Here is a 57671-nt window from a genome sequence, read left to right on the forward strand (position 1 = left end):
TGATCCTGTACCAGGCCTTGAGGGTCCAGATTTTCAATAGCCAGTTCCACTTGCCTTTTGGCGGTTGGCCAAAGAGCCTTAAGTGTCTCTTCATCTTTTGAAGCGGTGTAATAATCAAAAAGTGAAGTTGTGTAGAATAAGGAATAGTCAAACAAATATGTGTCATCAGCAATAATAGCAGGTTCTTTAAACAGATTGGCAGATACACGTCCCTTTTGGTCCGGAACTCCGGCAAACAAATATAAACAACGTTTAACCAAATCAAAATTCCGGAATGTCGCATAGTTAGCCAATGCCTGCAGGCGCAGGTCGCCGAGCCATAATCGGCGGTCACGCTTTGGACCATCTTCGAATACATCATGCATGCAATCCTCTAATGTCCGGATACTGACTCGGTCAATCTCTTGAAGTAGGGCATCAGGATGATCTAAGGGTCGCACCGCAGAATGATCCGCCGATGTAACCGTATTACAGATCACATCTTCAAATACCACACGGTATTTCACAGAGGTTGCCAGAACTTCGAGCTTTAGATAACGGAAGCTGTAACGCCGGGGAAGCTCTATTCGCCGGGGCAATACATCAATATATAAAGTCTCTTCCTGCAGCCAGGAGCTACTAACCCAACCTTCGTACTCCGAGAAGGGCTCAGCCATCTCAACAGGCATTTCCCCAAAGGTCAGCTTAAGCTTCAGCGGAGCATCCGGTGGACTTCCCACTGGGCGGACCTTAAAAGAAAGAAAACCAACCCGATGGTCGCTGAAATCCAAAATAATGGAATCGCCCTTGCCTAACACATATACCTTAAGTTCCTCAATATCCGCCAATTTGTTCGTTTTCCATCCGTGAATCACGGTTTCATCACGGATGACTTCAATTAGACGCCCCGGTGTAACCTTTCTTTTATACAACTCCGGTTTCAAACGCTCGCTCTCTGCAATGAATGCTTCTACAGGTTCGATAATAGCCTGTACAGCCTGCATTTTAGGCTCCCCCATTTATATCATCTCCTCTAAGTATCTCCATAAGGTCCTACCTATATTAAAGCGCTTCCGGCAGAAAGGAACAATTTCTTAAGCACGTGACTTTTTATTCTTTTTACAGGTATACTATGAATGCGATCACAGCTGACAGGAAGAAGGGTTTATTTTGCAGCTTCAAGAACTGGATCAATATTTGCGAAATATTAATCCTATTGAGAAGGAACAACAGCAATCCGGGATAAATATAAATGATGTATGGCCGTTAGATTGGGTAGGCGCGAACAAAGATTATTTCCGAATGCCCGCTGACTTCTTCTTTCAGGATGGCCCTATTCATCTCCGTAAACATAACCGATTTGCTCCGATGCCGCTTCATCTTCATAATTTCGTAGAAATGAACTATATTTACTCCGGCCAGTGTGTGCAGTGGATTAACGGAAAGCGAATAGTTCTGCAGCAAGGGCAAGCCTGCCTGCTCGATTCAGATGTTCTTCATAGCATTGAACCTATGGGAGAGAATGATATTTTAGTTAATATTCTTATGAAGCCGGATATTTTCAGAAATGCACTTAGCCGATTCAGTGAAATCGGGATCTTATCCCATTTCATGGTGAATGCCCTTTCAGAAAGCACAAACCATAACCGCTATATTTTATTCGAGTCGCAGGAGCACGACAATTTTCACATATTTATTAAAAATATGATGTGTGAGGCTTTTGATCCCCAAGTCTATTCCAAAGAGATGATCTACCAGTATATGATTATCAGCCTAACTGAATTGATGCGGGTCTTCACCTACCACACCAATGCAGATCGCCTCCACCCGGAAACAAAATTCAACCTAATTCAGGTGCTTAAATATATTGAGCTTCACCATAAAGACTGTACGCTGGTCGAACTTGCCGAGGTGTTTAACTACAATGTGAATTATTTAGGAAATTTACTCAAAATAAAAACAGGCAAGACCTTTATGGAGCTAATCAAAACGCAGCGGATGCTGACCGCAGCTTCACTTCTTGTAAATACAGGACACAGTATCGAAGAAATTGCTCATGAGGTGGGGTATCAAAGCCTGGGGTTTTTCTATAGAACCTTTTTTGATCATTATCAGACCACCCCCTCCAAGTACCGGAAGCAGCAGATGAACAATATGCTATCCAATTCTAATGATAAATAATGTCGGAGTGAGGTAGATTGGCATAACATAAAAAGCCCCTTTCGGGGCTTTCTACATTTCTTCAAGAAGCATCATTCCGACTCGAGGATATCAATCAAGGTAATTTCATTACCTTCCTTGTCTGTCCCAATTGGATCGTGGAGAGACACGTCTTTCCGTGTTTTTTTTAGCGAACGCAGGTGCATAAGGATTTCGTTTTCAATACATCGGGCCGCGAAGGTGGCCAGTTTCGTTCTCTTATTCGGCCGGTAACTCTCAATGGCCTTGATCAGCCCAATGGTGCCAATGGAGATCAGGTCCTCCATGTCCTCGCCGGTGTTATCGATATTTTTTGAGGTTGAGGATACGATGCGATGTCAGAACAATTAAAAACAGCAGTCTGGGATCTTCTAAATCTGGGACTTCTGCTTTTTTGCATTGGTCCTCCCGGGAACTACTTATGCAATATCATGACTGGCTAATCCAAGTAACAATCATCTCCCCATTATCCCGTCCGCCTTGCTCACTGTTCTCTGCTCTTTTGTCTCTTTTGTTTTCTGCGTTGCTCTCTTACGACACACCTTACTCCTTTAAAGAAGTCACCATTTACCATCATCAGAACCCCATCAAGCATAGCCATGTTGATCCTCCCGCCGGTCATCCTCGCCAGCCCCCGGAAAGGCATATGATAGACCGACATCATCATCAGGTTAGCTGTACTGCGCTTGCCGGCCTTGACCAGCAACCAATGCATGAACACCATTAGGCGGTAAGTAAATCTTGCAGCTGCTCCCCTGGCATACTGGCACTGGGCAAGCGTATCATTGTAACCCAGCGGCTGCATGCGGTCCCAATCCGGAACAGGTGCTTTAGTACCGAGCAGATGTTCAAATTCATCTAAAGGAATATGGTTAACCAGACCCGAATAATAGGCTGGAAGCTTTTCTTTGTCATAGGGGAGCGGCGTACGGGTACCTTCCACAAATAGCAGTCCTTCGAGCTGTATATCAGCACTTGAGGCTCCTAAATAAATGCTGTATTCTGCCTCTTCAATCTCCCATCTGTTCGTCTTCACATTGAAATAACGGAAGGTTTTATCGTCAAAAGCCAAACTAACTGTCCGGGTCTCGCCCGCATACAGATATATTTTGGTAAATGCCTTCAATTCTTTTTTCGCCCTAAAAATCTTATCCGACCGGCAGCCAACATACAGCTGAACAATTTCCAATCCGGGAACCCCGCCGCTATTCGTCAGCTCAAAGGCTACATGACTCTTGGATACCTGAAGATTGGAGTAAGCAAATGTGGTATAGCTAAGCCCATAACCAAAAGGAAAAAGAACTTCCTTATCAGTTGTGTCATAGTAACGATAGCCTATATAAATACCCTCCCTGTATTCCACGCTAACCTCCTTCCCCGGAAAGCTGTGATATGAAGGTGTATCTGCATAGCTCAGGGGATAAGTTTCGGCCAGCTTTCCTGAAGGATTCACTTCACCTGTTAAAATCCTTACAATCGCCTCGCCCCCCGCCTGTCCGGCCAGATAACCATGAACTAAACCTTTCACCTTATGAATCCATGGCATTTCTATTGCAGAGCCGCAGGAAAGAATGACTACTATATTGGAGTTAACCTCATGCACCGCGTTCAGTAAATCAGTTTGATTCTCCGGAAGCCTCATACTCTGCCTGTCCAGTCCTTCCGCCTCCGTTACTTCATCCAGTCCCAGAAAAAGCAGCACAACCTCTGCCTTAGCGGCGAGGCTTACTGCCTTTCTGCGTTTCCATGCATCCCCTTTCCCGTAACGCTCAAATCCGGGCTCATATCCGATGCCGGCAATACCGGACTGCTCCAGACATCCGAGGACGTTATCGGTTAGGGTCGGGTTTACAATCGATGATCCTGCGCCCTGAAACCGCGGTTTTTCCGCAAAATCTCCAATGACCGCAAGCCTGGTTTCTTTTCTTAGGGGAAGTATGTCTTCTTCATTTTTTAGTAAAACGATAGATTCTTCTGCGGCCGACCGGGCTATCTCATGATGTTCGATTACAGAAAACGCTTTGGTTTGCCCGACAGCCGACCCTGTTGAATAGATCAAATCCAGCAGTCTATCTGTGCATTCGTCCAGCACTGATTCTGAGAGCATGCCGCTGCGGATCGCGCGAATGATCTCCTCATTCGTCTCACCTGCTGTTCCTGGCATTTCCAGTTCATTGCCGGCCAGCATTCCTGCTACACGGTCATTACTGCCGCCCCAATCAGTAACAACAACACCTTTATACCCCCATTCCCCGCGTAAAATCTCCTGCATTAGATGGATATTTTCATTCGTATAGCTTCCATTTAACTGATTATAGGAAGACATAACCGCCTTTGTCTCTCCCTCTTTAATAGCAATTTCAAATGCAGTCAGATATATTTCCCTGAGTGTTCGTTCATCAACAATCGTATCAATCGACATCCGTCTTTCCTCCTGGTTGTTCACTGCAAAATGCTTCACACAGGCGGAAATCCCGTTTGCTTGAATGCCGCGGATATAGCCGGCAGCCAGCTTGCCGGCCAGATACGGGTCTTCACTGAAATATTCGAAGTTCCGCCCGCACAACGGGTTTCTTTTCATATTAATCCCGGGGCCGAGCAGAACATTAACCTGCTGCGCTGCCGCTTCTTGTCCCAGGCATTCACCCAGCTTCTCCGCCAGCTCAACGTTCCAGCTGTTAGCGATAGTCGCAGCAGCCGGATAACAGGTTGCCGGCAGGCTGGCATTAAGCCCGAGATGATCTGCCGCTGCCGCCTGCTTGCGGATTCCATGCGGCCCGTCCGCCAGAAAGATACCGGGGATGCCTAGACGATCAATATTTTGTGTAGTCCAGAAGTCTTTTCCTGACATCAGAGAGGCCTTCTCCTCCAAGGTCATTTTCCCGATCAAATGTGCATATTTCATCCAAACTCCCGCTTGACCACACTTAACGCCTCAGCGATCACCTGATGCATATCAAAATATCTGTACAGCCCTAACCGTCCTCCCAGCAGCACATTAGGCATTTGCTCCGCCAGTTCACGGTACCTTCTGTATTTTTCATTATTGCCGCCGTCATTCAAAGGATAGTAGGGCTCATCCCCTTTGCTCCAGGACTTTGGATATTCCTTCGTGATGACAGTCTTGGGCTGAGTCCCGAATTCAAAATGCTTATGCTCAATGATCCGGGTATACGGGGTCTCGGCATCGGTATAATTCACAACTGCATTTCCCTGATGGTTCGGCTGATCCAGCACAACAGACTCGAAGCTCAAGCTCCGGTATTCCAGTTCACCAAATCTGTAGTCGAAAAACTGGTCGATCATACCTGTGTAAACAATCCTCGGGTACTCCTCTAAATACATCTCTTTGTCCGCAAAAAAGTCCTGGTTCAGCTCTACGTGAATGGATACGTCCGAAAGCAGCTTTTCAATGATTGGGGTATAGCCGCCGACAGGGATTCCCTGATAGGTGTCATTGAAGTAGTTGTTATCATAGGTGAACCGGACCGGGAGCCGTTTAATAATGAAGGAAGGCAGCTCGGATGCTTTACGCCCCCACTGCTTTTCACTGTAGCCCTTCACCAGCTTTTCATACAGATCCTTTCCTACCAGCGAAATGGCCTGCTCCTCCAGATTTTCCGGCTTAATGATCCCGGCAGCTGCTGTCTGCTGCGCAATTCTGGCCATCGCCTCCGCAGGCGTAACCGTTCCCCACAGCTGGTTAAAGGTATTCATATTAAACGGCAGATTATAAATTTCACCTTTGTAATTGGCGATCGGGCTGTTGGTATAGCGGTTAAACTCTGCGAATTGATTAATGTAGTCCCAGATTTCCTTACTGTTCGTGTGGAAAATGTGAGCGCCATATTTATGCACCTGTATACCCTCAATGTTCTCGGTATAGATATTCCCGCCGATATGCTTCCGCTTGTCGATCACCTTTACACGTTTCCCCCGCCGGGCCGCTTCATAAGCAAAGACACTGCCGAATAGCCCCGAGCCTACCACCAGATAGTCGTATTTCATATTGGGCACCTTACTCTCAATTAAATCCCACGATCTTCCGGGAAACCTTATAAGCAGATACCGTTATACTGCGGCCCAGATATCCCGGTATGTTCATTAATCTGCCCATTACCCCGTACCGGATCGTATTGTACAATTCCATATCTTTTTCTTTGATGTACTTCCACAGCTCTTTTTTCTTCTGTAAGTTCTCTTCCTGCTTAGAACGGATTAAGAGTATAGTGGAAATGACCGTGATAATCTCAAGGTAGTTCAGCATATACTGGCGCAGCTTCGGGCTTACAATTTCTTCCATTTCCAATCCGTCGATCATCAGTTTATTTACTTTCAGCTGCTGATCAATTCTGGCGATCATAACCTTCTCGTTAACGGACTGATCTTCTCTCCCGATAAAATACCGGTAGAAATCCGCATTCACATAATAGATCCGTTCCACTTTCTCCAGCGGCTTGAACACAAACAGATTGTCTACATAAAAGGTATGCTCCGGCAGCCTGAACTGGCAATCTTTCAGCAGATTCGTCCGGTAGATGATCGAGTGCATCAGAATATACTGGCCCTTGCGGAAGCTCTGAATGTCGTCCCAGGTAAAAATCCGGTCCTCCGGAAAGTTTCTGTCATACTTCATAACCTTCCGGTGCTTTTTCCCCTGCTTCTCGTAGACAAAATTGCTGACTACCATATCCACCGGCGCGTCTTCTGTAATCAACTTCTTCAGCGTCGCCAGTATTTTCTGATACGCCTTTCTGTCTACCCAATCATCACTGTCCACTACCTTTACGAAAAATCCGGAAGCATGGCTGATCCCTGTATTCACCGCACCGCCATGCCCCAAATTTTGCTGATGCACCACTTTTACCATCGATGGATACTTTGCCTCATAGTCCTCGGCAATCATTCCAGTCTGATCACTGGACCCATCATTGATGATCAAGATTTCAATTTCTTCTCCCTCAACAAGCAGGCTGCTGATACAACGGTCCAAGTAATCCTGCGAATTATAGCAGGGGATTATGAAAGACAATAGTTTCATTCACACTAACCTCTTTTTATTCTTTTTTAAGCTGAAATCTGCTTTTTATCTTCTCTGAAAATAATTTTCAGGATCGGGAAGTAGACCCAGAATGAAATAGCGGCATTAATGATCATCGTAATCAGGTCAGCAGCTGTTTCACCAGTTTTTCCAAACCTGTCAATAAAGAATTGGTATATCGGGTCCTTATACCAGCCCTGAAGCGCCCCGGCACAAAGGGTAATCATAATGTAGGCGATCAGATACCAGACAGCCGCCTTGTAAATGTTCCCTTTTGATCGGAAAGTGATATTCCGCTGGGCAAAGAAATTAATAATCTGGGCAATCCCCAGCGTCAGCTGAACGGCAATAAAGTAGGCCAGCCCGCCCCCGCCGCCGGAAGAAATAGGCCCCAAAGGATAGTTAAAGATGTAGTAGGGCGATCCGTCAGCATTATAGCCCACCGGTAAGATTTGAAAATTGTGAGCTTCAAGCGCCGTGCCGCTAAAAGCAGCTTTTAATACCGGCATCAAAATCATCTGAAACACCGTAATCCCGTTGCTGAGCAGAAAAAACATAATAAACTGGGCAATTTTCGGGTGTTTAAGACTGTAATTATTCCAGAACGCTTTAATTCCGCTCATTGCTGCCACGTCCTTCTATATTTACACTAAAGCGCAGGACCACCGGCTCTGTCTGATGGGTTGAGATGGTTAAGGTGCCGTTGCCCGCTGCGCCGGTTGACCTGATATAGGTTCCGCACATGCCTCCCTCTGCTGTAACGCAGTCCGGACCAATGATTTCAATGTTTCCTTCTGCTTTCAGGAATACAGGCAGATGAGAGTATGTGGCATTATTGTTGTTAATATCGGTCACCCGGATGCGGATTGACGCGACATCATAAGTCTCTGCTTCAGTCAGGCTGGTGCCGCTGACCATAGTTTCCAGGTGAAGGCTGGCGTTAGAAGCCTTAGTAACCTCAGCAACAACCTTGCCGTTTTTGACCGCCTCAAAGCGGTACACCGGAGCAGACACGCCCCAATTCTCAATATATTTAAAGAACAGGCGGTAAAAGGTTACCGGGGAGACCAGATGCCGCAGCATGACCCACATCGCCTTAAAAATATACTTTGGCGGCAGAGCGGTACCGAAGCGTTGGATGGCCAGCAGGCATTCTTTGATGGCTTCGGCTTTCTTGTGCGAATATTTCTCGCCCTCTTCAATTACATTTCCCACTGTGTCGTAGAATTCAATAGGAGGATGCGGTAAATGGCGGTACTTTTTGTTGACCGGCATAAATTCCCGGATCATCCGCTCATTTTTATACAGGCGTACTGAGTCCGCATTCGTGAAAATATAATTTTCACCAACAGCACCGCCGGGATAATCACCGATATGCATATCTGAGCCGACCTCAAGAACCGGCGCTTCTTCCGAGAAGCTCGCATAGACCTTTGAAGCAAGCTTGGGATTACGGTAAATATCCATGATGCCGTGGTAACAAATACGGTCTCCTGAGCCAAAGTCGCCATGCGTCTGGTAGTCAAACATGCACCAGCCAAAGGCACCTGCGATATCTTCTCTTTTATACACTTCATTCAGTACGTTGGCATGGCGGATCGCATGGGACAGCCGGTGCGTAGGCGTATCTGTCGATTTGGTCGGGAACATGTGGCCATTGAATTCGGCAATCAGATATCCTTTGCTCTTGTTAGGCGAAATCAGCCATCTTGGCAGCAGTCCGCCATTCTTGCCTGTATGAGAGAAGTCGTTGAAGGCATACACATCCTCCAGCAGACTGCTTCTCCACAGGAACCGGACACCGCTGGTCTGTCTGCTCTGATCCAGACGGCGGGCAATTTCATTGGTTCTGGTGTACAAGGCATCATCGTCCTGGGATTCGTTCACACGTACGCCCCAGAGAATGATAGAAGGATGGTTCCGGTACTGCATGATCATTTCTCCGACATTCTCACAGACGATCCGCTTCCATTCATCATCGTTTTTGATATGCTGCCATCCGGGTGTTTCGGTGAAGACAAGCAATCCCATGCGGTCACAGGCATCCAGAAAGTGCTGCGACTGGGGATAATGGGAAGTGCGGACCGCGTTGACATGCAGCTCTTCCTTCAGAATCCGGGCATCCTCAATCTGCATAGATGCCGGCATGGCATATCCCACATGAGCATAGCTCTGATGGCGGTTGACCCCGCGGATCTTATACTTCCGGCCATTCAGATAGAATCCGTCGCCGCGAAACACAGCCTGGCGGAAGCCAAAAGACACAGTATACTCGTCAATGATCTCTCCCTGCTGATTTCTCAGAGCGGCTATCAGGGTGTACAGATATGGCGTTTCCGGACTCCACGGCTGAGCGTTATCCACAGGGATACTGCATTTATCAATTACTGTTCCAAGCGCATTCAGGCTCTTGTGCCCCACTACCTTCTGCTGCTGGTCCAATATGCTTAACTCCAGCGTATGGCTTGTATCAGGACGGCTGATCGTAACATCGATCAGGGCCTGCTTCATATCCGGCGTCTGGACAAACACATCTTCAACATAGCTCTGCTCTGCAAGGAGAAGCCATGCTTCACGGTACATTCCGCCATAGGTCATATAATCAATGACATGGCCAAACGGCGGCACGTTAGCATCCTCACGCGTATTCAGCCGGACTACAATTCTGTTCTCTACCCCGTACAGCACCTTATCCGTTATTTCAATCCGAAATGCCGTATAACCGCCGTAATGGGTCATTAATTTCTCGCCGTTCACAAAAATATCTGCTACATGGGCAGCGCCGTCAAACTGGAGAAACAGGCGCCGGCCTTTCCATAGCTCAGGTACATTCAGATGACGTCTGTAACCGCAGATCATCTGGCAGGCGCTTTCCTCCATATAATGAACAGGCACTTCCTTCGAGGTGTGGGGCAGCCTTACGGCTGTCCCCTCCTCTGTGAAGTTAATAAATGCATTGGTAATGTTCTCTACAAAACTCCATCCATCACAGATACTGATTTTTCTCATCTACTTATCTCCATCTATTCATTTTGAAGTGGTAACGGTAAAGATTAATCGTTCCGTTCTGGATTGCTTCATGAAGCTTGAGATGATTGAAGCAAGGCTACCGGCAGCAAAGATAATGCCGAAAACAATGACTGCCTGCGGATTTCCTCCGATAAAATTAACACCATTCACAACATCCGATAATGTCGGAAAGCCTAAGTAAAGATGCCATGAGAGCGCTACGCCAAAGCAGACTGCAGGTAATAGAGGAGCAAAATAATAGTTTTTCGTCCATACCACCAATTCTCCCAGGAAGCCGGCGATAATCAGACCAAAGGTAATAAAGGAGAAGGTCCGGTCGCCGTAATCAAACAGGATAAAGGCGATGTTTCCGGCAAGCATCAGGCAGGATGCCAGAAACCCGATCCAGAAGCCAGGCGTTCTGTCTTTGAATAAGACCATTTTATTTCCCCCCCTTTGCATTGCGTCCTAGGCCGCTTCTGATGAACAAAATTGCGCTGAGCGCCGTTAATGCGATAAGAACGTAATTAGTAACCTTCAGGAAGGTTTCCCACCACGGGGTGAACCCTTCAACCTCGGTGTCATCGGTCAGACCATTAAGCAGACTGGACTTGGCCAGTGAATAATAGAAATGCTTATTGGCCCGTCTTAATTCCTGCAGCACATATCCGTCCTTTTTACTTGCCAGATATTTAAGAATTTCACTGGCCCGGCCGGTATCGGCATTAAACGTATCTGTTCCGGCAACGAGAGATTCAACGGTTGGAATATTCGGATTGCCTTTGACAGAATCCGTAATGGTAACACCTTTAAAGCCCCATTCATTTCTTAACACCTGCTTCATGGTGGCATTATCGCTGTAAGCCAGCTGTCCGCCGATCCGCGAGAAGGACATCATTGTGCCAAGTGCTCCGCCCTGTGTAAAAGCACCTTCAAAGCCCTTGAGCGGACCTTGACGGTACGCCTGCTCATTCATAAACGTAGACAGCTCTTGTCTGTTCGTTTCCTGGTCATTTGCTACAAAATGCTTGATGGCAGCTGTTAATCCCTTGGCCTGCATCGCCTCGGTCTGTGTTGCCCCCATCAGATAGCTCAGAATGCTGTCCTCCGAATAGTATTCAAAGTTGCGTCCGCTGAAAGGAGAACGGTGTAAATTCCCCCCTGGCGACCAGAGCTGTGAAGTACCGCTGAACAGGCAATCCTCAGCAATAAATTTGCCGCGTTCTGCGATCAGTTCATGGCTCCAGGTTGATGCTGCCACAACCTGGACCACATGGAACGTAGCAGGCTGGTTACCGCCATACAAATAGTTCGACTGGGACCCTGACGGGCCATCCGTATTTTTATTGGCCGGTTTATTGATCGATTTTACAGCCGGCTGGCCGAAATTCTCCCCAATCGTTGCACTTAATTCACTGATGGTCAGCTGATCCAGGAACTTGTTCCAGGTCGCATCATCCTCAAACGGGACATCCTTCATATCGAGGAGCTTGAGTGTAACCTCTGCACCTTGCGTAAAGCTGTCATAAGCAGGTGCGTCCGCCGGCTTTTGATATTTCTGGTCATACATAACCGCTTTGAGCTCATCCGTTGCCACAATATCCTTATATGGCTGCGGATAAGTGTTCCAGTCGCTGCGGGTCAGATACGTTATTGTATTTTCTGCAAAATAGTTAATATCGACGTTATCAAATTGATTTGAAACTACCTCGTCTGTATATTGAGACTTGGCGTAGGTTGTGTTGTCCAACGACTCTAATGCAACAGCTGCCGCATTTTCCGGCTTGCCGTCTACAATGGAACCGTCAGCAGCAAGCAGCTTGCCTTGGACCTTTGCGCCCTCTTTGCGGGCCAAAACGTTATTGAGCGCGTCATGGCTGTCATTTCCGATCGCAAAGTAATACTCACCCGGATCGTAGACATAGCTGCCCTTCTTGGCCGGGTCGGCACCATTCTCAGCGTTAACGTCATAAGTTGCGAATAAGTATTCGTCAACGGTGACTGTAACTTCTTCCGATTCACCGGCAGCCAGCTCGCCGGTTTTGCCGAAGCCGATCAGCTGAATGGCTGATTTCTCAGCCTGCCCTTTTTCATAAGGAAGCTGGGCGTACAGCTGGACAACAGACTTGGATTTCCCTGTGTAAGCTGAATCTTCCGGGTACCCTTCATTTGTTACCTTAACTGTTGCAGTAACGGTTTTCGCTTGTCTGTCCCAATTCAGGCTTGTTAATTCCTGGGTGAAATTGGCGTACGAGCTGCCATAGCCGAAGGTGTATACCATCTCATCTGCGTAGCTCCAGTTATCCTTATTCACAAAGGCGCCTGCACTGCTGTCAGCATTATTCATCCCGAGAACGGTATCCTGATACCGTGTTTCATAGTATTTATATCCCTGGTAGATGCCTTCAGCTTCAACAATGTAATGACCGTCATCGTTGGCATATTTGAAATCACCGGCATTGCTTACCGCTGGTGAAGACAGGGAATTGGCTGCATAGGTATCAACCATTCTGCCTGAAGGATCAGCTGCCCCTGTCAATACATTGGCTACACCGGTGAAACCCTTTAAGCCCGGATTACCGATCCACAGTGCGGCATCCACTCCATATTCCTCTTCTTCAATCCAGCCAAGCTCCATCGCATAGGCGCTGTTGATCAGAACGATCGTCTTGGCAAATTTACCGCTGTCCTTAATCATCTTGAGCAGATCCTTCTCAGAATCATGCAGTGCCAGATAAGAGATACCGTCTCTGTCGGAAGTGGCCAAGTCTTTGCCTTCGCCGCCATCGCGGGCCAGCATCACAATAGCTGCATCATTGTAATCAGCCTGATAGGTGGCCTGCAGCTCGCTTGTGTAGAAGCTTTTTTCAACCTCACCGATAAACCAGTCTGGTGCTGCCTTAACTCTGGCAACATCACTGCTCTTATATGCGTCAAACAGCTTGTCATTAATCTTGAAGCCCGCTGCCTGCAAAGCGCTGTACAGATTGACCTGCCGCGCCTCATCCATCCCCGGCCCCCCGGCATTCCCGCTGTACACAGGATCGGTGGTTGCCCGGCCAAACAAGGTGACGCTGCGTTCTTCAGAGCTTAGCGGCAGAACAGCCTGCTCATTCTTTAACAGCACCGTTCCCTCTTCCATCGTCTGCACATCATGCTTATCAGAGTCAGCCAGCATTTGCTTCAGGCCTTCGTCTGACAGCTCATAATCACTCTTATATTGCATCGTGCTGGCATCCGCTTCGATTACCGGTGCTGTGACATTCAGAAAGACGTTGACCTGTCCGCTCCAGCTGAGCAGCAGCTGAGTCATCAGCAAACTAAAAGATAAGAGAAAAGCGAACACGGCTGTCATCCCGCGCCACAAATTCGATTGTCTTCTCAAGTGTGTTACCTCCCTGCACAATCCCTGATTGGCTTATTTGGATGCTGCTTCGTCACCAGACAACACTACATAGTCGAAGCTGTCATTTGCTGCATCAACAATGATTGAGGTCTCAGGGAAGGAAACGGATTCCAGATATTCTTCAGCAGACAGAGCCGGACCCTCGCCGCCCACTGCAGTTCCCATCTCATCAGTCCATTCGCTCGTATTCACATAACCAATCGGGTTGGTACCGGCAGAATAAGAGCTGTTCGTTATAACTGCTGTTGGCTTAGACAGCTCAAGGGTAACCAGTCCGTCAGCATCGGTTGAAGTTAAAGTGCCATAGTACTTGATGATGCTTGCTCCTCTGGGAACAACATCATATTTACCGTCATCATTAAACAGCAGGTGTCCGGAATAGAAGGTATCCGTGCTTGTCAGGACATAGGTGTTGTCTGCAAAGGTCTCAATGCTTTGTACTCCGAAGATTGCCTGCTTGAAGGTATATTCCGGGTAAGCACTTGAAAAGGCTACGTTTGTTGTCGAAGCGTATACCGCTGACGGCTGTCCTCCGCCGCTGCCTGCCTCATTTGAAGAATTACCGCATGCAGCAAGCCCTGTGGCCAGCGCTATTGTCAAGATTGCCGTGCTTACTCTTTTAACTGTCTTTTTAGTCATTTTCTTATCCCCCTAATAATATTTTGTATACGCTTCCGTAAGCGCACACTCATTGTATTGAAAAGGATTTGATCCGTGTGATCCGTAGCATAATCTAATGAATTAACAGAAAATTCAGCTCAGGGGTTTTAGTTTGAGCTGTTTTTTTTTAGTCTGTGAGAAGCGGGGACAGCTTCATTGACAAAAATGAATTCGCTTTCTATAGTGAAAATGGACCTGTAATAAATGAAGAGGTGAACTATGATTATTAAAATTGCCATTGTGGAAGATGATCTGAAACAAGCCCGCCTGCTTGAAAGCCACCTGAACAATTACGGCTCCGAGAAAGGACTCTCTTTCAGCATTGTGCATTTTCCGCAAGCTGTTGCACTGCTAGAAAACTACACCGCGAATTTTGATATCATATTCATGGATATTCAATTACCTTATATGAATGGAATGGATGCTGCCCGCAGCATCAGAGCGCTTGATAAAGGCGTCATTATTATCTTCATCACGAATCTTACGCAGTACGCCATTCTGGGCTATGAAGTGGAAGCGCTTGATTACATCGTAAAGCCGGTCGAATATTTCGATTTCGCCCTTAAAATGTCACGCGCTATACGGAGAATTAATGAGGTGCCGCGAAATGATATTCTTATCTCAACCGAAGACGGCATCCTTAAAGTATCCCCCAAGAGTATCCGCTACGTTGAAACAGAAGGACATCATGTAATCTACCATACGGCAGATGGCGTATTCCGGCAGTATGCAACCATTTCGTCGATTGAGAAAAAGCTGGAGGAATATGACTTCTTTAGATGCAACAACTGCTACCTTGTTAATTTGGCCTATGTACAAAAAATACAGGGGTATACCGTTATCCTTGACGGCGATGCCCTGCGGATCAGCCAACCCCGGAAAAAGGCTTTTGTCAAAAAACTAATGGAATATGTAAGGGATAAGGACCAATGAGCGGGATCATCGATAATCTATTGGGCATCTACTCCAAACAATTCACTATTCGTTCAGCGATTTCAGTGGAATTTTTCTTTTGCGTCATTCTGCTGACACTACCTTTTCAAAAAAGAAACGGTTTTGGGTTGAAATTAAGTATAATTATGCCGTTTGCCGTTCCGATTATCCTTTTAATGTCCGTCATTAACACGCATTTTCCCCAGTTTTTTGCTGGTATGACGCACATCTTTTTGTATTTGTTCGCCTTGGCTGCGTTATACTTGCTGTTTAAGGAGACTTTTTCGGAGTTAATACTGTGTCTTTGCGGTGCGGTAGCCATTCAGGTCATAGTAGGCCGTTTATATGAAATATTGATTATTATTTTACATAAAAACCCATATGAAACCCTCTCTCTTTTTGAGACTATGGTTCCATACCGGGACTGGCCACTCTACTATTTGATTCATTTCTTTTTTTGCACTTTACTTGCTCTTCTATTCCGCCGGAAAAGAGTCTATGAGCACGACCGGGCCAATAAGCAGCTCATCATTACCTTCTCCCTCATCTTTATTGTAGTAACGATGATCCTTAGCTCAGTAAGCCGTTCCTTTGAAGGGGAGAATGCAGTTCTCGATTTTATTATCCGGACCTTTGCCATACTGTATGCCCTGTTGACCTTATTGTTACGAACGAGAATCCTTGAGACCAGCAGGCTCAAGCAGGATCTATTAATCATGGACGAACTGCTGTATTCGGAGAAGAAACAGTTTGACAGTATGCGGAGCGAAATTGAGATCATTAACATGAAATCCCACGACCTCCGCCAGCAGTTGTCAAATATAAGCTATAAGCTCACCCTTCAGGAGCTGGAAGCTTTAAAGGAAGCCATTGAGGTATACGATACAACGGTCAAAACCGGCAGCGATATTCTGGATGTCATCCTTTATAGAAAGCAGCTTTTCTGCGAAAAAAATGGAATACGCATGAGCTGCATGGCGGATGGCCAATGCCTGTCTTTTATCTCATCCACCCATCTGTATTCCCTCTTGAACAATGCCATAGAAAATGCCCTGGAGGCTGTGCAGCTCGTCCAAAATGATAAAAAACGGATGATCTCGATATCCATTGGGAAAGAACAAGGAGTTATCGGTATTCACATAACTAACTATTTCAACGGAGACTTCATCGTCAAGGACCAATTGCCGCAAACTGGCAAGAAGGATAAAAATCGTCATGGCTTCGGCATTAAAAGCATGCGGCATATTGCGGATCAATACGGCGGGGCCGTTTCTTTTCACACAGAGGAAGATATTTTTTATCTTCATATTTACTTTCCGGGGAATTGACTTCTCCAACAAAAAAACGATCAGGCATGCTGTACAGCAGCATCTTGATCATTTTTTGTTTATATTCTTTTACAACGCGAAGAATCGCCATTAGCTCATTCTGCACAGCTGGATTTCTTGCGGTTTTTTTGAGATCAGCCGGACTCACAGACTTCAAGCAATCTAGGTTTGCGAGCGAGCGGTCATGGATGTTTATTTAGTAATTTCACCAAACTGTCTTTGTCCCATTATCCAGCAGCTTAGGTTTCTGTGGCAGCTTGCGTAGTATCCATATATTTCTGATGGCAAAACCAATACTTACAACACCAATAATGTAAAACCACGGGTTATTAGCTACCGAGAAATAATCACTGGTTAATGCCCACATATTCATTGGAATAAATGAATTGACCGTACCAATGAGGATTATAATTGCCAACTTGTACGAGGCGCCAATTTGTGTTTTTCTTTTAGCCCAATAAAATCCTGGTATAATAGCGATCAAAATATTCGTAAAAATAAACCATTTAAACATGTACGGATCATGCATAAAGACTCTAAATAAGTTCACTACTCCAATAAAGATAATAATCTGGCTTATTACTTTAGTCCAAGCTTGTTTTATTGTAACCGGAGCATCATACAAGTGACCCCAAATTTCCTGCCGCTCAACATAAATGCTTTTGTAGAGATTATAGACCTCAAATAAATTCCAAACGACAAGTGCGATTGATGCAACTGTAAAAAACCAAAAACCTCCAGATGCTTTTGCAGCGAATGCGAAAGCAATTGCGCCCATTGAATCATGTGCAAAGTAGAATGTATGCATCCAGACAGGATACGGTGCACTTTTCTCTCTCCTCACTAACATAAAACTATACACGTATTCCATATAACCTATGAAAAACGTAAGAGCCGCTATCCCCAATAATAAAGCAAATTGAGGATTATCCCGGCTGAATGCAGTTGTAAAATCCTGCATTGTTAGATCTCCCGGGTAAAATGAAAATAACTTTTCAAACATAACTAGGTTCCCTCCTTCATAATTCCCCACTATTTGATTATTCCTCACATGTCAATTATAATTATTTAATGACTATTAACAATTGCCAAAAAAATCATTTTTGAGGACTATTCCTCAAAAAACAATTCAATGTAGAATAAATAGGAGGTTATTGTGAAAAAAGTAGACCGAAGAGTTATTAGAACCAAAAACTCTATTCGAACTGCCTTCCTTGAACTCATTCAAAGTAGAGACTTTGAACTAATCACAGTTACTGATTTAGCCATAATGGCTGATATTGATCGAAAAACATTTTATCTTCATTACAACTCATTAATCGATGTCTTACAGGAGTTCCAGAATCAGTTAGCTGAAAAAGTATTATCTTTGCTAAAGAAAAATCAGAATTTTAACATTGACTCCTTCTTTCAAGGTCTCAATAGAATAATGATGGAGGATATAGGCTTATACCGGCATATCTCTAAATCAACTTCATACGCTTTTCTTAAATCTGAATGCAAGGATATACTAAAGAATACATTAAAAAATTCGTTCTATGACCAAACCGTTATGTCACCTCAAATGTTTAATGTGTACTCTGAATTTATCGCATCTGGAATTATAGGTATTTACACTGACTGGCTTAGCTCTAGCTCCAATATGCCGCTTGAAGAACTTACAGAAACAGCAAAGGATGTTCTGATATCAGGGTGGGAGAAGATAGTCAACTAATGATATCGGCGAATCCAAAGAATCCCGATGTATTCTCTTCATTGGATCGCATTATCGTGATATATAAGCTAGGCCCAAGTACTCTGCACAAAAAAAGCAACTCATCCGCAGACAAGTCGCTTTCAATAGTTTCCGCTTCGCCTTATAAAACTCATGATACAGCTTCCACTATATCCAGATTTCGATAAATCTTGCTCTTCTCGATCTTCAGATCCACTTCCTAAATCACATCATCCGTCTGCGAGCCGAGGATATCAATCAGGGTAGTTTCATTACCTTCCTTGTCTGTCCCAATCGGATCGTGGAGAGACACGTCTTTACGGGTCTTTTTCAGCGAGCGAAGGTGCATCAGGATTTCATTCTCGATACATCGGGCCGCGAAGGTGGCCAGTTTCGTTCCCTTATTCGGGCGGTAGCTCTCAATGGCCTTGATCAGGCCAATCGTACCGATGGAGACGAGATCCTCCATGTCTTCACCGGTGTTGTCGAACTTTTTGAGGTTGTGGACACGATGCGATGTCATTCAATATTTCAACAAAAACCTTAGGCCTAATAATCAACAGGCATTAGACAAAAATAAATCCTCATAATATCTGCTTGTTGCAAACGGATCGTTATACTATTCAATTACCACTTAAAAATCAATTGAAAAATGGCTAATAAAGCTCCAATTATAATAACAGTGCTACAAAAACGCACAAAAATACGGCCTTCTTTAGTATATTCTTTTCCATATATATTCTTTTTCGATGGCTTGATTAACTCTTTTATAGAAATTATTAAAAATAAAATTACAGCAATCCACCAAATTAACTCCATCTTCATACACCTCATTTATTTAATAAGATCCAGATTTATAACGAAATCCGGATATATTACTACGGGTTCGTATACTGATCTTCTTTTTCTTTCACAGTAGGATTACCCCAAATGCCATAATCGTAGGTGTTTAGAAGGATCTGATCTTGTCTGTACAGGTTGACTACATCGCCATGTCCGTTCCGGAGATAATATCCCACTGCCCCTCACTTTTTCTTCATGCTTATTATCTGCAGTCCACGGACACAGCGGGCTTTGAAGTTGACAGTCCTTCCAGATACGTTTCCTTCTGCGATAATACTCTCTCCGTCATAGTTAGCTTCCATTGTATCTATGCGTGGACTTGAAGCGGGTGACAGCTGTACCGTTTGGTTGCCTTTTACATCATATCCATACTGTTCATTACCCTATGAACTGGAAATGATATACTCCAAAGATAAGACCGCACTTTTCATCTACTTATTATCATATTTACTTCCCCTGACACCTGGTCTTAGATGACCGCAAGTTTTTATCATAGATTTTATTCGCTCAGGTATATTATATACTCCTTGTAATTTAACTTTATTTCGCCAAGATTAATGCAACGAAATTTCCATTTTATACACCGACAGGGTTGATATTAATTTACTCTATATTCCTATTAATGATATTATGAGAAAGAAAAATGCTATAAAATACATAGAAAGGAAATTAAAATATATATTTTCTAGTTCCCTGTTATCTTCTGAGTTACAAACTTATGCCAAACAATCTTCAAATAGTGGTTCTTACACCCCATACTATAAGAGTCAGCAAATGGAATAATGGAACCGTTGGTATTACAGATTGATATGATTACGCCGTTAACGATGATTATCAAAGTATAGCTAGAACTGCCATAAATACAATGTGGCTTATGCCTAATCAGTTTGTCAGATTGTGCATGAGTTGTTTACTTATATCTTCCCATTCTGCTCTCACTTTTAAATAGAGGATTTGAAATGATGAAAAACACAAGAATCATTATTAGCGGATTCGTTATCTTTATAATTTTATTAGTATTGTTTTATAGAGGTTACTTTGACAATAACAAAGAAATAGATTTTTTTAACGATAAGTTTGGAATACAACTTCCCAAAGATAGCGAAATTATACTGAGTAATAAATCATATGGAGCCATGGGGGATGGATATCGGGTATATATTTATCAAGTCACTTCTGAGAGCATGAAAATTATAGCGGAAAAGGGCCGCGAGAATCATTGGTCCGAACTCCCGCTACCTTCAGATTTCACGGCTTCATTCTTCAAGAAGATTAGAGGGATTACAGATGAAACGACATCCAAGCTAATACCGCTTGATGCTGACCAGGGATACTTTGTGATAAGAGATAACCAGACAAACGCTTCAATATCAGGGACTAATGTATTTGAATCCAGCTTCGATAACGTAATCATTGGAATGATGGATCTTGATAATAAAAGAATTTACTTATTATCGTATAACATGTGAGCAATATACAACATTAGAAACAGTTAGTACATTGTAATGATGGATTAAAGAAACTAACAATAGAAAAATAAAGGTGGATTTTAAAAAAAGCGACTCATCCGCAGACAAGTCGCTTTCAAAGGTTATCGCTTCGCTTTATAAAACTCATGATACAGCTTCATCAGCGCTCTCTTCTCAATCCGCGACACATAGCTCCGGCTAATCCCCAGGTCCTTCGCAATCTCCCGCTGCGTCCGCTCTTCCCCGCCGGTGTCCAGGCCAAACCGCCCTACCACGACTTCTTTCTCGCGTTCATCCAGAATATCAAGGTTCCGATAAATCTTGCTCTTCTCGATCTTCAGATCCACTTCCTTAATCACATCGTCCGTCTCGGAGCCGAGGATATCTATCAGGGTGATCTCATTACCTTCCTTGTCTGTCCCAATCGGATCGTGGAGAGACACGTCTTTGCGTGTTTTTTTCAGCGAGCGGAGGTGCATCAGGATCTCATTCTCGATACATCGGGCCGCGAAGGTGGCCAGTTTCGTTCCCTTATTCGGGCGGTAGCTCTCAATCGCCTTGATCAGCCCAATGGTGCCAATGGAGATGAGATCCTCCATGTCTTCGCCGGTGTTGTCGAACTTTTTTACTATGTGGGCAACTAATCTTAAGTTATGTTCAATCAATAAATTCCGGGCTTTGGCGTCCCCCTCGGCCATCATGCCTAAGTATTTGCTCTCATCCTGCTCCGATAGGGGCTGGGGAAAGGCGTTGTTCCTTACGTAAGATACCAGCAGCGTCAGTTCTTTGATCAGCAGCGCAATCGTACTTATGATTCCAGGCAACTTGGCGACACCTCCCGCACATGTACAATGAAACCGATCTGTAATTGAGAACTACGGGTTCATGGTCCTTTTATTGTATGTGGGTAGGTGCCCAGAAGTGCATGTACGGGGAAAATAGGTACGGGCTTAGCTGTATTCTAAATATTTATTGCTCCTGAAGAATAATCAGCAGCACCTCGGCGGTTTGCTCCGGACTGTCCGTAAACCAGACTCTGGCGGAATGCATGCTGCCACTCTCTTTAGCCCGGGATTCGATGAGCGTTTTGAGGTCCCCGAGGTTTTTTTCTTCGTACCGGCTGATCATCTTGAATTTCAACAGGCCTTGCTTCTCTACACGCACATACTCGAAGAATATCCGTGTCGAGGCGTCCATAGAAATCTGGTGATTCTCCGTCACATACCCGGGGAATTCGCCGCTGCTATTGCCGCTACCCATGACGGCTTCGGTTTCCGTAGACAGCGTGACTGAATGCTCCTCTACCGCTGCCAGACTACCGGATAAATCCCCTTTGGTATATAAGTCGATTCCTTGCAGCTGCGGTTTATTGTCGGTTACATACTCTACACCCGTATCCAGAAATGGCAGCACTTCCGGCTGAACTATCCCTACCGCCAGAATCCCGCCCATACCTGACAGCAATAAAAAGCCGACAACTGCTCCCAATAGGCGCTGCCTCGTACGGAATAATCCCTTCATTCCCTTATAAAGGGCTATTCCCAGCAGCCCCCCGGCAAAGTTCAGCAGAATATCGTCAATATCGCTGCTGCCCAAGGCCAGAACATATTGAATGATTTCCAGGAATAGCGTAGCGGACAGAAGAATGACGGCCTTCCGCCTGAAGGTTTTGCCGCTGCCCTGATGGGAGACGAACACCCCGAGTGGAACAAAGATAAAGATATTCCCCAGTATATTCACGAGCGCCCGCAGGCTCCACATGTTCCCGCCCATGAATCCGGCAATGGTCCTGAACGGAATAAGATTAATACTTCTCAGTTTAGTATCCATATCCAATATAGCGGTCAGCGGAATGGTCTTGAACAGAATAATTTGCAGCGTGAACAGTACATAAGCCCCAAATAACAGATACATCAAGAAGAGGAGAATCCCTCCGCCTTTTCGTTCAGCTCTCATTACTATATCCTCTTCCCTTCCAGCAAGACCTGTTACTTCTCTGCTAACAATAACTCTGCAGCCTGCCTGACCTCAGTGTACCTAATGCTGTTAAGTGCATCAGTGATCTGCTCCATACCCAGTTCATAGGAAAGTAAAGGGGAACCCAGAATGAAGTGATCTGCGCATTCCTCCAGTAAGCTGTGTACATCCAGGCTGCTGTAAAATTGGCTTGAGCTATAGTAAGCTGCATACATTTTCTTGTACTGCTCAACAATACTTTCCAGCTCCGGGTCGTTAACTATACTGTAGATGGCATTTTTGATAATTCCGGTAATTGTCTCCGTGGACAATGCTGTGCTGTGATATGTTATTCTGAATTTGCAGAATTGCTGTATATTAATGAAGTTGATGAACATCGCTGCCAAAAAATTCACCGGACAATGAACAGACCGCAACCCTGTGCCGCAGACGGTATCCAACTGTCCGGCAAGGATATTCCGCACCAGCTCACTCTTTAAGGTTAGATCAGGCTGGTCAGTGTACTTTATATAAATCTCCAGCAGGTTCATATTTCCTGCCGGGAGCCATACACTTGTTATCCTGCCCGGCTGAGGAGAAGGATAGCGGCCCGAACTCTGCAATTCTGACGGTACGTAATCGCTCTGATCCGCACAAGATAAACCTGACAATGCCGCCGCTATCCCCTGTTCTATATCAGACGGATTTACTGCCCCAACGACAAATACAGCCATCCGGTCAGGTGTATACCACTGCTTATGAAACGCAGTAACCCGGGCAAAGTTTGTATTCCGCACGCTTTCCGCATCCCCTGCAGGCAGCCTTGACTGATAAAAGGGGTGTCCAAAAACCTCTTGTTCCGCTTTGCTTTTCCCCGCGAGGTTCCGGGAATGAATTTCCTCCACGATATCTTGCTTGATCTCTTCCAGATATTCCATCCGGAGATAAGAGCCTTTGGCAATCTGCCCCAGAATAGCTATACATTGCTGTATGCTGTCTCTGCAATTCCGGCAGCCTAATACATACATCGTCCGGTCAAAATCAGTCACTCCATAGCCTGCATACTCCAGTGACTCCTTGTAATAACCATATTTATCAAAGCTCATATTCATGTGCTCAACCATATGAGCCAGTCCGTTCTCCTCATTCCGCTGCTGCAGCGATCCTGTCTTTAACACCAGACAGAGCTGAACATCAGCGGTATCCAGATCTGTAACCCGCACACCATAAGTCAATCCGTTGCCCAGTGTGCCTGTACTAATACGATCCTTCATGAACAAACAACCCTTCATTGTACATTTCCGCCTGAAACTTATACAGACGCGCATACTCGCCATTATACTTCAGCAGGCTCTCATGATTACCGCTCTCCAGGATTCCTCCGTCCTTCAGGACAAATATCTCATCCACAAGCCGGATGGTAGAGAACCGGTGCGTGATTAGAACCGTGGTTTTGCCGGCCATCAAAATTTTGAATTTCGTGAACAGCTCATATTCAGCGCTTGCATCCAGAGATGCTGTCGGTTCATCCAGGATCAGGATACTGGAATCCGCCATGAAAGCGCGGCTGATGGCAATCTTTTGCCATTCCCCTAAGGAGAGCTGAGTAGCATTGGACCATTCTTTATTGAGCATTGTGTCATATTGTTCCGGCAGTTGCTCGATGAACCCGTCTGCTCCCGCTTGCCTCGCGGCCTCACGGACCCGCAGGAAGTTATCTGCCTCATCAATTTCTCCGACAGCGATGTTCTTCTCCACAGTGAACGGATATTTAATGAAGTCTTGAAAAACAACACCGATATGTTTACGGTAGTCCTCACGGCTAATCTTGTGCAGCGGGATGCCTCCAATCCTGATTGCCCCGCTAGTAGGCTGATATAATCCGAGAATCAGTTTGATTAGAGTGGTTTTGCCGGAACCGTTTAACCCTACAATAGAGTAGCTTTTCTGCGCGGTCAGAGTCAGGCTCACATCTTTCAGGACAAATTCTTCGCTACCCGGATATTTAAAGTAGACATGCTCCAGTTCTATCGTGTCGAAATAAACCGGGAAAGGATGATCTTCTGCTTCCGGCTCCGGTTGTTCCTTTTCCAGCAATGAGAACAGGTTCTGAATGTACAGCCCATCATCATAGAGGGAAGAGACGGAATGCAGAATACTTTCCAGTGAATTCTGGAAATTGGACAGTGTGTTCACAAATAACGATAAATCCCCTATCGTTAATTTTCTGGAGATAACCGTAATTAGAATATAGATTTGAAAGCTGTAGGAGATTAAGTTCTCCAGCAGATTAGTAATACTGCTTTGAACCGAGAATTTTTTTCTTATTTTTTTATCTTCCTGCAAATAATTTTCGAAGTCAGATACAATCACTTGTTTAAAATAAGGGTTTAGGCGGTTTATCTTAATTTCTTTAATATTCTCATAAGTAGTCAGAATGGATTTAAGATTGCCCAGCAGCCTCAACCGCTCGAACCGTTTAGTATAAATAGCGAATAATTTAGCAGACATCTTAATGTTTAGCAGCAGTGAGGGCAGACAGGCAAAGAAGCTTACTACAAGAATGATCGGGCCGAAATTCAGAAAAATCACCACAGCGCCGGCCATAGAAGACAGATTCTGCAAGAAAGTAATCAGCGTTCTGAGAATGTTCATGGAATGCTGCGACGATTCATTATTCACTTTTTGGATATGGTCAAAAATCTCAGCGTCATCAAAATCCGCCATTTCCATTTCTGCTACTTTATCAAGTGTTAATTCCGTAATGTATTTATTCATATAATCTGCCTGGTTTGATTCGAAGTATTTGCATATATTGTAAATGACATGATTGAATTGAGTATAGAGCAGATGAATTATGATCCATACTACAGGAGCAGAGATATCCCCGTTCTGCAGCGCCACCACAACACTATCCAGGAAGTATTTCCAGATTACCGTAGTTACTGGAACCGCCAGCCCGGCAATCAGATTAAATATCAATAAGCAGATCAGAGTTGCTGAAGAGCTCCTCCACAAGAGTATGCTTACCTTGCCCAGCAATCTGCAATAATCGCGGCAACTTTTAAATTTGGCAACTGCTGTGCTCATACAAAATCTCCTAAAGCAGAAATTATAAAACAGAGCCCCTATCTCGCGCGTAGGATTAGTGGCTCTGTTTCTTATTATTCCGCTGAATTAATTAGGCCTTACGTGCAACTGCGCTGTTAGCCGAACTATTCTTCGTTCCTCCGGAACATTGACAGTTGCAAGTCCCGCCATCAAATTTTGCCGCAAAAAACGAGAGCACTACAGTCCCTGAACAAATACAGCCTGACATTGGATCCATACCATAGAATGCTTGTGTGTCCATTTTGGTAGTTCTGCCAACCGGGTTAATTTGTTTCATTGTGATCACAGCTCCTCAGGTAATTAAAATTTATAGAAATAACACCCCGTCTGTCGTCACATTGTGAGTGCTATTACTACCGTATTATCGTAATTTACGATAGGGTTAGTTCATTGAAATACTCCAGTTTTTCCGGACTAACTTCGACTAGCTGATGATATCTCTTCAGCGACATTTTCATGGCCGCTCTTTCTCCATAGCAATGGGACTGTTTCTTCTCTTCATCCAGGCCGGCTTCCTGATAGCATGGTGCATAACATATACCGCACAAGCGGGCTGCCCAGCAGGTGGAGCAATGCTTAATAGATTTCTCTGTATATTCTTCAAAGTAATATTTACTCATGGCCTCAATATCAATTCCAGTCTCTACATCCCCTATGTAAGGGGAGTTCGCCATCTTTTCACACACCTTAAACTTACCGTCAGTGGTTACATAGAGCCTTCTCCGGCCAGGAATACAGCAGCCATTCATGTGTATCCCCAACAAGGGTTCATCCGTGATCACTCTATTATGAATTCTCAGTAATTTTTTCTGGCTAAGCTCCTTGGCAAGTCCTCTTTCATCCTGATCAGAATCCAGCGTATATTCAGCCCATTTCCCTAAAGGATCGGTACGTTCATCCTCACTATAGAATTCTTCATCCTGGAGGTCTGTCTTCACATGTCCTAACTCGGACCAGTCCAATGTTCCCGTATCCACATAAGAACAATCAATCCTGGTGTCCTTAGGCAGCCATTCCAGTGTCTTGAAGAAATCATTCACCTCATCGAATCTCCGCTTGCTGTAAGGCGGACAGAGGACGGCATTAATTCCAAGCGAATGCTGCGGCTTCCCGTCGAATGCTGCTACTAACCGTTTAAGACCCTGCAGCGCTTGATGGAAGGAACCCTTCCCCCCTACAGTTACCCGGTAATAATCATGAACATGCTCCGGCCCGTCCAGGCTGCAGAGTACTGAACATTGATCCAGAGAGGCCAGATAAGCAGCAATTTCATCCGTGACAAGTGTTAAGTTGGTCGTAAAGGAGACGGGAATATCCACACCAGGCATAATGGCTTTGCAATATTCAATACATTGCTTCATCAGCTTAAAATTAACCAGCGGTTCTCCTCCGTAAAAAGTCAGCGCCAGCATCTTCCCGGCATTCTGCGAGATATAATCCAGTGCTTTCCGGGCGACTTCCCAGTCCATATCCTGTTTTGAGAAATTGCGCGTATCTACGTTATCTTCCTGATAGAGGCAATATTTGCATCTTAGGTTACACTTTTCTGTAAGTTCGATAATGATTTGTTCTATACCGCCCTTGATGATGCCTGGCAGCTCTGCTTTCTCTGGTGTAACGAATTTCTGAAATACAGGCGCCTGCAGGATATGCTCCTGTTCCACCAGCAGCGTTATAGTCTCCAGTGCCTGCTGAAGCGCGTTGTCCTCCAGTCCCAGTCCGGTGATTGCGGCCGGATCTGAGGTGCTCAGCAAACACTCAAGTACTGCATATTCCGCAGGATCACAGGCAAACACCTTCCCTGTCCCGGTATCATAGAAATATTGGTTGTTTTCCGTTTCAAAGACGGTTCCTAAGCGTGCCCACTGATCTGGATGCAGGTTGACTAAAAAAGCAAGTGCATCTTGAATTACATTGCCCATAGCGAAATGAATGCCTCCTTCAATTTCCGGGGAATTGTTGAACCATGCCTGCAAATTCCTGGAGAAACCTCTTACTCAGGTGAATTAATTCACAATAGAAGGGATAACAAGCAGCTAATCTAGCAAATATGATCTGTTTCTATTATTAGCTCCAATAAAGAATAAATAAAACATTTTTGTACGAAAATGTATTTTTTGCGCCTATATAGAATGGAATTTATATTACTCGAAAAATAAAGTTGTAGACTAATGATGCTTCATTAAGCTAACGGGCAGGATAGCAATGACTGGCAAGCGAAAAGATAGTAAAGAAAGGGTAGAGCAGTATGGGACGTGTTTGAGGAGCCCGGACTGTTACATCCTGCATTTTTAGGCATGGATTGCAGGGTATACTATAAATAATCCCGTTATAATTCTTTTTGAAAGGAGGAGCGAATATGGATTGGCTTGATAGATTTAATGCGGCTGTAGATTATATTGAAAACAATCTGGATGGTGAAATTGAATATTCTTTGGTTGCTCAGGCAGCCTGCTGCTCTGAGTTTCACTTTTCAAGGATGTTCTCATCCTTATTAGGAATATCTCTTTCAGAATATATTCGTCGTAGACGCCTTACCAAAGCCGCCTTTGATATTCAAACAAGTGATGCCAAAATCATTGATATTGCTTTGAAATATGGGTATGACTCAGCTGATGCTTTTACAAGGTCGTTCAAGAAGCTTCACAATGTAACACCTAATGCAGTCAGAGATACAGGCGTGCAGTTAAAAGCCTATCCCCGAATCTCCTTTCAAATAACAATTAAAGGGGATGTAGAATTGGAATATCGGGTTGAAAGAATGAATACTGAATTACGTTTCGCGGGAAAACGTCAAAGTGTTAAAACATCGCGTGCATTTAAGGAGATTCCCGCTTTGTGGAGAAAATCCAATAAGGATGGCTTCAAACAAGCTTTGATTGACATGTCATGGGTACAACCTAAATGCAGGCTGGAGAGCCTTGTCGGTATTTGCGGTAAAGAGGCGGCTATCACTGATGAGGTATTCGATTACTTTATGGGCGTGCGGTATGACACTGAAATACCTTCCAATATGGAGGAAATTAGAATTGCCCCAAGCACTTATGCTGTATTCCCTAATGTTATTGATGCCTGGAAAAGGTTATATTCAGAATGGCTCCCTACTTCCGGATACGAGCTTGCAAACCTGCCTTGTATTGAGCATTATTTAGGACCAGGACATAAGATAAAACATGAGCTGTGGGTACCCATCATCGAAAAGTGAATTGAAGTAACAGGCAGGTATGCGTAACTTCCAGAGAGTGTAAACATCTATATAACGTAAGGAACGAGGAGGCATACAGTTCATGGGAGGAACGAATGTATGGGATGCGGAGTGGGAAATTAACGAAGAGCAGGCGCGGACGCTGATCGGCAGACAATTCCCTCAGCTGTCATCGAAGAAAGTGAAGCGATTGGGCTGGGGCTGGGACAATACGGTTTTTCTCATCGGTGACGAGTACGTGTTCCGGTTTCCAAGAAGAACGTTTGCAGTTGGCGCGATTCGTATGGAAGGGAAGCTGCTGCCGAAGCTGGAGGCATATTTGACCATCCCCTATCCGAAACCGATGTTTTATGGCGAAGCAAGTGACGAATATCCGGCACCATTTCTGGGCTATGCCCACGTGCCAGGAGATTTCCCAATTGGTTTGACGGAAGAACGCCGGGCTTTATCGGCAGAGACGCTGGCGAAATTTTTGCGGAGATTGCATGAGTTTCCGGTGCAGGCGGCGCTGAAGTGCGGAGTTCAGCAGGATCATCGAAACTTGACGGACATAGCATCACGCAAAGTGAAAATGGAGGGCTTCCTAGCGAAGGTGGTTGAACACTTGTCGCCGGAGGAGTCCAGTGTAATTGAAGCTTATATTAGCAGGCTGCCAAAGGACCGTGTCGAGGCGGTGAATGTACTGCTGCATGGCGATCTTCATTTCAAAAATATGCTTGTGAATGAGAACGGGATCGTCTCCGGCATCATTGATTGGGGCGATCTGAGCGTAGGTCATCCGGCTTGTGATTTGAGCGTTGCTTATAGCTTTTTACCACCTTACGCTCGCGGCGTGTTTTTCGAAACGTACGGGGGAGCGGACGAGGAAACGAAGCTGCTGGCGCGGCTGATCGCGGTATACATCCCCATGCTTATTTTAATGCAAGCGGCCGACGACGGGAATGAAGCGATTGCGGTAGAGGCGAAATCCAACATCATGCGGGCACTGTCGGATTAGGGTCATTATTTCGTTGCGGTTATGGGGCTAGGCTATCGGCACCATTTTGTCGTTTAAAGGCCGCGATAAGGTACGATCCGCTTCTCTGATACAGCTTTATGATGAGGAATAGGAGATTCAACAGAGTAAGTCGTTGTGCTAAGGGGAAACGATAGTTTAATAGTTAGATAAGCGCATTCCTAAGTTTTTGGTTGAGGAAGACGTCATACACTTGAAAATCTCATGCCAGTCATTCAGGGAAAGAGCACTGCTTGAGTTTTTTACAGCACCGGATACTTTTAGTTTGTAATGGCGACGGATCAGCTTAGAATCCGTCGCCATTCAACTAAAAGGTAGGATAGTGCGGTCATAGTAATTGAACTGCTTCGTGCCTAACGGTAGGTTTAAATGAAGCTTCAAGTCGAATGTAACGACATTCGGCTTCTTCGACATGCAGAACAAGCCTTTGGTTGATGATCAATTGAAACTGATTGCAATCCACTTATGATAATGTGCAACATGGAAATTATAAATGAAGCAATATGCAGTTGTTATCAACAAACGTAAAGGAATGCAAGGTTAGAATTTTTAATTTTTTTATCTAAAAATAAAGGGGATTGACTTTTTTAAAGTTATAGGGGGGACTTGACAGGCGTGTGGTATGATCAAAAAGTTGAAGTTCTCCGAAATTACTGCGAGAACATAAGTAACCTTGATAAGGAGGTAAAGCATGAAAATATCTCAATGTGCCGCATGTTACCGAGGCACCGGTATTCTAACCTATTAATACAACAATTTGTCCAATAGGTTAGAACTAAAAGAGGAGTGATCGTTTTGCAAGCAGGTTCAATTCCAGATCAACAACAGGTTCCAAATGTAAAAGTGTTACCTATAATGTTTTCATTAATGTTGGCCGGTATCATCGGTACTTTTAATGAAACTGCAATTAATATAGCAATCAGCGATTTAATCAATCAGTTTTCTATTACAGAATCTACAGTCCAATGGCTAAGCAGTGGTTACTTGCTTACACTGGGAATTCTGGTTCCTGTTTCTGGATTATTGATACAATGGTTTACTACGAGGCAGCTTTTCCTGGCTGCGGTTCTTATCTCAATCGTTGGTTCAGCTGTTGGCGGAGTCGCAGGAAGTTTTGAAATACTACTGCTCGGACGTATACTGCAAGCTGTTGGCGCAGGGCTTCTATTTCCGTTAATGTTCAATACAGCTTTAATTATTTTTCCGGTTGAGAAACGTGGATCTGCGATGGGACTCGTCACTCTTGTATTTACTGTAGGACCTGCTATCGGACCTACAGTTTCGGGTCTCTTACTTGTTACATTGAGCTGGCACTGGATTTTCTGGGTTTCCCTAATAACATTACTGGTTGCTTTGGTCGTTGGTGCAGCTTCTATGAAGAATGTCTCACCAATTACTAAACCACGTATTGATGTATACTCTTTGATCTTGTCTACCTTAGGTTTCGGGGGGATTGTGTTCGCGGTTAGTACTGTAGGAGAAAGCGATCATGGTTGGAACAACCCTAAGGTCATTGTTTCTCTTATCTTAGGAGTAGTCGCTCTGGTACTTTTCGTAGTCCGTCAATTAAATATGAAAGAACCGCTTATGAACTTAAGAACGCTGAAAAAGCCAATGTTTGTTATCGGCACAGCCTTGGTATTTGTCTGCATGATGTCTGAGATGGCAGCGATGTTTATTATCCCGATGTTCATGATTCGAGTACTTGAAATAAATGCTTTGACAGTGGGTCTTATCCTGCTACCGGGTAGTATTCTTTCAGCAGTTCTTTCTCCTGCCGTAGGTGCACTCTTTGATAAGTATGGACCTAAATTTCTGGTTGTTCCCGGTCTAATTTTAGCTGCGGGTTCACTCTGGTTCTTTTCAAGTATTTCAATGGCATCAACCATTACATTTATAATTATCATGCATTCTTGCCTGATGATCGGAATCGTAATGGTATGGATGCCATCACAATCAAATGGGCTTAATCAGCTTCCTGCTGAAATGTATCCGGACGGAACGGCTATTATGAGCACGCTCCAACAGATTGCTGGTGCGCTGGGATTAGCAGTGGCAGTCAGCGTCATGACATCCGGAGCAGCCAAGTTTATGAAGGATGCACCTAACCCTACAGATCCAGCCACAGGAACATTGGCGTTGGTTGATGGGATGCAAAGTGCTATGTTGTACGCTATGTTTATTGCGATTGCAGGTCTTATTCTAGCTGTATTTATTAGACGTGTGAGAGTTACTCAATCGGAATGGTCATAATAAGTAATTTAATCAATGCTAAAGTAAACATGGGATCATAAACCATTTGAGGCGAATGAATACTTAATGAGTATTCATTCGCTTTAACGGATAGTAGAGGTGGTTGCCTATGCATATGTCAGAAGCTGAGCTTATGGAACTCCTTACATCAAATCCTCATGTAAAGGTGCGTGAACGGAATCAACGATTAGTTAAACCTCGAGAGTCCTTACCAAAAGATCCTCCTGTATTTGATAGTGACGCGGAAGAACGGTTCTATAATAGGCGTGTAGTTCCTTTAATTATCGCTGGATTTCTCCATAAAGTGGAGTTTCATAAAACCTTTGAAATTATCGAGGCTGTTGATCATTGTGGCAAGAAATAAAAAACCGGGTTTATACTCCGGATTTCTATATGGAGCTCAAAGATGGATCGGTAGAAGTTGTTGAAATTAAAGGCAGAGTGATCAAAAAGCTCCAACGAGATTACCCTCTTCGCCGTCAACTTTTTATCTTGAATTACTGTATTCCTAATAACTGGAAGTTTAAAGAGGTGCATGATGATGAGATATAGAGGGACTTACTAGTAAGCATCTTTAAGCTAACGGGAAACGATAGTTCAAAAAAACAGCGGCAGTCTAAGACTTTATTTTATAAGTCCTGGTCTGCCGCTTCTTCCTTTAATGGTTCTGTCTAACACTTTATTTTCACCAAACACATCATCCTATAACTCAAGGGCCTGTAACTCCGGCTTCCGCCTGTCCCCCAAGTATCTCAGATAATCCTCTTTCACCTGCTGCTTGACACGTCCCTCCGACCCGATACAGACTGTATGCCCGCTGGATAAGCGAAAGAAATCTCCCCGCAATTCCTCAACATGAACAAAGTTAACTAAATGTGAACGGGAAGCAATAATGAACTTTTCACTGTTGATCAGCTTTTTATAGTGATTCAAGGGATACTGCAGCAACTCATAGTTCCCGAGTGTCGTGACCAGAATAATCCTCCTGTTTCGAATGTACAGCTGAACGATGTCCCTCTCCTGTACGCTGATATAATCATAGTCTTCATTATTCAGGAACTTGAACCTGATCACGGGCCCACAAGTATTCCGGCTTCCGCCTATCAGGTTATCTGCACTGTGAATGGCCTCGGACACACCGGTATACAAGTTATTCTTCACTATCCATCTGTAAGCCCCGCATTTATACCCCTCAGCCGCTTGTTCACAGCTTTCGGAGACCAGAATTATAATAGCGGCATCGTCCCTGGCCCGGATGATTTCTGCTGTACGGAAGGCTTGGCCGGAATCATTATCAATACTGAGAAAAATGATATTGTACTGCTTCTCCTGCAGTTCAATTTCCTCCCGCAGTGCTTGTGGAGTATCCATTTGCTCAACACTGTAATTACAGTCTATTTCCTCAAATATCTCGGTTACTACCTGCTGCAATTTCTCCAGGAACGCATGATTTTCATCGCACACCGCTACGTGATACATATCGCGTCACCTCATATGTCTTAGTTTCGAAATCCCTATAATTATTATTTATACCATTTTTACTCATTTTTGCAATTACATATCATACTCGATAGATTCCTTTGCCACAGCAACACAAATAAAAAAGCTTGCCCCGTAAGCTTTTTTCAGCTCCGGGACAAACTTAATGTTCACCGCCTGCTCCATAACCATCCGCACGCCCTTAACATCCAGCGGTTTTCAACCTAACCCTTACGATTTTCGCCTTTTTACGTTCAAAAGGGTACCCCAGCGCATTATTAACGAAAGTACATCCCTCTCTCTCGTAAGCACCATAATAAGGATGGCAATGTCCGAAGCACCATGTCTTCCCGTGTAACCGGGGTAACCATGCTGTACCATCAAAGAAATAGAAGCTTTGAATAATATCGTCCTGATACTTCTGTGGAAGGCGGCTCCAGTCTGGTCCCATATGCGTGACAATTACATCGCAGGTATCGATAATGGGGTCAAGCAGCTCCCGCTCCTGCTGGAAATCAGGCATGTCTGTAATATAATTGATATCGTTCATCCTTGTCCGCCATACCTCATGAATCCATGAGACCTTCTTCTTCAGTACCTGGATACCGTAGCTGTAGTCATACCACATCCCGGTGCCGCCGAATGTTATTCCACCGAGCTGCAAGGTCTGTCCTTCAAGCACATATACGCCGGGGATTTCAGCTGCCAGTTCCTTCATATGAAGCCAGCGTGATTGCGAAGAATTCTGATACATTGCCTTTTGGCTATTAGAGATTAGATAGAGATCATGATTGCCCCGGACGAAAATAATATGCTGATAATATTCCCGCAGCACTTCCAGCATGATTGCATTCTGCACATTGTAATGACCCAGATCGCCGGCAATCACAAGTGTGTCCGCAGGATCATCCGGAAGAATGCCTTCTACGAACCGGTTAATCCGCTGCTCTAAGCGGTTCGCATTGGTATTACTCACATAAAAGTCCAAATGGACATCCGAGATCAGATCAAATGCCGGGCCCTCCGTTATCATAATATCGCCTCCGAAACTCATTATTGTTGCTGATCAGCTCATCTAAAGTAACCGGAAAGAAGCAGTTAATATCCACACCCGCATTCAGCATTCTTTCCTCCTCCAGATACTGTTTGAATACGGGGCTTTGCGTGCTGTTGTGGATATGGCCGAATATATGAATACTGCCTCTATAGTATCTCGCCCATTCCCCAATGGGATAATGAAAGAGAACAATGTGTTTATCCCCGTCGTCAATTTCAAGATAGGTACCCACGCTCTCAAAATATTTCTCCATATCCGCTTTCTTCGTCCACTGTTCATGGTTCCCCCGTATTAAGTGCTTTCTCCCCTTAAGCTGGTCCAGATAATAACCGGGAGTGTTACGGGCTCTGAAAAGAAAATCGCCGATAATATACACCTGGTCCTCTGATTCCACGACACTATTCCAGTTACGGATCAGTGTTTGGTCCATCTCTTCAATGGAAGCAAACGGACGATTACTATGCTTAATCACATTCTCGTGCCCGAAATGAGGGTCCGCTATATATAACTTACGCATTACTATTAACCCCTCTCATATGAAACACTAGCCAGTCCTATAAAGTAAAGATTTCTGGTTCATCCAGCACTTGATCGATTTGAAGCGGATATCTGTATGACTCTCCATAGCTGTTATACTTAGTTCTGAATGTTGTCTTCCTTACTCTACGTACTAATATATACTTAAGACCCGTATGTATGAAATCCCGCCCTGCCTCCGGCTCAATTAATGAGCAGGCATAAATAGTATTTTTATTAGCTGCATAACCTCGGCTACGGTACTCCTGTACAATGGATGAGAGCGAAATACTTCTATTCATGACTATCACGCCCTTCTCCAGCATCCCGGCTAAACAAGCTACGATAAAATCCTTATTTCCGCCCTTGATCCCGGATTTGACGATTACTTTATTTCTATTGTCCATGCACCACTGCTTATTCTCCACTGTAATACCGGACTGGTCCTTGTTCAAGAAGTTAGCCTGTACGGAGCTTAGCACAATGGATAATGCTTGTACTTCCTCTTTGCCGAATAACTCACTAAATCTGATTCCTTTGATATGGTCCATGTCCATAAATACAATGGTTCCTGTTGTCATGATAACAACCTCTCCTCTTCGTTTTATTGTCTTGATTACTTGTTAAGCACAGTATACAAAACCGCAACCTACTCTTGGGAAGAGGGAATACAAAAAAAAGACGACCACCTTCCGGAATACCCGGGGGTGAATCGCCTTAATCATTACTGCCGTTTCTTCACAAGAACAGGCGGCTGTAAGCCAAACTTCTCTTCGGCCACTTTTTTAATCTCTGCAACGGGAATACTGGAAAGTGAATATTTGAAATCCTTGTCAGACAAATACTCATTCAGTAAGTAAACTGAGCAGGCTTTAATTTTTATATAGTTATTTTCAAGATATGTATTATATTTTTCATTATATACTTCAACAGAAAGACCTTGACGAAGATTGTGAATATAGGCCTCAAACGCTTCTCCGCTAAGAGTTCCTTCCAGGACGGCTTTCTTCTTATACTCTTCTGTAATCATCCTGTCGCCCAGTACCATCAGCAGTAAATGGTCATTACACTCATCCAGGAATAATGTTGCTAATAACTCCTCGTCATACAGCAGTGTGCTCATGCTTCCCGCGGGATAGATCTTATTTAATGATTTCTCGATTAAAATTTGGAAGTAGATCAGATTCTCCGATTTGAATTTTTCCTTAATAAACTCCGGATATACCTTTTGCGAGTCAGCAAAGCTGTGAAAGCCTAATTCAGTCATCTCCTCTATTTGCTTATCCACAATCGCACTCAATTGTTCTATCCGGTGATTAACCTCACTATTAAATCGTTCAAATATACCATAAGCCAGATCACTCAGAAATATCTTATTATCCTTGTACATCTCATCAACAATCTGGTCAATAAGATCATGGAGACCTAACTCTGCAAGCAGATAAAAGCTGTTATACTGCTCGTATAACTCCAGCCAGTTCACCTGTTCAAACCATTTGCTGCCACGCCGTTCCCTTTCAGTCTCTAGCCGTTTAATAATTACCTTTTTCCGGTGATCATAGTACTTACTGATTTCCATGTTGAATAGTTCAGACCAGCTCTCGTCGCTTTCAGCAATTGTATATTTTTTTTGGACTTCAGTCACACCTAATATCTTTCTTACCCGCGCATCCTTAATTCCTAAGAAATCCTTCAACAGACGCACCTTAGCAATGATTTGCGCTTCTCTTCTACTTAATACTATTTTCCCGGCTTCATTTTTCTTCACCTTAAAATATTTTGCGCTCTCTACATATACTCTCTCAATTCCTTGTCTGGTAATATCCACTCCGTATCTCATTAAGTATTTCGCCAGCTGCTCCGTGCTCATGCCTTCATCGTCCATGTGTTCTTCCACATTATTCACCCTTTCTTGCTGTACATTGGTTATAACCAAAGCAACTCGCGGATATCTGCTTCCCGCTGACACGCCCCATATCTTATGACTTCATTTCTCAAAACAACCCCAGCTGATCCACCCGCGAATCGATCCGCTCCAGCGTTTCAGGAGCATGATCCCGGAAGTAGGCGTGCTGAATCTGCTTGGCCGGCTCGATAATCTGCTTGGTGCTATCGGCAGTGCTGCGAAGGCGGCAGCTGTACACAATCGGGAAATAATCCTGCAGGAACTTTCCTTCCGCATGCGCGGTCAAGGCGATGATCTGAAAGCCCAGCTGCTCCGCGATGAAGAAGACCGGGCTGAGTACATGCTCGCTGGATGCCTTGCCGAACGGATTGTCCAGAATAACGGTACGGTGCAGCTTCATATTGGCCTTGATATATTGCCGGCGTTCAGCGACATAATTGAGCAGGCCGAGGAACAGTGTCATATTCTTGCTCCATTTCTCCCCGCCTGACCAGCGGTTGGACTGCTCCCAGGAGTACGAAGCCTTCGTGACCTGATGGTCATTCATCACCTTACGGCAAGTGACCTTCATCGCTTCACTCTTCAGTACAACCTGCAGCAGCTGCCTTGCGTCGAGCCATTTCTCCAGGTTTTTGCGCACATCGCCTTGCTGCGTTCTACCCTGCCCGTCCATATATTGACTCCGCTCCAGCTGAGACAGAATCCATTCAATATGGCTGCGGATACGGTCCTTGCCGTCCTGATCCTCCCACTCCGGAATAGAGAAGCTGTAAATTTCCCGCCAGCCGTCAGCCGTCTTAATCCGTGTCTTCTTAGGCAGCTCCTTCAGTTCCTGTACAATATGCTTCAAATGGGTGTGAATCCGCTGAATAAATTCCTGCAAGTCACGGTCATGGGTCTGAATGGTCTCTTCCATAATATGAATAGCCTTCTGGATTCTCATTTCCATCGTCTGTCTGAATTCGGTTACCTCAGCATAAGAATCCTTGTGCTCAACCCCTTCAGTAGCCATCTGCCGGAGCTTAACATCCTTAACCCGTACATTGCAAAAGCTTTTAAAGCTGTCTCTGCCCCGTGAGACGCGAATCCGCTCTTTGTCCATCCTCTGCTGGCTGGTTTGCAGCCCGCGGATGGCCCGCTCACTGAACTCCAGCCGTGCATAAACGAAATCCATCACCACACGTTCCTCCAGCTTAGCAGGCTGCAGCCGTTCGTCGTTCAGCTTGTATAATAAAGTATGCTTATCCCACAGCTGCAGCACACCGTCAAGCTCACGAAGCTGCTGCTCCACCGCATCACTCCGCTTCTTCAGTTCCTTGTTCTCACGCTGAAGCCGGGCGTTCTCCTGCTGCAACTGCAGCTTCACTTGCTCCAGGCTTCCCTCGAATCTGGCTGGTGTCTGCTCCGGAAATTGAATGCTGAACTGCTGCTGCATAAGCGTCACACGGCCTTTGATATGCTGCAGCCTGGCCTGCTGCTTGTCGAGCTGATCCGCCGAACGGTCCCGTTCGCTTCGGCCTCCCTCAATCTGCTGCCATAACGCCTGTTTTCTTGCTTCCAGCTCAACAGGCATGTTCATCTGCGGATCAATTCCCGGCTGCTCGCGTAACAGCTCCTTCATTGCCTTATCCGCCATGGATACCTTTTCCTGTTCATGCTTTAGCTCAATTTCCAGCTGCCTGCGTTCTTTCATAATCCCGGCACGTTCATACTCCAGCACTCCGTGTTCTTCCTTGAGCTCCGCTATGGAACGGCTTGAATCTGTATAAGGGAAGCTTTGAACCTTCTCGTACAGATCATCCTTCAGCAGCAATTGCAGCTGTGTACTGGTATCATTGCGATCCTGTTCTAAAGTCCGGTACTCTTCAAGAGCCCGGGCCAGTCCGTATTGCTTGACGCCAAGCTGTTTTTCCAGACTGGCAACCTGCGCCTTAACTGGAGCTAACGCCTTATCCAGCCCCTCTTTCTCTACTTCAAGCGTAATATACCGCTGCCCGTCCTTCAGCCACTCGCCAAGCTGGTGAATGATATCCTGCATATCACTCATTTCAATGCGGATTTTATCCATTGCAGCTTCAAGCTGGATAAGCCTTTGTTCACTCCGCTTGTATTCTTCAGTGTAATGAACCAACCGTTCGCGGCCCGACTGAAGCTGCTGTTCTAAGGTCTGCATTGCGACGAGCGGGTATTTGTGCACAAACTGCTGGAACCGCTGCTCCATACTCTGCCATAAGGCCAGCTCGTCTTCCCTCTTCTCACGCTCTTGCCGGGTCCGCCCGGCACGCTCCAGAAGTCCTGCCTTCCACTCCCGGAAGACGGAATCCGTCTCATTGCTCTTAAAGTGTAGAGGAACAGCCCACTGCTCTAGTCCTCCGCCCGCTATCCCCCGTACCATCGCAGCCGCTTCCGATGTGCCGAGCACACGAATAGGATATGCAAATTCATTGCCTGCAGCCGTGAGCTTCTGCAGCAGCTGCTTCTTATCGCTGTCAGTCGTCACAAGAGTAACAGACCATAAAGAATCTTCCCCGCGTCCCCGGGCCTCATCATCCAGATTCAGTGAACGGATATACTCAGTCCCTGTCTGCAGCAGGCTATACTGTCTGCCCCAGGACTTGGCTAGCCGTTCAACCTCAGGATCGGCAAAAAACACCTCCTGCTCATGGTAGTCATCGACGTACCTGTAAACCAGCCGTTCTTTTTGCAGGATTGCTGCTTTCTGCTCCTGCCGTTTCTGCACTCCCTCAAGCAGCCGTGCAGAGATTGACGATGCCTGATCGTACACAGTGGTCAATCTCTCCCAGTTCGGACGCAGCAACGCTAATTCACGAATAAGCAGCGCTTGTTCCTCATGAAGCTGTTTTCGCTGTTGTTCATCTCTTGCCTGCTCCCGTTCAGCCTTGCGTATTTCATCCTCCACTATGCGCTGGCGTTCCCGGATGGCGCTCTTTTCCTCGCTCATCTGCCTCATCTGCCGCATAAATTCAATCCGCTGCTCATCTAACTCCTGTTGCCGGACGGACCAGATCGGCATCTGTTCCGGTACCTTTTCCAGCGCCGGATTAGCCAGAATTTCACGGGCAATTCTCTGCTGCTGTGCTGTTTTCTCCTCCAGCTGGGTTTGCTTATTCTGCTGCGTCAGCTCCCATGTCCGGATTTCTCTGCGAAGTCCGTCGATAGCATGCTCGGCTGTAGTCTTCTCGCTCGTTAAGCTGGTGAGCTCGGCAGCTTGGGCTTTCAGCTGCTCTGATATATCGCGCTCTTGTCCGGCAAACACGCTCCGTAATTCTCCGCAATTGTGTTCCCAACGCTCCTGGAGCTGCGCTTCATCTTCACCCTGCTCCAGTCTTGCCAGCTGCTGATCTGCCTGGGCTAACCTCGCCTCCGCCTCTTCCCGGCTGGACCGGTGTCCGGCATATTTCAGCGAATAGAAGCTATGTTCTGCCTGCCGCAACCGCTGCTGAAGCGTATCTGCTTCTAGCTGAAGCTGAGCCAGTCCGGCCTCCAGCATAGACTGCTCCTGCTCCGTCTCCGCAAGCTCCAGAGATTTAAGCTGCAGCTGCAGCTTATCATTTTCCTTCATCCATAACTGCAGACGTTCTTCGAGGCCGGCTTGCTCATTCTTCTGCCCCTCGTGCTGCACCGCTGTTAGCTCTTGGTATGCTTTTGCTTCTGCACGTGCCTCATCGTAAAGCTCCTCTGCTCCATGGAGACCTTCGTATAGACGTACATACTGGCCGAGCTCCTGAAGAATCAGTTTATTCTCCTCAATTTGCTCCTTCAGCTCCTTATACCGCTTAAAGCCTTCACGGTGTGACTCGAACAGATTCGCAAAGCTGCCTTGCTCGAAGCCTTCCATCGTTTCTTCCACCGTAGGAATGAGCAGCCTGTCAAACAGTTGGGAGGTCGACTTGCATTCATCAAAAAAGTTCTCGATGCCGCCTTCCGTACTATTAATTTTGGCTACAGCATCCCATTCCGAGGCGATAATATGGTAGCTTTCTTCCAGGTGGGCTTTATACTCCTTAATCGTCCCGAACGTCCGTGCCGTGAGCGGAAACCGCTGCGTCATGGAAGAATAATAATCCTGAATTTCACCTTTATCAGCCGGACGGTTCTTGCCCATATACTCCTTAACGAACGGGATATGCTCCAGCCCATGCGCATCATGCTCACCATATTCATAGGCGTACCGGAAGGAGTCTACTCCGCTGACGTTCAGGAACAGGCTGATGCAGGTGACCGCATATCTCCGGCGCGGTTTATCATTCAGAATCCATTCAATGGCGACATGAGCCGGGCCATTCTCAAGTAACAGCGTATCCCTAAGCTTGCGCCCGGCCAGTTCCGTATGCGGCAGCATGGCCTGAAGTGCCGTCTGTATAAACACTGTTTTCCCGCCGCCGTTCTCCAGCACGATTGCCCCATTATGGCCGTCGAACAGAAAAACCTCGTCATTGTATCGCTTGTTCCCGCCTTCATACAGGACATGGGTAAACCTAATTTTCGAGATCGACGGCATGCTGGTCCTCCTCCTTAGCATTCTTTTTCCGCTCATCCAGGCTGTATAGAAACTCCAGAATTCCCCGGTTATATTCAAGCTCCATAAAATACCGCCCCACAATAACCTTCGTCTTCCCCGTTAACGCAAGCTCTCCCGGGCCTACTTCCTCAGCCAGCTGCTGCTCCAGCAGGAAGCGTCTTACCGTATCGAGAAAACTGAGCCGGCTGATTGTATTCCCTGTCTGCCGCTTGGCCGTTTCCTTGATGTCGTCCATCGTGTCCCATTTCTCAATAATTGCTGACCAGTTGTACGAGAACTCCCGCTCGAATTGCTTCAGCTGCTCCTCATCATGCTCCTTTAGCGAATCTATCCGCTCCTGTACAAGCACCGCCCATTCATCCAGCGGCAGGAAATTCCGGGTCGGTTCCAGGCTCTGGTAGCTGTCATAGAAAGCACCGATCAATACAATCATCGCCAAATACATAAGGTACAAATCGGCATTTACCGCAGAAGCACGCAGATAGGTTCGCTTCATATAATCATTACTCACATGAAAAGGGGACAGACGAACCAGCGGTATAAGATACAGCTCATCCCCAGCTGCGATTACTGCGCAATCCACCTCAGATGCAAACTGGTCGACCAGACCTCTGACCTCATCGTCCGCCATATACTCCTGCAGACGCTCCTTCGCCGCCGATCCGTTCATCGCAAGCAGGGAGTACAGCCGGAATGCCTGCATCACCGTTTCATTACTATAGGTAAAGGCCATGTTATCTGTCCTCCCACTTCAGCTTCATATTCTGGATCTGATAACGTGCCCCTGCCATAGCAAGGCCTGCTGCTTCCTCGACCAGGAGCACTCTTCCGCCGAGCAGGCCGAACACTTTATCGAGCCCGCTCTTCTCTTCACTTACGTCCGCAGACGATGGCCTTACCGGACTCCGCTGGTGCAGAATCAGCATGAAATCATAGAAGCTGCGCCGCTGCAGCCAATCCTGGCATCCGTAATCGCTTAACCTCTCTATAAATAAACGGAGCTCAAGCTCCGGTCCCTTATCCAGCTCCTGTATTAACAGCTCCATAATTTCCGCAAAAAACGCTCCCCTCTGCAGGGTGAACTGCAGCCCGCTTTGCTCATCCGCAGCTTCCAGAAATCCCTCTTCCCGTGGTTCCAGCTCACCTGTGCCGGTAACATTCTGCTCTGCAAACAACGTCAGCGGTGACCACACACGGCTCTGCCCGAGACCCATAAATGGAGAGACGATGCCTCTCATCGATTCCAGCGGAAGCGGCAGTCCCAGTACAACCCCGGCTACATCCTGTTCGAAATTGAAGGAGCTAAGGCCTGTGTAATATAGCGATTCCTTAGCAGAATACAGCGCCTGATTCTTCAAGTCCATGCTCTTCTGCAGTAACCCCGAATGTTCAGCATGTACTTTCTCCAGTTCACTGGCGATCCGCAAAATGTACTCATACGCCCGCCCCTGCTTGTCCGGATTATTGTCAGCATACAGCCGTGTCCGCGTTTCTTTCACAAATTGCCTCAGCTCAGCAAATTCGTCATTTTCTCGCTGCAGCCTGGTGTAGATATCATCCAGCAGTCCGCTATAACGCTTCAGCGTCTCCTCTGATACGATACTGCGCTTAATCTCATGCTCCAGCTTCAGCATACGCTCCTGCAAAGATTCGACGTCGACGCGCATTTCATTGATCTGGCGCAGTGCTCCCTGAAATTCGCCCTTCTCAAGCTGCTTCCGCAGAACCAGTTGATGAATGGACAGCTGAAATTCCGAATAGAATTCCTTCGTCGCGAACACCAGCTCCAGCCCGTCTTCATCCAGTGCATAATATTGCGTATTACTCTTCACATCAAAAGCATTCGCCCGCAGGATTGAAGTATATACGGTTTGGCGTTCCCGGGATTCCCAATTGAAGAAGGAGAACTCACGTTTCTTGCCGGACGCCGGCCGGAAGATTTGAATAATATCACGCGCCAGTTCCTCACCTTTCGCACTATCCACCTGCAGCTTATCATCCATAATGCGCAGCAGATACAGTGCCAGATCTTTGGCACCTGCCTTTGAATTTCTGACCAGCTTCTGTTCGAAGAAGAACAGCAGCGTAAGGAGGCCCAGCTCCATCATATCAATCGGCTGGCCGTTGGCGTCGGTCTGCTTTTTCCGCTGCAATTCAAATAAAGGGTCAAACAGTGCCACCTTCGACATTCGTTCCTGAAATCCGGAAAGCGCGCCTTCTAGTTCAAATCTGTCCATTGCTTCCATGCTCCGCTCCCCCATATATGCTGCAGCTCGTGAGTCATCAACGTTTCCTGCGGATAATAGCTGCCGGAACTTAAGGTATTTTCAATCTGCCCCTGCTGCTCCTGAGGAAACCAGTTGCTAAACGCCTGAACCGCTTCCTCATTTCGCCGCTGATTACTTTTACCAGGTACACAGGGTTTGGCCAGACAGGCATCATAAAAGGGAAGCGCCGGAATCATCGCCAGCCGTTTATCCGCATCATACCAGATCCGTATTCCCTCATAATCAAGGTCACCAAAATAATAAAAGACATGCTCGCTCCCGGTTACCGGATACTGCAGGGTGAACATGTCCAAATTTCCGGTAATTTTATTGCCGCAGCCGTAGATTAATGTACTGAATGAGCTGGATGGCAGAACAGGGAGCAGTGCTTGAAAGGTTGTTTTATTCTCGACAATGAAGTGCAGACAGCGGGGAGGGGCGGGATTAGTCCAAACCTGCGGATTGACAGCAAACATTAACGGATCAGATACCGGAAGTATCAGGAGCTGATCCCATAGACCCAGCCGCTTAAGCAGGGAATAGCCGCCAAGCTCAGTAATCCATTTCTCATTGCCGGTCAGTTGAAAGCTTCGTTCAGGTGCGGGAACCGGGATATCAGGGAATCCATGGGTGTGCAAAAAATGATCAATCCGTTCGATCCACGGCCGGTCCTGCACAAATTGCTGCTCGGATAACGCAAAATAGCTGTCCAGCCCAATCGCCGGATGAAGTTTCAGGCGATACTGCTGCAGCTGATGGTTGTGACGCGCCATTATATATTGCTTATTCACACGGTAACGATAACCTAGCGACGGCTGCTTCATCGTACGGCCGGCGGATTTCACAGGTTCCAGCACTCCGCTACTCTCCAGTTCCATTACAGCCCCTGCAAAGTCGCGGGGATCGGCTGCTCTGCCTGCAAACAACTGCTCCAGTTCCTCAAGTGTTATGGTTGTTTTTTTGTAGTCACTAAGATGTTCCTCAATCATGGATTTGATTATCATATGGAGAACTCCTGCACTAAATTAATGATTATAATTATAACATAGCCTGTTTGACCATATATTCTTTATATCATCCCAATTTTGTCCCTAAGACCGGCACTCTGGTGCCTTTCTGCAGGCTTAACGTCTCTCCTGTCCGTAAAGCTAGGCTAGTCACTTGAGCGACCGTTGCGTGACTGGCTACTTTCTTAACTGAGGGCCCATTCAGCCCATTTACCTGCATAGCCGCTCATTGTACATGATTTCCGGTCGCTAGCGCCATTTTAATCACTAGGCATAGCCGCATCCCTGCTATTATAATAGCTCCACGCAACAACCGTAGCGCTATCCCTGCCCTGTCCCTGATGGACACCCTTCAATAAATCATCTACACACTTCTCCAACCCCTCCTCGTTCCTAAAAGCAAGGTACAGCTTCCGCGGGTCCTCCAGTACCCTCTCCCCATACTCCAGAAGACCGTCCGTAGTCATCGCGATCACGTTATGGCCAGGCCGCAGCTCCCGTATTCCTGAGGAGTAGCACGCTACTGGCTGGTCAAAGATGTTCACAGAGCCGATCCACTCATAGTAGTTACGCTGGTTCAATAAGTATTGTCCCCGTGCAGCCAAGTCCGGATGTAGCAAATACAGCGAGTTGTCTCCCACCGAGAACCACCAGACATAATTCTCCTTACGGGCACAGATCAGGCATGCCGTCTCCCCTGTAACCTCCTTACACTGACGGATGAATTCCTCCGACTTGAAAATAGAGAGCAGAAACCGTTCCAGCGCGGCAAAAGCTTCGTTCACCGGCAGCGACAACAGCCTGATTATGTCCGCCTCCTCACTGCCTAGGGCACAGACCAGCAGCTCCGCACTCTCGGCAGTATGATGCGCATCCAGGAGCATGACGAATTCCCAGCTGCCTTCCGGTTCATTTAGCACATAGGCACCGTCTTCATTTTTAACTGCGCCTGCTGCTGTGCTCCCGCCGTATCGGCCGATTACCATGCTTTTATGTGCAGTTGTCAGCACAGTATCCAGAAGCATATCTTCACTGCCCACCCAACTGAACTTAAACCGTCCCTGTCCCATGCTCCCCCTCCTATCTCTATCTATATGATCATGCTAACGATTACGTTGAGCAATGAAAGTATAATAACGCTCCATTTCTTCACCGTCCGGATCATTATCACTCAGGAATACGGTTTCACCAGTCTCAATGTTCAGATAAAAATCAATTCCGTCAACATAAGTGTCATACGTATCTACAAGCTCCCTCATTTGCTGGATCTTAATTTCAGATCATGCAGAGGTTGTAATTGGCTCTCAGCCTCATGCTCTTCCCAGGTTATTCCGAAGGGAGCTCCCCCCTCTGTATATCCGGCGATAAAATAAAAATTCTCGTCTTGCTCCAGTACATCGTCCGCAATAGAATCTGCTACATGCTTGCGCTGGTTCTTTTTACCTGACAAATTAAGCACTCCTTCCAGAAGTTTCATTTCCCAAAGAATAGCACACCGTTCATCCGATATAAATATCGTAGTTAATTATTTACAAAGGAGATATGTAATTGTAATGAACAATCTTATCCGAAGACCATGGCTTAGAATTACCCAGACAGGGATGCTGCTTGTGATCGTAATGTCAGCTATAGTGTGGGCAGGAGCTTCAGAGGCAGATGCAGCCTCCGGCAGGTACCGGCTGGAAGCGGAATTCGATTATTTACCGAATGCAGATCTGAGCGCCGCAATCCCGACTGTAACCGTACATAAGACTGATCTGGATAACGGCAATTTGGACAACCAGACCTATAGTTTCCCGGAGGCAGGAATCAAGGTTCCTGACAATACAGGCTATTACATAGACGATGGTGACAAAAGCGGCAAACCTTATACTTTTTATCCCACGGCCTGCGGCTATTCCTACGGAACCTACACACTATCTAACAGCAACGGGGATAAAGCCTACGATATCTATTGTGATATGACCCGTAAGAATGGTACCAAATCCGATGATCCGCAGGCGGCTACCTACACCTTCCGGCTCTATGAGTTTGATCTGAAGACACACAAGCTTTCCCTGCTTCAGACCCTCAAATCCCAAAAGAATTATTCAATGCTTGCGCTGTTTCCTGAATTCGGGGGATATGCGGTTTATCCGGACGGGCTCACTCATGAGCTTCCGTACAATACAAGAACGACAAGTATTTATTCTTTCAAGGGGAATAAGCTGCTGGCCAAAGTCTATGGCTCCCCCAAGCAGAACGATAACACCCCTGCCCTGAGCAATCCCAATTCAATAACTTATAAAGAGTACACACGGCTGACCGATAACAAGAAGGATTTTTATGCCATTACTATGAAGCAGATTCCGAATACCTCATATGTCTCGTCCAGTGCCGGGAATTTCAAGGAAGAGCTGTATGAGCTGCTGCCAAACGGCACGAAGCAGAAGGTTAAAGGCTACGCAGATTCTGTAATGACACTATGGAAAAAGAAGATTGGCAGCATCACCTATGCCCAATATTATCAAAAAGGAACCAGCCGCCTCATGGTCGGAACAGTCAAAGGAAACAGTTATACCCCCTTGAATCTTTCTAACACCAAAGCCTATGGCGAATTCACACCTGATTCGGCGTACCTCATCATTACGGAATCACCTGTTAAGCCTGCCGCAGGCAGTAAAGGTGCACAATATACTACAGCAGTATATGATACCAAAACAGGAAAACTGATGTACCGGCTTCCGGCATTTTATCCGACAAGCCCTGAACATAGTTACCAGTTCACTAATAATGATCTCGCCAGCCTTCATTTCCGGGACTTTAACCTGGACGGATATCTGCATATTCCCAGCGGTCTGGTCACCAGAGTTACGCAGTACACAGATTATGAAGATCCGAGCAGCTATAGCCTTACCGGCGACACGAAAAATCTGATCAGCTACAAAACACCGCCCCAGCTGTTTATTGACGGCAAACAGGCATCATACAAAGGCCAAGGCCCTTTCCTGACCGATAAATATGTATGGTATATGTCGGTCAGTGACTATGCAAGCGCTGTTCAGGCGACACTCACTAGAGTATCCGGCAGCACCGTGCTTACCAGAGGGAAATATACCTTCAAGCTATCGGATCAGGACAAGGCTCTGCTGAAGATAGGCGGGAGCAATTTTGCACCGATTGAGACAATGAACAATAGTCTGGGAATTGCCGCAGCGTTCCATGAGCATAGGTATGTTTACGGGTCTAATTTCACTTACGACCGTATAGTAATGTTCTCGAAGGATTTCTCCGAAGAGCAATTCCATGCATCATTCCCGGATGCCGGACATCCGGAGAAATACACGGACATGACCACGTACACCATGTCAGGCACTGCACCTGTGGCCGGTAAGTCAGATGAAGAGCATACTTATGAAGTCTATGACAGAATTCATCTCGTCTTTGGGGACGGTAAATTGACAGCAGCGGGTTTCGGAACCTCCAGGCTGACCAAGCCGCTCCGGGATGTAATGATTAATGATGGTAAGCCAGGTGATATCGTCACCGCTTATGGAACCCCAAAGGTATATAACAGCGGAAACAACGTACTCCGTACCTACAGTTTGCCTTATAGTACTCTGCTGTTCCAGAGCAGCGGCAACACCATTAATGGAATGTTCTATATCTTTAAGTAAAAATTAAGGGGGCTTCCGGATTACAGAAGCCCCCTTTTTTTACATCCGTTTGTGAACGGCAGCAATCAATCCACCTTAGCCCCATAAGAACGCATAAACAGCACCGCCTGTTCCATATCCATCCGCACGCCCTTAACATCCAGCGATTTCATATCCACACCTGTGAGGTCCGCTCCCCGGAGGTCCGCACCGGCAAGCTTGGCCCGGATAAGCGTGGCCCGCTCCAAGTGGCAATCCCGGAGATCCGCCTTCGTCAGATCGGTATCGGACAGGTCGGCTTCGAAGAAACGCACGCCGCGCAAATCCTGCTTGCTCAGCTTGGCATGCCGCAGATTTGTGTAGGACCAGTCGCCGCCGCCGAGCGTAATGCCGTCAATCTGGGCGCCGGAGAAATCTGAGCCCGTCATTTTGCAGGAGAGGAATTTGGACACAAAGAGGTTCGCGCCACTGAACTTGCAGTTCTCAAAAGCGGATTCCGTATGAATCGAAGAGTTCAGGCTGACGCCCTTGAAGTCACATTCGATGAACCGGCAATAGCTGGTGTCGATTTCCTCCATCGAAGTATTCATGAACGTGCATTTCTCGAATGTACAGCTGATCAGCTCACCGTACCGCAAGTCCTGTCCGTCAAAATGCACATGCGAGAATTCGCGGTCTTTGTATTGATACATTGTATTACCTCCGGTGTTTGATAGGGTTATTATAAAACAAAACTTGGCGGCCTTGTCCCGGAATCTTTCTTCCGGGGACAAGGCCGCCACTGAGATCTATATTGAAGCTGGGCTTACGGTAACTCCATTCCTGCAGGAAATAACGGAATGCCCAAATTAATGGAACAATTGTATTTTATACAATAGTTTCCTTACTGAACGGCCAAAAATTCCATTCTATTGTATTACGTACAATGCTTTTCAGGCTAATGAGCATAAAATGCCCAAATCCCAAGAAACGAGTGTACAAAATACAATAGATTCTATTTTCAGAACGATTTAACCGTGATCAGTTGTACAAAGTACAATGGACTCGATTCTCTGCTTCCCCACGATCCTGAACCCAAAATCACAGGTTCAAATGATATAGCAGGTTTAGTCTTTCACCTGTGCTGTTTTCCGGCGGGCTTTGCTCTTCGCATTTTTGGCGGCCAGCTTCTCTTCCTCCAGCCGGGCAAGCTCCGCCAAGCGCCGCTGCTCCCGGAGAAGCTGCTCTGCTGCAGCCTGCTCAGCCTTCACGTTCAATTCCTCGCGGATTTGCGCCTGCAGCTTAGGGTCCTTAACCTGTAAATACTGTTCAAATGCCTCCGGGTACAGGAAGCTTTTCTCACCGGCCACACCGGCAAATCCTACCGTAATCCGCTCTTCCGCATGACTTACAACAGTACCGGTGCCATATTTAATATGCTCTACCTGCGAATGATTTAAGTTCATGTTCTCCCCATCTCTTTACTTAGATATTGGCCTGTGTAGCTCCAGGCAATCCCGGCTACCTCTTCAGGCGTTCCCGTGCAGACAATCTCTCCGCCAGCCGCGCCGCCTTCCGGGCCAAGATCAATAATGTAATCGGCATTCTTGATCAGCTCCAGATTATGCTCAATGACGACAACGGTGTTGCCGGCATCGGTCAGGGAATGCAGCACATCTACCAGCTGGTGCACATCGGCGAAATGCAGTCCCGTCGTCGGCTCATCCAGCACATACAGGGTAGAGCCGGTAGCCGGCTTAAGCAGCTCCGCCGCCAGCTTCACCCGCTGTGCCTCACCGCCGGACAAGGTGGTGGAGGATTGGCCCAGCTTGATATAACCGAGGCCGGCACTGCAGAGGGCTTCGAGCTTTTTGCGGATCTTCGGAATGCTGCTGAAGAACCGGACGGCTTCCTCGGCGGTCAAGTCCAGCACATCGGCAATGCTTTTCCCTTTATAATGTACCTCAAGCGTCTCGCGGCTGTACCTGCGCCCCTTGCAGTTGCTGCACTGCACATACACATCCGGGAGGAAGTGCATCTCCACCTTGATCAGTCCATCCCCCGCGCAAGCTTCACACCGGCCCCCTTTAATATTGAAAGAGAACCGCCCCGGGCCATACGCCCGGACCTTCGCCTCATTCGTCAGCGAGAACAGCGTACGGATATTATCGAATACTCCGGTATAGGTGGCCGGATTGGAACGCGGGGTGCGGCCGATCGGCTTCTGGTCGATATTGATAATCTTGTCGAGATGCTCTAATCCTTCTATGCTCTGATGCTCCCCGGGAATCGTATGCGCCCGGTTCAGCGAAGAAGCCAGCTTCTTATAGAGGATTTCGTTCACCAGACTGGACTTGCCTGAACCGGAAACTCCGGTTATACAGGTGAGCGTCCCTAAGGGAAACGACACCGTAATCCCCTTAAGGTTGTTCGCAGCCGCTCCGGTAATAGTTAAGAGCTTACCTGTCCCGCTGCGCCGCTGCTCCGGGACAGCAATCTGCAGCCGGCGGGACAGGTACTGGCCCGTCAGGGAGCGGGGTTCTGCAATGATAGCTTCAAGCGTCCCCTCCGCCACCACCTCACCGCCGCTGGTTCCGGCATGGGGACCGATATCGACAATCCAGTCCGCCTGGCGGATCGTATCCTCATCATGCTCCACCACGATCAGGGTATTGCCCAGATCGCGCATCTTCTGCAGCGCCGTCAGCAGCCGGTCATTATCCCGCTGATGCAGCCCGATCGAAGGCTCGTCAAGTATATAGAGCACGCCCATCAGGCCTGAACCGAGCTGGGTCGCCAGGCGGATGCGCTGGCTTTCTCCCCCGGACAAGGTCCCGGCCGCTCTGGAGAGCGTCAAATAGTTCAGCCCGACATTAATCAGGAACTGGAGCCGGGCATCAATCTCCTGCAGAATCGTACCGGCAATTCCGGCATGTGTGGAAGTCAGCTTCAATTCTCCAATATACTTTGCAGCGTCTTCAACCGACAAATGGCAGAATTCCGCAATGCTCAAGCCTCCGACCTGCACACCCAGCACGACGGGCGACAGCCGGTCACCGTGGCAATGGGGGCAGGGCAGGACCGACATGTATTCTTCCAGCTCTTTCTTCATCTCTTCGGACGGAGTCTCCTGGTAACGGCGTTCCAGATTGTTGACGATACCCTCGAAGGATTCCTTTACATATTTCCGCAGGGCATCACTGGGATGGTGCACCTCAAGCTTCTCTCCGCCCGTTCCGTACAGCAGCGCGTGCATGGCCTCCGGCGGCAGCTCCTGCAGCGGTGTATCGAAATCGAAACTGTATTTTTTCCCCAAGGCCTCATAGTACATTTTGCAAAAAGAGTTCGTCTTCACATTGTTCCAGCCGTTCGCAATAATCCCGCCGGAATGTATAGAGCGGCTCATATCCGGCATGATCTTCCCCGGATCAACCTTCAGATGGGAGCCAAGCCCCGTACAGGCAGAGCAAGCCCCTTCATGATTATTAAACGAGAACAGCCGCGGAGACAGCTCCGGCAGGGAGATCTCACAGTGCGGGCAGGCATAATTCTGCGAATACATCGTCTCTTCACCGCTCACCGGCTGGCGGATGATGACGAGATCCCCGGCCAGCGATAAGGCATGCTCCAGGGAGTCGGCCAGCCGCTGAACATCAATGTCCTTGGCTACCAGACGATCGATAACGATCTCGATGTTATGCTTCTTATTCTTATCGAGTGACACGGGATCTGTGAGCAGCTGCGGGGCACCGTTAATCCGGGCACGGACATAACCGCCCAGCTTGGCCTGTTCCAGGATGTGCTGGTGCCCGCCCTTCTTGTTCCGGATTACGGGTGCCAGCACCTCGTATTTTGTTCCTTCCGGCAGCTTCATCACCTGCTCAATAATCTGATCCACTGATTGGCGCTGAATGATCCGGCCGCAGGACGGGCAATGGGGCACTCCGATTTTGGACCACAGCAGGCGCAGGTAATCATAAATTTCCGTCACTGTACCTACAGTTGAACGGGGATTATTCGAGGTCGTCTTCTGCTCGATGGCGATCGCAGGGGACAGCCCGTCGATGGCATCCACATCCGGCTTGCCCATCAGTCCCAGGAATTGGCGGGCATAAGAAGACAGGGATTCCACATAGCGCATCTGCCCTTCGGCATACAGCGTATCAAAAGCCAGGCTGGATTTGCCCGAGCCGCTTACTCCGGTAAATACCACGAACTGATTACGCGGAATATTCAGGCTGATATTCTTCAGGTTATTCGCTCTTGCTCCGCTGACGGTTATATATTGCTGCATGGTTCATCCTCCAGGCTCAGCCGGGACAGCGGTTATTCTGCTCAATAACGGCTCCCCTGTTTATCACATAAATCTGCTTATATATAAATTGTATCATATGCCTGTCAAGTCATTTTACCATTTAATGTTAAATATTCGGGATTTATTTTTTGCAGCACAAACAGCCTCCAACCGTTCACGCTACGGTCCGGAAGCTGTTTGGCGCTGATATATATCCGAAGTAAGAGTCCCCGGTCAGCTTAATATCTACTCTGGGCGCTTATAATAATTAGCAGCATACCAGTTGTACAGCGGCCGCATCAGCAGCTTGCCGATCACGAAGTAGAGAATAATCAGCAGCAGCACAACCCCGTAGGCCACCGGCCGGTCCTGCCCGTAGACGAAATAGAAAATATCGAACTGATCCGTCATATTAAGATTGTAGGTCACAATAAGCCTGCTCATCAGCAGCATGCCGAACAGCAGATAGAAGCCCGCTCCGAGCAGCACATGGATCAGTACAATCCAGGAACGTTTAACCGGGGCCGGCCGGCTTATACCGGAGGTCAAATAATACGTGACGAGCAGCCCGGCAGCAGCCAGCGAGATCCATAGCGGATTCTTAAGCGGATGAAGCACATGCAGGAGCAGCCCGTTAAGCACAGCAAAAATCAGGAGATCCGCCACAACCGCTTTGACCCGCTCTCTGCCGCTGGCTGCCGGAAGCCGCACAGCAGATGAACTTCCCTGCAGGAAGTCTACAACACATATAATCAGCATTAGCACACTGAACCAGGTCACCGTAACAGAGAAAGGGATAAGATTGAAATACTGCAACAGCCACACCATCCTTATTTTTCCTCCATCGTAGCATTACGCTCCGCGAGTCTGCTGTAATCTTCCTCTCCCCAAGCAGCAGAAAGAACCTCATCTGTGGACGGATGGGGTTACTTTAATTCTATGAAAAAAAGAGCCACAGCTCTCTACAGAGCCAGCGCCTCTTCCGTAATCCGTCTGATATCAATCGGTGACAACGTCTCCTCATTCACCATATCCGGCAGAATCTCCGCCAGGAAGTAATCCACACATTTCAGCTCAATATTCTTGATCTTAATCAGGGCATTGCGGTACATCACGACGAATTCCTTCTCCGTATTGCCCCTCTGCAGCTCGGCAAATGCCTCGTACACCTGATCCATCTTGTCCGCAACCTCTAAGATCAGCCCTTCCAGCGAATCGTCCTTGCCTTCGCGCAGCTGGTGGTAGAAGATGCTTTTGAACTCGTCCGGGATATGCTCTTTAATGAAATTGTTGATCATACCTTCTTCAACCTGCTGAATCAGTGACCTGAGCTGGAGCGAGGAATGCTTCACCGGAGTTTTAATATCCCCGATAAAAATTTCGCCGTAATCGTGGCTGCTCGTAATCTCATACAGCTTCTTCCAGTCGACTACCGCACCATGCTTCTCTTCAATATCAGCCAGTGTCTTGGCGTATTGTACGACTTTCCAGGAATGGGCTGCGACGCTGTGTTCCTCAAATTTGAATTTGCCCGGGCAGCGGATGATGCGTTCCAGTTCGTTCAGCGAGCGAAAATACTTATGAATGCCCATGAGGTCCATCCTCCCTAGTGTGTAAGTGTGCTCCGCTAGAGTTCAGTATAGCCGCTCAGTGTTAAGCCGGATGATTAAATATGACTTTTTTATGTAAAAAAAATACGAAAAGGCGCTCCCCCCGATGATTACCGGAGAAGCGCCTTTTATTAATCTGCCTGCCGCCGTCTTGCCGTATGCTGTGTTACATACCCGCCAGCTCTGCAATCTGGTCTGCGCCAAGCGCCTTGTTGTACATGCGGAACTCATCCATCAGGCCGTTAAAGTTCTGATCCCAGAAGTTGCCCCCGAGGAAATGCTCATTGAAGCCTTGGGTGGTCCGGACTGCGGAAGCATAGCGGGCAACCTCTATACCGTTCAGATACAGGATGGTATCGCCGGACGGATCAACGGTCAGCGCTACATGTGCCCATCCGTGCACCGGCAGCGTGCTGCCTGATACGATAAGCGGGGTAGACAGGAACAGGCTGTTATTGTCTGTAAGCCCGAGATTCATATAATAGTTGAGCGGACTGCCCGCCTCAACAAAGGTATCACTGAAGTAAATACTGGAGAAGCTCTGCGGCCAGCTCTCACTGCTGCCGTTCCAGTATACCCATGCTGTCACTGTGTACGGCTGATCGCCAGCGATCAGATTATTCGGCAGCGCTACTGGAATGTTGCCGAAGGCTCCGCTGGCATCCGCCTTCAGGAACTGTGCAGCCTGGTCGCCGGCCTTGCGTCCGTTCGTGTATTGCACCCGGCTATTCTTAACCGTGCCGCTGTTCCCGTTGCCGCTGCTGTCCTGCACATTGCCATTGAAGTCCAGCAGGACTACCAGATCCGCAGCCGGATCGAACGCCGGATCTGCAGCAGTTACTGTGATGGTGGCTGTTGCAGACAGGGAAGGATTGGCTGCAGCGGTTGCTGTAATCACTGCGGTTCCCTCAGCTACTGCGCTCACCAGGCCATCTGCTACAGTGGCAACTGCAGAGTTGCTTGTACTCCAGGTGACCGCCGTATTCGCCTCCAGCTGGAAGGTGCTTCCGGCTGTGAGGGACTTGGCTGCCGTATTCAGCAGGACAACCTGCCCTGCAGCATAATCCGCTTTGACCTCGCCTGCGGACAGCGGCTTGCTGTAGATTTTGAGCTCATCCATCATTCCCTTGTAAGCAGCATCCCAGTAGTTAACTCCAAGCGCGAAGATGCCTTGATGATCGGTGAAGACATTAGGGAAAGACGTGCCTGCATACTCCTGAATTCCATTGACGTATACCTTCACCGCCCCGTTCTCCACGGTAAAAGCAACATGTGCCCACTGGCCGGTTGCCAGCGTTAAAGAGGTAGCCGCATCATACCAGGCGGTTCCTGACCACAGCATGGTCTTGTTTGTGCCGCCCAGCGGCAGGAAGCTGATCCAGCTGTCCGAATTCTTCATGCCGAAGAAGGTCGTTGTATACTTGTTCAGCCTGGCCGGATTAAGCCACATCGACACGGAGTATTCCCCGCTGTCGATCAGGCCGTCCGGCAGACGGACCCCTGAAGCCCCGTCAAACACTGCAGCCTGTGACAGCACACCGCTGTCATAGGTAATGGTTCCGCTGGTGCTGCTGTCCAGCTTCGCGCCGGTTACCGTTCCGCCTGCCACCCTGCCGAGTGAATCCTTCAAGCTGCCGTCGAAGGTATAATGGGCGACCATGCCGTCTGTTACAGTCACCGTATAACTGGCCGTAGCACCGCCGCCGTCTGCAGCCACAGCTGTAATCACTGCTTCACCTGGAGCGACTGCCGTTACAACCCCGCTCTGTTCATCAACGGCTGCCGCCGCTGCATGGCTTGAGCTCCACTTAAGCTCCTTGTTTCCGGCATTGCCGGGCAGAATTTCCACCTCTGGTGTATAGCTTCTTCCTGCCGCCAATCTCTTGGCGCTGATCCCCAGCTCAATACTGCTTACTTTCACCTTCAGATCCGGCTGGCCGTTCACCAGCCAGCCGATCATTTCTGCCGGCAGGGCCTTCTCATAGATGCGCAGCTCATCCAGCTTGCCCTTATACGGAGTATCCCAGTAATTGACGCCAAGCGCGAATCTTCCCTTGGCTCCGCTGAATACATCCTTAAACCCGGTGCCGGTAAACTTCTGCACGCCATTCACATAGACCGTCACGGTACCTTTATTATACGTGAAGGCTACATGGCTCCATTTGTTCAGCGGCAGCTTCATGCCTGTACTTGCCGAACTGCTGCTGAACCACAGCAGGGTTTCAGCCAGTGCTCCGGTTCCTCCCGGAACCAGGCTGATCCAGTCCTCCGTGGAGCTTGCCCCGAAGAACGCTGTTGTATATACGGACAGCTGCTGCGGGTTCAGCCACATCGCCACCGTATATTCGTTGCCCTGAATCAATCCGTCAGCCAGCTGAATCCCGGATTGGCCGTCGAAGACAGCCGCCTGACTGCTTTTCCCTTCACCATAGCCGATATTTCCTCCATCCGTATCCAGCAGCCTGCCAGTCACAGAACCCGGGGCTGTCCGGTTCTGCACTTCTTCCAGACTGCCTTCGAAATCATATGCAGCGACCAGACCGTCTGCAAGGGCATCCTCCGACTGCTGGACTACAGTGATATTGAATACTTTGTGGGCTGTGGCTTCGCCCAGGGTCAAGGTTGCTGTCAACTGTATTGTGGCATCGCCCTGGCCTGCTTCAGGACGCTTAACGGTACCGTCTGCAGCGACAACCGACTCATCTGAGCTTGCCCAGGTAATCCCGGCTCCCTGCTCAGTGCCGGAAGGAAGCACCAGATTGCTGTATACCTTGCCGGTCTCACCCAGCTCAAGCAGCTTGGCTGCATTATCCACCAGCTGCTGCCGGCTCAGATCCGCGATCTGGCTGCCCCACACGGCAACCCCGTTCCCGGACATTGCGCTGAAGGTCATCACGGTCTTGGCGCGGGTAGGGTCCCACTGGCGGAGGAATACGCCCTTATAGGTTACAGTTTCTGCCCCGCCGCCGGCTGCAGCTTCATTAATATGAAGCTCGGCATAATAATCCCCTTTCAGCTCCCAGGTTCCTGTAGCTGCACCGGCAATCGTCCCGTCTTCCAGCAAGTCCACGCGCACCGTCTGCTTAATCTCCGGTGTGATGTCCTTGCCGTGATTAATGAACTGGTAGGCACCGGCAATACTGCCGGCTGTGACCTTGCCGATGCTCTCGCCCGCATAGCGGTGCGGGGCAACAACCGGCCAGCCGTCTTCATTCATGAACATCTGCTGCACCCGGACTTCATGCGCTTCCCCGCGC

The 57671-nt window shown here is 47.1% G+C and carries 45 protein-coding genes and 2 pseudogenes (2 of these 47 only partly in view); 11 read left to right on the forward strand and 36 right to left on the reverse strand.

Going from position 1 to position 57671, the window contains the following annotated elements; translation table 11 throughout:
• Positions 1–998 carry the 5' portion of an alpha-L-rhamnosidase-related protein gene (locus LOS79_RS17325; RefSeq protein WP_315411279.1) on the reverse strand. 577 nt of this gene lie to the left of the window's left edge, so the window shows 998 of its 1575 coding nt (coding positions 1–998); it begins with the start codon at positions 996–998; its stop codon lies off the left edge, out of view.
• A 151-nt stretch (positions 999–1149) separates the two neighbouring features.
• Between LOS79_RS17325 and LOS79_RS17330 the strand changes: the two genes are divergently transcribed.
• The gene (locus LOS79_RS17330) at positions 1150–2160 is read left to right on the forward strand and encodes an AraC family transcriptional regulator (RefSeq protein ID WP_315411281.1); all 1011 of its coding nucleotides are present in this window, start codon (positions 1150–1152) and stop codon (positions 2158–2160) included.
• Positions 2161–2234: 74 nt separating this feature from the next.
• On the opposite strand, the pseudogene LOS79_RS17335 reads toward LOS79_RS17330, so the two are convergent.
• The 9 genes and pseudogenes from LOS79_RS17335 to LOS79_RS17375 all read right to left on the reverse strand — a co-directional run.
• Positions 2235–2510, reverse strand: a pseudogene (locus tag LOS79_RS17335) (sigma factor); the annotation flags it as partial.
• 152 nt (positions 2511–2662) lie between these two features.
• Positions 2663–5083, reverse strand: coding sequence for a beta-glucosidase family protein (locus LOS79_RS17340; protein WP_315411282.1), 2421 nt, complete (start codon positions 5081–5083; stop codon positions 2663–2665).
• On the reverse strand, positions 5080–6186 hold the full coding sequence (gene glf, locus LOS79_RS17345) for a UDP-galactopyranose mutase (protein WP_315411284.1): 1107 nt from the start codon (positions 6184–6186) through the stop codon (positions 5080–5082). The genes LOS79_RS17340 and glf overlap by 4 nt, the downstream gene beginning before the upstream one ends.
• A gap of 16 nt (positions 6187–6202) precedes the next feature.
• Positions 6203–7219 carry a glycosyltransferase family 2 protein gene (locus LOS79_RS17350; protein ID WP_315411286.1) on the reverse strand — a complete coding sequence of 339 codons (1017 nt, stop codon included), beginning with the start codon at positions 7217–7219 and terminating at the stop codon, positions 6203–6205.
• 26 nt (positions 7220–7245) lie between these two features.
• Positions 7246–7842 carry a hypothetical protein gene (locus LOS79_RS17355; protein WP_315422297.1) on the reverse strand — a complete coding sequence of 199 codons (597 nt, stop codon included), beginning with the start codon at positions 7840–7842 and terminating at the stop codon, positions 7246–7248.
• On the reverse strand, positions 7829–10228 hold the full coding sequence (locus tag LOS79_RS17360) for a glycoside hydrolase family 2 protein (RefSeq protein WP_315411288.1): 2400 nt from the start codon (positions 10226–10228) through the stop codon (positions 7829–7831). Before LOS79_RS17360 ends, LOS79_RS17355 begins: the two co-directional genes overlap by 14 nt.
• A gap of 18 nt (positions 10229–10246) precedes the next feature.
• Complete coding sequence (locus LOS79_RS17365; RefSeq protein ID WP_315411290.1) at positions 10247–10669, reverse strand: hypothetical protein; 423 nt, start codon at positions 10667–10669, stop codon at positions 10247–10249.
• 1 nt (position 10670) lies between these two features.
• Complete coding sequence (locus LOS79_RS17370) at positions 10671–13613, reverse strand: glycoside hydrolase family 3 protein (protein ID WP_315411291.1); 2943 nt, start codon at positions 13611–13613, stop codon at positions 10671–10673.
• A 33-nt stretch (positions 13614–13646) separates the two neighbouring features.
• Entirely contained in the window at positions 13647–14273 is a 627-nt protein-coding gene (locus LOS79_RS17375; RefSeq protein ID WP_315411293.1) for a hypothetical protein, read from the reverse strand.
• A 240-nt stretch (positions 14274–14513) separates the two neighbouring features.
• Between LOS79_RS17375 and LOS79_RS17380 the strand changes: the two genes are divergently transcribed.
• The gene (locus LOS79_RS17380) at positions 14514–15227 is read left to right on the forward strand and encodes a LytR/AlgR family response regulator transcription factor (protein WP_315411295.1); all 714 of its coding nucleotides are present in this window, start codon (positions 14514–14516) and stop codon (positions 15225–15227) included.
• Complete coding sequence (locus tag LOS79_RS17385; RefSeq protein WP_315411297.1) at positions 15224–16555, forward strand: ATP-binding protein; 1332 nt, start codon at positions 15224–15226, stop codon at positions 16553–16555. The genes LOS79_RS17380 and LOS79_RS17385 overlap by 4 nt, the downstream gene beginning before the upstream one ends.
• Before the next feature lie 205 nt (positions 16556–16760).
• On the opposite strand, the gene LOS79_RS17390 is transcribed toward LOS79_RS17385, so the two are convergent.
• Positions 16761–17558, reverse strand: coding sequence for a hypothetical protein (locus LOS79_RS17390; RefSeq protein ID WP_315411299.1), 798 nt, complete (start codon positions 17556–17558; stop codon positions 16761–16763).
• Between the two features lie 153 nt (positions 17559–17711).
• Between LOS79_RS17390 and LOS79_RS17395 the strand changes: the two genes are divergently transcribed.
• Positions 17712–18269, forward strand: coding sequence for a TetR/AcrR family transcriptional regulator (locus LOS79_RS17395; RefSeq protein ID WP_315411301.1), 558 nt, complete (start codon positions 17712–17714; stop codon positions 18267–18269).
• Between the two features lie 223 nt (positions 18270–18492).
• Here the strand turns inward: LOS79_RS17395 and LOS79_RS17400 are convergent.
• Together LOS79_RS17400 and LOS79_RS17405 are read right to left on the reverse strand one after the other, a co-directional pair.
• A pseudogene (locus LOS79_RS17400) lies at positions 18493–18792 on the reverse strand (sigma factor); the annotation flags it as partial.
• A 104-nt stretch (positions 18793–18896) separates the two neighbouring features.
• On the reverse strand, positions 18897–19094 hold the full coding sequence (locus LOS79_RS17405) for a hypothetical protein (RefSeq protein ID WP_315411303.1): 198 nt from the start codon (positions 19092–19094) through the stop codon (positions 18897–18899).
• A 977-nt stretch (positions 19095–20071) separates the two neighbouring features.
• On the opposite strand from LOS79_RS17405, the gene LOS79_RS17410 reads away from it, so the two are divergent.
• Positions 20072–20581 (forward strand): hypothetical protein, encoded by a 510-nt coding sequence (locus LOS79_RS17410; RefSeq protein ID WP_315411304.1) that lies wholly within the window; start codon positions 20072–20074, stop codon positions 20579–20581.
• Positions 20582–20703: 122 nt separating this feature from the next.
• Here the strand turns inward: LOS79_RS17410 and sigK are convergent, their stop codons facing one another.
• The 5 genes from sigK to LOS79_RS17435 form a co-directional block, all read right to left on the reverse strand.
• Positions 20704–21405: an RNA polymerase sporulation sigma factor SigK gene (gene sigK / locus LOS79_RS17415; protein WP_039870896.1), complete on the reverse strand. Its 702-nt coding sequence runs from the start codon at positions 21403–21405 to the stop codon at positions 20704–20706.
• Positions 21406–21550: 145 nt separating this feature from the next.
• Entirely contained in the window at positions 21551–22537 is a 987-nt protein-coding gene (locus LOS79_RS17420; protein ID WP_315411314.1) for a VanZ family protein, read from the reverse strand.
• 32 nt (positions 22538–22569) lie between these two features.
• Positions 22570–23811 (reverse strand): M16 family metallopeptidase, encoded by a 1242-nt coding sequence (locus LOS79_RS17425; RefSeq protein WP_315411316.1) that lies wholly within the window; start codon positions 23809–23811, stop codon positions 22570–22572.
• Complete coding sequence (locus LOS79_RS17430; protein ID WP_315411318.1) at positions 23795–25519, reverse strand: ABC transporter ATP-binding protein; 1725 nt, start codon at positions 25517–25519, stop codon at positions 23795–23797. Before LOS79_RS17430 ends, LOS79_RS17425 begins: the two co-directional genes overlap by 17 nt.
• A 500-nt stretch (positions 25520–26019) precedes the next feature.
• Positions 26020–27570 (reverse strand): radical SAM protein, encoded by a 1551-nt coding sequence (locus tag LOS79_RS17435; RefSeq protein WP_315411320.1) that lies wholly within the window; start codon positions 27568–27570, stop codon positions 26020–26022.
• Positions 27571–28007: 437 nt separating this feature from the next.
• Here LOS79_RS17435 and LOS79_RS17440 point away from each other — a divergent pair, with 437 nt between their 5' ends.
• From LOS79_RS17440 to LOS79_RS17460, 5 genes are all read left to right on the forward strand, one after another.
• Complete coding sequence (locus LOS79_RS17440; protein WP_315411322.1) at positions 28008–28853, forward strand: AraC family transcriptional regulator; 846 nt, start codon at positions 28008–28010, stop codon at positions 28851–28853.
• An 82-nt stretch (positions 28854–28935) separates the two neighbouring features.
• Positions 28936–29850 carry a phosphotransferase gene (locus tag LOS79_RS17445; RefSeq protein ID WP_315411324.1) on the forward strand — a complete coding sequence of 305 codons (915 nt, stop codon included), beginning with the start codon at positions 28936–28938 and terminating at the stop codon, positions 29848–29850.
• Positions 29851–30657: 807 nt separating this feature from the next.
• Entirely contained in the window at positions 30658–32121 is a 1464-nt protein-coding gene (locus LOS79_RS17450) for a DHA2 family efflux MFS transporter permease subunit (RefSeq protein ID WP_397386799.1), read from the forward strand.
• A 115-nt stretch (positions 32122–32236) separates the two neighbouring features.
• Positions 32237–32485: a hypothetical protein gene (locus LOS79_RS17455; RefSeq protein ID WP_315411326.1), complete on the forward strand. Its 249-nt coding sequence runs from the start codon at positions 32237–32239 to the stop codon at positions 32483–32485.
• A 29-nt stretch (positions 32486–32514) separates the two neighbouring features.
• Positions 32515–32673, forward strand: a complete 159-nt coding sequence (locus LOS79_RS17460; RefSeq protein ID WP_315411328.1) for a hypothetical protein — start codon at positions 32515–32517, stop codon at positions 32671–32673.
• Positions 32674–32823: 150 nt separating this feature from the next.
• Here LOS79_RS17460 and LOS79_RS17465 read toward each other — a convergent pair whose 3' ends face one another.
• The 12 genes from LOS79_RS17465 to LOS79_RS17520 all read right to left on the reverse strand — a co-directional run bounded on the left by LOS79_RS17465 (position 32824) and on the right by LOS79_RS17520 (position 46346).
• Positions 32824–33600 carry a LytR/AlgR family response regulator transcription factor gene (locus tag LOS79_RS17465; RefSeq protein WP_315411330.1) on the reverse strand — a complete coding sequence of 259 codons (777 nt, stop codon included), beginning with the start codon at positions 33598–33600 and terminating at the stop codon, positions 32824–32826.
• Positions 33601–33802: 202 nt separating this feature from the next.
• Complete coding sequence (locus LOS79_RS17470) at positions 33803–34633, reverse strand: metallophosphoesterase family protein (protein WP_315411332.1); 831 nt, start codon at positions 34631–34633, stop codon at positions 33803–33805.
• Positions 34608–35174: a metallophosphoesterase gene (locus tag LOS79_RS17475; protein WP_315411334.1), complete on the reverse strand. Its 567-nt coding sequence runs from the start codon at positions 35172–35174 to the stop codon at positions 34608–34610. The genes LOS79_RS17470 and LOS79_RS17475 overlap by 26 nt, the downstream gene beginning before the upstream one ends.
• 37 nt (positions 35175–35211) lie before the next feature.
• Complete coding sequence (locus LOS79_RS17480; RefSeq protein ID WP_315411336.1) at positions 35212–35754, reverse strand: hypothetical protein; 543 nt, start codon at positions 35752–35754, stop codon at positions 35212–35214.
• Between the two features lie 143 nt (positions 35755–35897).
• Positions 35898–37058 (reverse strand): hypothetical protein, encoded by a 1161-nt coding sequence (locus LOS79_RS17485; RefSeq protein ID WP_315411338.1) that lies wholly within the window; start codon positions 37056–37058, stop codon positions 35898–35900.
• 109 nt (positions 37059–37167) lie between these two features.
• Positions 37168–41601: a coiled-coil domain-containing protein gene (locus LOS79_RS17490; protein WP_315411340.1), complete on the reverse strand. Its 4434-nt coding sequence runs from the start codon at positions 41599–41601 to the stop codon at positions 37168–37170.
• Positions 41579–42355 carry a DUF6063 family protein gene (locus LOS79_RS17495; protein ID WP_315411342.1) on the reverse strand — a complete coding sequence of 259 codons (777 nt, stop codon included), beginning with the start codon at positions 42353–42355 and terminating at the stop codon, positions 41579–41581. The genes LOS79_RS17490 and LOS79_RS17495 overlap by 23 nt, the downstream gene beginning before the upstream one ends.
• 1 nt (position 42356) lies before the next feature.
• On the reverse strand, positions 42357–43859 hold the full coding sequence (locus LOS79_RS17500; RefSeq protein WP_315411344.1) for a replicative DNA helicase: 1503 nt from the start codon (positions 43857–43859) through the stop codon (positions 42357–42359).
• Positions 43841–44893, reverse strand: a complete 1053-nt coding sequence (locus tag LOS79_RS17505; RefSeq protein ID WP_315411346.1) for a Wadjet anti-phage system protein JetD domain-containing protein — start codon at positions 44891–44893, stop codon at positions 43841–43843. Before LOS79_RS17505 ends, LOS79_RS17500 begins: the two co-directional genes overlap by 19 nt.
• A gap of 263 nt (positions 44894–45156) precedes the next feature.
• Positions 45157–45966 (reverse strand): PP2C family serine/threonine-protein phosphatase, encoded by an 810-nt coding sequence (locus LOS79_RS17510; protein ID WP_315411348.1) that lies wholly within the window; start codon positions 45964–45966, stop codon positions 45157–45159.
• Positions 45967–45999: 33 nt separating this feature from the next.
• Positions 46000–46155 carry a hypothetical protein gene (locus tag LOS79_RS17515; protein WP_315411349.1) on the reverse strand — a complete coding sequence of 52 codons (156 nt, stop codon included), beginning with the start codon at positions 46153–46155 and terminating at the stop codon, positions 46000–46002.
• Positions 46152–46346, reverse strand: a complete 195-nt coding sequence (locus LOS79_RS17520) for a hypothetical protein (protein WP_315411350.1) — start codon at positions 46344–46346, stop codon at positions 46152–46154. Before LOS79_RS17520 ends, LOS79_RS17515 begins: the two co-directional genes overlap by 4 nt.
• Before the next feature lie 103 nt (positions 46347–46449).
• Between LOS79_RS17520 and LOS79_RS17525 the strand changes: the two genes are divergently transcribed.
• Positions 46450–48552, forward strand: coding sequence for a hypothetical protein (locus tag LOS79_RS17525; RefSeq protein ID WP_315411351.1), 2103 nt, complete (start codon positions 46450–46452; stop codon positions 48550–48552).
• 65 nt (positions 48553–48617) lie between these two features.
• Here LOS79_RS17525 and LOS79_RS17530 read toward each other — a convergent pair whose 3' ends face one another.
• The 6 genes from LOS79_RS17530 to LOS79_RS17555 all read right to left on the reverse strand — a co-directional run.
• Entirely contained in the window at positions 48618–49223 is a 606-nt protein-coding gene (locus LOS79_RS17530) for a pentapeptide repeat-containing protein (RefSeq protein ID WP_315411352.1), read from the reverse strand.
• Positions 49224–49637: 414 nt separating this feature from the next.
• Positions 49638–49976, reverse strand: coding sequence for a hypothetical protein (locus LOS79_RS17535; protein ID WP_315411353.1), 339 nt, complete (start codon positions 49974–49976; stop codon positions 49638–49640).
• Positions 49973–52804 carry an excinuclease ABC subunit UvrA gene (gene uvrA / locus LOS79_RS17540; RefSeq protein WP_315411354.1) on the reverse strand — a complete coding sequence of 944 codons (2832 nt, stop codon included), beginning with the start codon at positions 52802–52804 and terminating at the stop codon, positions 49973–49975. The genes LOS79_RS17535 and uvrA overlap by 4 nt, the downstream gene beginning before the upstream one ends.
• Before the next feature lie 246 nt (positions 52805–53050).
• Complete coding sequence (locus tag LOS79_RS17545; RefSeq protein WP_315411355.1) at positions 53051–53632, reverse strand: hypothetical protein; 582 nt, start codon at positions 53630–53632, stop codon at positions 53051–53053.
• 134 nt (positions 53633–53766) lie between these two features.
• Complete coding sequence (locus LOS79_RS17550) at positions 53767–54396, reverse strand: YfbR-like 5'-deoxynucleotidase (protein WP_315411356.1); 630 nt, start codon at positions 54394–54396, stop codon at positions 53767–53769.
• A gap of 184 nt (positions 54397–54580) precedes the next feature.
• Positions 54581–57671: the 3' portion of a LamG-like jellyroll fold domain-containing protein gene (locus LOS79_RS17555; RefSeq protein WP_315411357.1), read on the reverse strand. 2393 nt of this gene lie beyond the right edge of the window; only the last 3091 of its 5484 coding nucleotides appear in the window; its start codon lies beyond the right edge, outside the window; it ends in the stop codon at positions 54581–54583.

The sequence above is a fragment of the Paenibacillus sp. MMS20-IR301 genome, assembly GCF_032302195.1.
Taxonomy (GTDB): domain Bacteria; phylum Bacillota; class Bacilli; order Paenibacillales; family Paenibacillaceae; genus Paenibacillus_AQ.

Bases quoted from the DNA above. Each gene is read 5' to 3' on its own strand.
- LOS79_RS17340 (WP_315411282.1), bottom strand. From the start codon at position 5,083: ATGAAATATGCACATTTGATCGGGAAAATGACCTTGGAGGAGAAGGCC.
- glf (WP_315411284.1), bottom strand. From the start codon at position 6,186: ATGAAATACGACTATCTGGTGGTAGGCTCGGGGCTATTCGGCAGTGTC.
- LOS79_RS17350 (WP_315411286.1), bottom strand. From the start codon at position 7,219: ATGAAACTATTGTCTTTCATAATCCCCTGCTATAATTCGCAGGATTAC.
- LOS79_RS17355 (WP_315422297.1), bottom strand. From the start codon at position 7,842: ATGAGCGGAATTAAAGCGTTCTGGAATAATTACAGTCTTAAACACCCG.
- LOS79_RS17360 (WP_315411288.1), bottom strand. From the start codon at position 10,228: ATGAGAAAAATCAGTATCTGTGATGGATGGAGTTTTGTAGAGAACATT.
- LOS79_RS17365 (WP_315411290.1), bottom strand. From the start codon at position 10,669: ATGGTCTTATTCAAAGACAGAACGCCTGGCTTCTGGATCGGGTTTCTG.
- LOS79_RS17375 (WP_315411293.1), bottom strand. From the start codon at position 14,273: ATGACTAAAAAGACAGTTAAAAGAGTAAGCACGGCAATCTTGACAATA.
- LOS79_RS17380 (WP_315411295.1), top strand. From the start codon at position 14,514: ATGATTATTAAAATTGCCATTGTGGAAGATGATCTGAAACAAGCCCGC.
- LOS79_RS17385 (WP_315411297.1), top strand. From the start codon at position 15,224: ATGAGCGGGATCATCGATAATCTATTGGGCATCTACTCCAAACAATTC.
- LOS79_RS17390 (WP_315411299.1), bottom strand. From the start codon at position 17,558: ATGTTTGAAAAGTTATTTTCATTTTACCCGGGAGATCTAACAATGCAG.
- LOS79_RS17405 (WP_315411303.1), bottom strand. From the start codon at position 19,094: ATGAAGATGGAGTTAATTTGGTGGATTGCTGTAATTTTATTTTTAATA.
- LOS79_RS17410 (WP_315411304.1), top strand. From the start codon at position 20,072: ATGATGAAAAACACAAGAATCATTATTAGCGGATTCGTTATCTTTATA.
- LOS79_RS17420 (WP_315411314.1), bottom strand. From the start codon at position 22,537: ATGAGAGCTGAACGAAAAGGCGGAGGGATTCTCCTCTTCTTGATGTAT.
- LOS79_RS17425 (WP_315411316.1), bottom strand. From the start codon at position 23,811: ATGAAGGATCGTATTAGTACAGGCACACTGGGCAACGGATTGACTTAT.
- LOS79_RS17435 (WP_315411320.1), bottom strand. From the start codon at position 27,570: ATGGGCAATGTAATTCAAGATGCACTTGCTTTTTTAGTCAACCTGCAT.
- LOS79_RS17440 (WP_315411322.1), top strand. From the start codon at position 28,008: ATGGATTGGCTTGATAGATTTAATGCGGCTGTAGATTATATTGAAAAC.
- LOS79_RS17445 (WP_315411324.1), top strand. From the start codon at position 28,936: ATGGGAGGAACGAATGTATGGGATGCGGAGTGGGAAATTAACGAAGAG.
- LOS79_RS17455 (WP_315411326.1), top strand. From the start codon at position 32,237: ATGTCAGAAGCTGAGCTTATGGAACTCCTTACATCAAATCCTCATGTA.
- LOS79_RS17460 (WP_315411328.1), top strand. From the start codon at position 32,515: ATGGAGCTCAAAGATGGATCGGTAGAAGTTGTTGAAATTAAAGGCAGA.
- LOS79_RS17465 (WP_315411330.1), bottom strand. From the start codon at position 33,600: ATGTATCACGTAGCGGTGTGCGATGAAAATCATGCGTTCCTGGAGAAA.
- LOS79_RS17470 (WP_315411332.1), bottom strand. From the start codon at position 34,633: ATGATAACGGAGGGCCCGGCATTTGATCTGATCTCGGATGTCCATTTG.
- LOS79_RS17475 (WP_315411334.1), bottom strand. From the start codon at position 35,174: ATGCGTAAGTTATATATAGCGGACCCTCATTTCGGGCACGAGAATGTG.
- LOS79_RS17480 (WP_315411336.1), bottom strand. From the start codon at position 35,754: ATGACAACAGGAACCATTGTATTTATGGACATGGACCATATCAAAGGA.
- LOS79_RS17485 (WP_315411338.1), bottom strand. From the start codon at position 37,058: ATGGACGATGAAGGCATGAGCACGGAGCAGCTGGCGAAATACTTAATG.
- LOS79_RS17490 (WP_315411340.1), bottom strand. From the start codon at position 41,601: ATGCCGTCGATCTCGAAAATTAGGTTTACCCATGTCCTGTATGAAGGC.
- LOS79_RS17495 (WP_315411342.1), bottom strand. From the start codon at position 42,355: ATGGCCTTTACCTATAGTAATGAAACGGTGATGCAGGCATTCCGGCTG.
- LOS79_RS17500 (WP_315411344.1), bottom strand. From the start codon at position 43,859: ATGGACAGATTTGAACTAGAAGGCGCGCTTTCCGGATTTCAGGAACGA.
- LOS79_RS17505 (WP_315411346.1), bottom strand. From the start codon at position 44,893: ATGATAATCAAATCCATGATTGAGGAACATCTTAGTGACTACAAAAAA.
- LOS79_RS17510 (WP_315411348.1), bottom strand. From the start codon at position 45,966: ATGGGACAGGGACGGTTTAAGTTCAGTTGGGTGGGCAGTGAAGATATG.
- LOS79_RS17515 (WP_315411349.1), bottom strand. From the start codon at position 46,155: ATGAGGGAGCTTGTAGATACGTATGACACTTATGTTGACGGAATTGAT.
- LOS79_RS17525 (WP_315411351.1), top strand. From the start codon at position 46,450: ATGAACAATCTTATCCGAAGACCATGGCTTAGAATTACCCAGACAGGG.
- LOS79_RS17530 (WP_315411352.1), bottom strand. From the start codon at position 49,223: ATGTATCAATACAAAGACCGCGAATTCTCGCATGTGCATTTTGACGGA.
- LOS79_RS17535 (WP_315411353.1), bottom strand. From the start codon at position 49,976: ATGAACTTAAATCATTCGCAGGTAGAGCATATTAAATATGGCACCGGT.
- uvrA (WP_315411354.1), bottom strand. From the start codon at position 52,804: ATGCAGCAATATATAACCGTCAGCGGAGCAAGAGCGAATAACCTGAAG.
- LOS79_RS17545 (WP_315411355.1), bottom strand. From the start codon at position 53,632: ATGGTGTGGCTGTTGCAGTATTTCAATCTTATCCCTTTCTCTGTTACG.
- LOS79_RS17550 (WP_315411356.1), bottom strand. From the start codon at position 54,396: ATGGGCATTCATAAGTATTTTCGCTCGCTGAACGAACTGGAACGCATC.